This is a genomic window from Aeromonas aquatica, assembly GCF_000764655.1.
Lineage (GTDB): Bacteria > Pseudomonadota > Gammaproteobacteria > Enterobacterales > Aeromonadaceae > Aeromonas > Aeromonas aquatica.
In genome coordinates this window covers 1-57,671 of sequence record NZ_JRGL01000088.1, presented here as the reverse complement: position 1 = coordinate 57,671, position 57,671 = coordinate 1, and the positions used below count along the sequence as shown (strand labels likewise).

45 protein-coding genes (1 of these 45 running past the window's edge) are annotated in these 57,671 nt (G+C 61.3%); 32 read left to right on the top strand and 13 right to left on the bottom strand.

The features are described from left to right. The 5 genes from LG30_RS0108905 to LG30_RS0108885 form a co-directional block, all read left to right on the top strand. Window positions 1-1,063, top strand: partial view of an efflux RND transporter periplasmic adaptor subunit gene (locus tag LG30_RS0108905; protein WP_033130354.1) — the 3' portion only. 101 nt of this gene lie to the left of the window's left edge; only the last 1,063 of its 1,164 coding nucleotides appear in the window; the start codon falls outside the window, past its left edge; its stop codon occupies window positions 1,061-1,063. Beyond that, complete coding sequence (locus LG30_RS0108900; protein WP_033130353.1) at window positions 1,060-3,159, top strand: MacB family efflux pump subunit; 2,100 nt, start codon at window positions 1,060-1,062, stop codon at window positions 3,157-3,159. The genes LG30_RS0108905 and LG30_RS0108900 overlap by 4 nt, the downstream gene beginning before the upstream one ends. Continuing rightward, window positions 3,156-4,556 carry an efflux transporter outer membrane subunit gene (locus tag LG30_RS0108895; protein ID WP_033130352.1) on the top strand — a complete coding sequence of 467 codons (1,401 nt, stop codon included), beginning with the start codon at window positions 3,156-3,158 and terminating at the stop codon, window positions 4,554-4,556. The genes LG30_RS0108900 and LG30_RS0108895 overlap by 4 nt, the downstream gene beginning before the upstream one ends. A 138-nt stretch (window positions 4,557-4,694) precedes the next feature. Next, window positions 4,695-5,501 carry a siderophore-interacting protein gene (locus tag LG30_RS0108890; protein ID WP_033130351.1) on the top strand — a complete coding sequence of 269 codons (807 nt, stop codon included), beginning with the start codon at window positions 4,695-4,697 and terminating at the stop codon, window positions 5,499-5,501. Window positions 5,502-5,758: 257 nt separating this feature from the next. After that, on the top strand, window positions 5,759-6,865 hold the full coding sequence (locus LG30_RS0108885; protein WP_033130350.1) for a 3-deoxy-7-phosphoheptulonate synthase: 1,107 nt from the start codon (window positions 5,759-5,761) through the stop codon (window positions 6,863-6,865). A gap of 478 nt (window positions 6,866-7,343) precedes the next feature. Here the strand turns inward: LG30_RS0108885 and LG30_RS0108880 are convergent, their stop codons facing one another. Both LG30_RS0108880 and dsdC read right to left on the bottom strand, forming a co-directional pair. Next, a complete protein-coding gene (locus LG30_RS0108880; RefSeq protein WP_025327689.1) occupies window positions 7,344-7,751 on the bottom strand; it encodes an H-NS family histone-like protein in 408 nt (135 codons plus the stop codon). A 407-nt stretch (window positions 7,752-8,158) separates the two neighbouring features. Continuing rightward, window positions 8,159-9,103, bottom strand: a complete 945-nt coding sequence (gene dsdC / locus LG30_RS0108875; RefSeq protein WP_033130349.1) for a DNA-binding transcriptional regulator DsdC — start codon at window positions 9,101-9,103, stop codon at window positions 8,159-8,161. Window positions 9,104-9,334: 231 nt separating this feature from the next. Between dsdC and dsdX the strand changes: the two genes are divergently transcribed. The 3 genes from dsdX to LG30_RS22510 all read left to right on the top strand — a co-directional run bounded on the left by dsdX (window position 9,335) and on the right by LG30_RS22510 (window position 12,524). Continuing rightward, window positions 9,335-10,672 (top strand): D-serine transporter DsdX, encoded by a 1,338-nt coding sequence (gene dsdX / locus LG30_RS0108870; RefSeq protein WP_033130348.1) that lies wholly within the window; start codon window positions 9,335-9,337, stop codon window positions 10,670-10,672. Window positions 10,673-10,688: 16 nt separating this feature from the next. Beyond that, window positions 10,689-12,020: a D-serine ammonia-lyase gene (locus LG30_RS0108865; RefSeq protein WP_033130347.1), complete on the top strand. Its 1,332-nt coding sequence runs from the start codon at window positions 10,689-10,691 to the stop codon at window positions 12,018-12,020. 327 nt (window positions 12,021-12,347) lie between these two features. Continuing rightward, window positions 12,348-12,524, top strand: coding sequence for a hypothetical protein (locus LG30_RS22510; protein ID WP_152599154.1), 177 nt, complete (start codon window positions 12,348-12,350; stop codon window positions 12,522-12,524). A gap of 69 nt (window positions 12,525-12,593) precedes the next feature. Here LG30_RS22510 and icd read toward each other — a convergent pair whose 3' ends face one another. Both icd and LG30_RS0108855 read right to left on the bottom strand, forming a co-directional pair. Further along, window positions 12,594-13,847: an NADP-dependent isocitrate dehydrogenase gene (gene icd, locus LG30_RS0108860; RefSeq protein ID WP_033130346.1), complete on the bottom strand. Its 1,254-nt coding sequence runs from the start codon at window positions 13,845-13,847 to the stop codon at window positions 12,594-12,596. A 200-nt stretch (window positions 13,848-14,047) separates the two neighbouring features. Beyond that, window positions 14,048-14,923 (bottom strand): helix-turn-helix transcriptional regulator, encoded by an 876-nt coding sequence (locus tag LG30_RS0108855; RefSeq protein WP_033130403.1) that lies wholly within the window; start codon window positions 14,921-14,923, stop codon window positions 14,048-14,050. Window positions 14,924-15,052: 129 nt separating this feature from the next. Here LG30_RS0108855 and manA point away from each other — a divergent pair, with 129 nt between their 5' ends. Further along, window positions 15,053-16,276, top strand: coding sequence for a mannose-6-phosphate isomerase, class I (gene manA, locus LG30_RS0108850; protein WP_033130345.1), 1,224 nt, complete (start codon window positions 15,053-15,055; stop codon window positions 16,274-16,276). Between the two features lie 97 nt (window positions 16,277-16,373). Here the strand turns inward: manA and LG30_RS0108845 are convergent, their stop codons facing one another. Beyond that, a complete protein-coding gene (locus LG30_RS0108845; RefSeq protein WP_033130344.1) occupies window positions 16,374-16,898 on the bottom strand; it encodes a phospholipase D family nuclease in 525 nt (174 codons plus the stop codon). A 475-nt stretch (window positions 16,899-17,373) separates the two neighbouring features. Here LG30_RS0108845 and LG30_RS0108840 point away from each other — a divergent pair, with 475 nt between their 5' ends. Beyond that, the gene (locus LG30_RS0108840; protein WP_052100945.1) at window positions 17,374-17,922 is read left to right on the top strand and encodes a YgjV family protein; all 549 of its coding nucleotides are present in this window, start codon (window positions 17,374-17,376) and stop codon (window positions 17,920-17,922) included. A 132-nt stretch (window positions 17,923-18,054) separates the two neighbouring features. On the opposite strand, the gene LG30_RS22505 is transcribed toward LG30_RS0108840, so the two are convergent. Beyond that, window positions 18,055-18,204: a hypothetical protein gene (locus tag LG30_RS22505; protein WP_152599150.1), complete on the bottom strand. Its 150-nt coding sequence runs from the start codon at window positions 18,202-18,204 to the stop codon at window positions 18,055-18,057. Window positions 18,205-18,759: 555 nt separating this feature from the next. On the opposite strand from LG30_RS22505, the gene LG30_RS0108835 reads away from it, so the two are divergent. From LG30_RS0108835 to LG30_RS0108825, 3 genes are all read left to right on the top strand, one after another. Further along, a complete protein-coding gene (locus LG30_RS0108835) occupies window positions 18,760-20,655 on the top strand; it encodes a PTS fructose transporter subunit EIIC (RefSeq protein WP_033130343.1) in 1,896 nt (631 codons plus the stop codon). A gap of 275 nt (window positions 20,656-20,930) precedes the next feature. Next, on the top strand, window positions 20,931-21,185 hold the full coding sequence (locus tag LG30_RS0108830; RefSeq protein ID WP_033130342.1) for a hypothetical protein: 255 nt from the start codon (window positions 20,931-20,933) through the stop codon (window positions 21,183-21,185). A 61-nt stretch (window positions 21,186-21,246) separates the two neighbouring features. Then, complete coding sequence (locus LG30_RS0108825) at window positions 21,247-22,041, top strand: hypothetical protein (protein ID WP_033130341.1); 795 nt, start codon at window positions 21,247-21,249, stop codon at window positions 22,039-22,041. A gap of 163 nt (window positions 22,042-22,204) precedes the next feature. On the opposite strand, the gene LG30_RS21145 is transcribed toward LG30_RS0108825, so the two are convergent. The 4 genes from LG30_RS21145 to LG30_RS0108805 all read right to left on the bottom strand — a co-directional run bounded on the left by LG30_RS21145 (window position 22,205) and on the right by LG30_RS0108805 (window position 30,509). Then, window positions 22,205-24,490 (bottom strand): Ig-like domain-containing protein, encoded by a 2,286-nt coding sequence (locus LG30_RS21145; protein ID WP_052100942.1) that lies wholly within the window; start codon window positions 24,488-24,490, stop codon window positions 22,205-22,207. A 363-nt stretch (window positions 24,491-24,853) separates the two neighbouring features. After that, window positions 24,854-25,711 (bottom strand): aldose 1-epimerase, encoded by an 858-nt coding sequence (locus tag LG30_RS0108815; protein ID WP_033130340.1) that lies wholly within the window; start codon window positions 25,709-25,711, stop codon window positions 24,854-24,856. Continuing rightward, on the bottom strand, window positions 25,708-27,138 hold the full coding sequence (locus tag LG30_RS0108810; protein ID WP_274518499.1) for a sugar porter family MFS transporter: 1,431 nt from the start codon (window positions 27,136-27,138) through the stop codon (window positions 25,708-25,710). Before LG30_RS0108810 ends, LG30_RS0108815 begins: the two co-directional genes overlap by 4 nt. Window positions 27,139-27,230: 92 nt before the next feature. After that, complete coding sequence (locus tag LG30_RS0108805; RefSeq protein ID WP_033130338.1) at window positions 27,231-30,509, bottom strand: DUF5107 domain-containing protein; 3,279 nt, start codon at window positions 30,507-30,509, stop codon at window positions 27,231-27,233. A 119-nt stretch (window positions 30,510-30,628) separates the two neighbouring features. Between LG30_RS0108805 and LG30_RS0108800 the strand changes: the two genes are divergently transcribed. The 18 genes from LG30_RS0108800 (at window position 30,629) to pgl (ending at window position 53,286) form a co-directional block, all read left to right on the top strand. Further along, a complete protein-coding gene (locus tag LG30_RS0108800) occupies window positions 30,629-31,843 on the top strand; it encodes an ROK family transcriptional regulator (protein WP_033130337.1) in 1,215 nt (404 codons plus the stop codon). 185 nt (window positions 31,844-32,028) lie between these two features. Then, on the top strand, window positions 32,029-32,310 hold the full coding sequence (locus LG30_RS0108795) for a hypothetical protein (protein WP_033130336.1): 282 nt from the start codon (window positions 32,029-32,031) through the stop codon (window positions 32,308-32,310). Between the two features lie 414 nt (window positions 32,311-32,724). Then, window positions 32,725-33,270: a GNAT family N-acetyltransferase gene (locus LG30_RS21530; protein ID WP_081966103.1), complete on the top strand. Its 546-nt coding sequence runs from the start codon at window positions 32,725-32,727 to the stop codon at window positions 33,268-33,270. Window positions 33,271-33,751: 481 nt separating this feature from the next. Continuing rightward, window positions 33,752-34,273, top strand: a complete 522-nt coding sequence (locus LG30_RS0108790) for a GNAT family N-acetyltransferase (protein ID WP_238566408.1) — start codon at window positions 33,752-33,754, stop codon at window positions 34,271-34,273. Window positions 34,274-34,717: 444 nt separating this feature from the next. Beyond that, entirely contained in the window at window positions 34,718-36,622 is a 1,905-nt protein-coding gene (locus LG30_RS0108785) for a fructose-specific PTS transporter subunit EIIC (protein WP_033130335.1), read from the top strand. A 429-nt stretch (window positions 36,623-37,051) separates the two neighbouring features. Continuing rightward, window positions 37,052-38,458 carry a hexose-6-phosphate:phosphate antiporter gene (uhpT, locus tag LG30_RS0108780; protein ID WP_033130334.1) on the top strand — a complete coding sequence of 469 codons (1,407 nt, stop codon included), beginning with the start codon at window positions 37,052-37,054 and terminating at the stop codon, window positions 38,456-38,458. A gap of 222 nt (window positions 38,459-38,680) precedes the next feature. Next, window positions 38,681-38,986, top strand: a complete 306-nt coding sequence (locus tag LG30_RS0108775; RefSeq protein ID WP_033130333.1) for a PTS fructose transporter subunit IIB — start codon at window positions 38,681-38,683, stop codon at window positions 38,984-38,986. Further along, the gene (locus LG30_RS0108770) at window positions 38,987-39,754 is read left to right on the top strand and encodes a PTS sugar transporter subunit IIA (protein ID WP_033130332.1); all 768 of its coding nucleotides are present in this window, start codon (window positions 38,987-38,989) and stop codon (window positions 39,752-39,754) included. A gap of 105 nt (window positions 39,755-39,859) precedes the next feature. Continuing rightward, entirely contained in the window at window positions 39,860-40,849 is a 990-nt protein-coding gene (locus LG30_RS0108765) for a pseudouridine synthase (protein WP_052100938.1), read from the top strand. A 26-nt stretch (window positions 40,850-40,875) separates the two neighbouring features. Continuing rightward, window positions 40,876-41,343 (top strand): NUDIX hydrolase, encoded by a 468-nt coding sequence (locus tag LG30_RS0108760; RefSeq protein ID WP_033130331.1) that lies wholly within the window; start codon window positions 40,876-40,878, stop codon window positions 41,341-41,343. A 318-nt stretch (window positions 41,344-41,661) separates the two neighbouring features. Continuing rightward, window positions 41,662-42,768 carry a tRNA 2-thiouridine(34) synthase MnmA gene (gene mnmA / locus LG30_RS0108755; protein WP_033130330.1) on the top strand — a complete coding sequence of 369 codons (1,107 nt, stop codon included), beginning with the start codon at window positions 41,662-41,664 and terminating at the stop codon, window positions 42,766-42,768. Between the two features lie 23 nt (window positions 42,769-42,791). Further along, the gene (gene hflD / locus LG30_RS0108750) at window positions 42,792-43,400 is read left to right on the top strand and encodes a high frequency lysogenization protein HflD (protein ID WP_033130329.1); all 609 of its coding nucleotides are present in this window, start codon (window positions 42,792-42,794) and stop codon (window positions 43,398-43,400) included. Window positions 43,401-43,436: 36 nt separating this feature from the next. Continuing rightward, complete coding sequence (gene purB, locus LG30_RS0108745; RefSeq protein WP_033130328.1) at window positions 43,437-44,807, top strand: adenylosuccinate lyase; 1,371 nt, start codon at window positions 43,437-43,439, stop codon at window positions 44,805-44,807. 152 nt (window positions 44,808-44,959) lie between these two features. Then, window positions 44,960-46,090, top strand: a complete 1,131-nt coding sequence (locus LG30_RS0108740; protein ID WP_033130327.1) for a ribosomal protein uL16 3-hydroxylase — start codon at window positions 44,960-44,962, stop codon at window positions 46,088-46,090. 416 nt (window positions 46,091-46,506) lie between these two features. Next, on the top strand, window positions 46,507-47,919 hold the full coding sequence (gene pykF / locus LG30_RS0108735; RefSeq protein ID WP_033130326.1) for a pyruvate kinase PykF: 1,413 nt from the start codon (window positions 46,507-46,509) through the stop codon (window positions 47,917-47,919). 148 nt (window positions 47,920-48,067) lie between these two features. Continuing rightward, window positions 48,068-51,388, top strand: coding sequence for a mechanosensitive channel MscK (mscK, locus tag LG30_RS0108730; protein WP_033130325.1), 3,321 nt, complete (start codon window positions 48,068-48,070; stop codon window positions 51,386-51,388). Window positions 51,389-51,522: 134 nt separating this feature from the next. After that, window positions 51,523-52,134 (top strand): LysE family translocator, encoded by a 612-nt coding sequence (locus LG30_RS0108725; RefSeq protein ID WP_033130324.1) that lies wholly within the window; start codon window positions 51,523-51,525, stop codon window positions 52,132-52,134. A 150-nt stretch (window positions 52,135-52,284) separates the two neighbouring features. Further along, a complete protein-coding gene (gene pgl / locus LG30_RS0108720; RefSeq protein ID WP_033130323.1) occupies window positions 52,285-53,286 on the top strand; it encodes a 6-phosphogluconolactonase in 1,002 nt (333 codons plus the stop codon). Window positions 53,287-53,404: 118 nt separating this feature from the next. Here the strand turns inward: pgl and LG30_RS0108715 are convergent, their stop codons facing one another. From LG30_RS0108715 to LG30_RS0108705, 3 genes are all read right to left on the bottom strand, one after another. Next, complete coding sequence (locus LG30_RS0108715) at window positions 53,405-53,983, bottom strand: lipid-binding SYLF domain-containing protein (RefSeq protein ID WP_238566407.1); 579 nt, start codon at window positions 53,981-53,983, stop codon at window positions 53,405-53,407. A gap of 276 nt (window positions 53,984-54,259) precedes the next feature. Beyond that, window positions 54,260-54,997, bottom strand: a complete 738-nt coding sequence (locus LG30_RS0108710; RefSeq protein WP_033130322.1) for a dienelactone hydrolase family protein — start codon at window positions 54,995-54,997, stop codon at window positions 54,260-54,262. Between the two features lie 191 nt (window positions 54,998-55,188). After that, window positions 55,189-56,427 carry a uracil-xanthine permease family protein gene (locus LG30_RS0108705; RefSeq protein WP_033130321.1) on the bottom strand — a complete coding sequence of 413 codons (1,239 nt, stop codon included), beginning with the start codon at window positions 56,425-56,427 and terminating at the stop codon, window positions 55,189-55,191. Between the two features lie 307 nt (window positions 56,428-56,734). On the opposite strand from LG30_RS0108705, the gene LG30_RS0108700 reads away from it, so the two are divergent. After that, the coding region (locus tag LG30_RS0108700) for a hint domain-containing protein (RefSeq protein WP_033130320.1) at window positions 56,735-57,671 on the top strand (937 nt) is incomplete at its 3' end.

Sequence of the window (57,671 nt, the reverse complement as noted above, 5' to 3'; positions counted from 1 at the left end):
ATTGACCGCATCGGTGACCCGCCAGGACGTGGAGCAAACCGTGCTGGCCAGCGGTGTTCTGCAGGCCATCGAACAGGTGGACGTGGGTGCCCAGGTCTCGGGTCAGGTCACCTATCTGGCGGTCGAGGCCGGACAACAGGTCAAGCAGGGGGATCTGCTGGCGGAGATAGACCCCCTGATCGCCCAGAACAACCTCAAGACCGCAGAGGCAGAGCTTGCCAGCCGCCGCGCCCAGCTCAAGATAAAGCAGGCGCAGCTCAAGCAGAACGAGCTGGCCTGGCGTCGTCAGCAACAGATGTTCAGCCAGGAGGCGAGCTCCCGGGCCGATCTGGAAAGCGCCGAGGCGCAGCTGGCCGTCACCCGCGCCGAGCTGCAAAGCGCCCAGGCCGATATCGACAGTGCCTTCATCAAGGTGGAGCGCACCAAGACGGAGCTCGGCTATAACCGCATTCAGGCCCCCATGGATGGCACCGTGGTTTCCATCGTGACCCGCCAGGGTCAGACCCTGGCCGCCAGCCAGACGGTACCGACCCTGCTCAAACTCGCCAATCTGGATACCATGACGGTCAAGGCCCAGATCTCCGAGGCCGACGTGACCAAGGTCAGGGCCGGCATGCCGGTCTATTTCACCCTGATCGGGGATCCGGATACCCGCTATCACGCCACCCTGCGCACCGTCGAGCTGGCCCCCACCAACATCAACGAGCAGACCGCCAGCACCACGACCACCAGCAATGCCGCCATCTATTACTACGCCCTGTTCGACGTGCCCAACCCGGATCACCAGCTAAGGGTCGCCATGACGACTCAGGTCACCATAGTGCTGGGTGAGCGCAAGCAGGTGCTGGCCATCCCTCAGACCGCGCTCGGCAAGAAACTCGGTGACAACGAATACGAGGTCAGCCTGCTCAAGGACGACGAGCAGAAAGAGACCCGCCGCATCAAGACCGGCATGAAGGACGACATCAAGATCGAGGTGGTGAGCGGCCTGAACGAGCAGGACAAGGTCACCCTGGAGCAGGGCAAGCCCGTCCAGGACGATGACGGGGAGATAAGGCCGTGAGCGAGCCCCTGATCCGGCTCAAGGGCATAGAGCGTCGCTACCAGAGCGGGGAGCAGGAGGTCACAGTGCTGCACCCGCTGGATCTCTGCATCCAGGCGGGGGAGATGGTCGCCATCGTCGGCGCCTCCGGCTCCGGCAAGTCCACCCTGATGAACCTGCTGGGTTGCCTCGACAGGCCGAGTGGCGGGCAATATCTGTTTCGCGGGCAGGATACCGCCCATCTGGATGCTCTCGCCCTCGCGAGGCTTCGTTGCCACCACTTCGGCTTCATCTTTCAGCGCTACCACCTGCTGCCCCACCTCGATGCGGCCGCCAACGTGGAGATCCCGGCCGTCTATGCGGGCACCTCTCGCACCGATCGCCAGGCGCGTGCTCGCGCGCTGCTGTCGCGCCTGGGCCTCGCCGATCGCAGCCACCACAGACCGGGCCAGCTCTCCGGCGGCCAGCAGCAACGGGTCAGCATAGCCCGTGCCCTTGCCAACGGCGGCGAGGTGATCCTGGCCGATGAGCCCACCGGGGCCCTCGACAGCCACAGCGGCAAGGAGGTGATGGCCATCCTCAAAGAGCTGCACGCTCAGGGCCACACCATCATCCTGGTGACCCACGACATGGCAGTCGCCAATCATGCGGATCGCATCATTACCCTGCGCGACGGACGTGTTGTCGAAGACAGCACCCAAGCCAAAGCGGCGACCACGGCCAACCCTGCCGATCAGATCGCCTCCCTGCTCGACGGACGTGTTGTCGAAGACAGCACCCAAGCCAAAACGGTGACCACGACCAAGGCTGCGACCACTGCCAACCCAACCGAGCAGATCGTCTCCCAACCTGATGAACAGAAGGTAGAAGCCAGCCCCCAAGCCACGGCAGCAACCACGGCTGCCAGGGCCGCCAGCCAGGGCTGGGATCGCTACCGGGAGGCCGCCCGCATGGCCCTGCACGCCATGCTCGCCCACCGCATGCGCACCTTCCTCACCATGCTCGGCATCATCATCGGCATCGCTGCCGTGGTCAGCGTGGTCGCCCTCGGTCAGGGCGCCCGCGCCAAGGTGATCAACGACATCAACGCCATGGGTACCAACACCATCGATATCTTCCCCGGCAAGGACTGGGGGGATGAGAAGGCGGCCAGTATCCAGACCCTGAACGAGCGGGATCTCGATGCCCTGCTCGGCCAACCCTATCTGGAGGGGGCCAGCCCCCAGATTGCCACCTCGGGCCAGCTGCGTTTTCGCAACAAGAGCAGCAGCGGCAATGTGGTGGGGGTCGGCAGCGACTTCTTCCGGGTCAAGGGGATGACCCTCACCCAGGGCCGCCTGCTCGATGAACGGGACATTCAGAACCGGACGGCGGTGGCCGTGGTGGACGGTAAAACCATCGAGAGCCTGCTCGGCAAGGAGGATCCCATCGGTCAGGTAGTGCTGGTCGGTACTCTCCCGGTGCGCATCATAGGCGTGGTGACGCAGGAGACCGGCTTTGGCCGCAGCAGCCAATCGGTCAGCATCTGGCTGCCCTACAGCGCCGTGATGAGTCGCCTCATCTCCCAGAACCATTTCAGCCAGATCACCATCAGAGTCAAAGACGGGATCCAGCCCGCCCTGGCGGAACAAGCCGCGGTGGCCCTGCTGACCCAGCGCCACGGGGTGAAGGACTTCTTCACCTTCAGCAGCGACAGCATCATCAAGTCGGTGGAGAAGACCACCGCCACCATGACGCTGCTGGTCTCCGCCATCGCGGTGATCTCCCTCATCGTCGGCGGGGTCGGGGTGATGAACATCATGCTGGTCTCGGTGGTGGAACGCACCAGGGAGATAGGGATCCGCATCGCGGTGGGCGCCCGTCAGTCCGACATACTGCAGCAGTTCCTGATCGAGGCCGTGATGGTCAGCCTGCTGGGGGGCCTGCTGGGCATCGGTCTGGCCCTGCTCATCGGCTTCGTTTTCTCACTGTTCGTGGAGAGCTTCCAGATGCACTTCTCGCTCTTCTCCATCCTGATGGCCTTTGGCTGCTCCTCGCTCATCGGGATCCTGTTTGGTTACCTGCCCGCCCGCAACGCAGCCCGGCTCGATCCGGTCGAGGCACTGGCGAGGGAATGATGATGCACAACCTATTCAGACAGAGGCTCTGCCTCTTCTCCAAAACAGGGCTCTGCCTCGCCGTCAGCCTTGTCCTCGGCGCCTGCAGTCAGCAGAGTACCTATCACCAACCGGATCTGGTCGTGGCGCCGAGCTGGCAGCAGGCCGACGAGGAACTCACCCAGCAGCAGGCGGGTCCCTGGTGGCAGGGGTTCAAGGATCCCGCCCTCGACAGGCTGGTCGATGCCGTGCTGGCCGCCAACCCGGACATGCAGGTGGCGGGGCTCAGGCTCAGGAGCGCCCTGCTCGGCGCGGATCTGGCCGATACCAATCTCACCCCCGAGATTAGTGCCAATCTGGGGGCGAGCGGCTCCAAGAACATGAAGGATGGCAGCACCAGCAGCAACCTGGGGCCCTCGCTCAACCTGAGCTACGAGGTGGATCTCTGGGGCCGGCTCGCCTCGGTGCGGGATCAGGCGAGCTGGGAGGCAGAGGCCAGCGAGCAGGATCTGGCGGCGACCCGCCTGATGCTGATCGGCAAGGCGCTGGAGCAATACTGGCAGCTGGCCTATCTCGGCTCGGCCATCACCCTCGGTGAGCAGCAGTTGCTCAACTACGAGCGGGCCGAGCGATTGACCCGGGCCAAGTATGAGGCGGGTGCCATCACCCGGCTCGATCTGGTGCAGGCCAGCCAGCAGAAAGTCGGTAAACAGGCGGAGCTTGCCGCCCTCATACAGCAACGGGAGCAGGCCGCCAACGCCCTGCGCCTGCTGCTCGGCCGCAGCAGTGGCCCGCTGGAGTTTGCCCCGACCGAACTGGTCATGGCCCCCATCCCTACCCTGGCGGTCGGCATCCCGGCCGACGTGCTGGCCCGCCGTCCCGATGTGCGGGCCGCCGAGTTGCGGCTGCGCAAGACGCTGGCCAAGGGGGACGAGATCCGCACCGGCTTTTATCCCACCCTGAGCCTCACCGGCAATGCCAGCACCACCTCGGACACCCTGACCCAGATGCTGAGCAACCCGGTGGGGACACTGGGGGCGACCCTGGCCCTGCCCTTCCTCGAGTACAATCAGACCCGGCTCTCCATCGCGAGCTCCGAGCTCGATTACCAGATTGCCGAGACCGAGTTTCGCAAGCAGCTCTACACCGCCCTGCTGGAGGTGGAAGATGGTCTGTCGGCTCGTCATCAGGGCGAGCAGCAACTGCGCTACCTGACACAGCAGCGGGATTACGCCAAAGAGGCCGAGCGGCTGGCCGAGGCGCGCTTCCAGGCGGGGGCGACCGGGGTGCAGCCCTGGCTGGATGAGCAAAACCGCCTGTGGGACGCCGAGCTGAGTCTGCTCAACCAGCAGCAGACCCAGCTCAAGACCATGGCCGGGATCTATCAGGCGCTGGGGGGCAGTGATCGGGGATCCTAGCCTCTGGCACTTCCTCTCTTCACCTGGGCCGGGGTGGACTTCACCCTGGCTCAGGCAGCCCTCCCCCTCCCCACAAAGCAATTGATAATAATTTTCATTTGATGAAAAATGGCGCCATCGTCTGCCAGGAGTACTCATATGTCACAGCCCGCCCCGGTCAATCGCCCTCGTCTGCTCACCGTCAAACATGTCCATGATGTGGGTCCGCATCTACGCAGGGTCTGCCTGACCAGCCCCGAGCTGGCCGATTATCCTTTCAGCTGCGGCGGCGCCCATATCAAGATCATGTTGCCCCAACCGGGTCAAGAGCATGCGGTACTGCCGACGCCAACTCCCAAGGGGCCTCGCTGGGAAGACCCGAGCCAGAAACCCGTCATCCGCACCTTCAGCATCCGCGCCTTCCGCCGCGAGGCCCTGGAGCTGGATATCGATTTCGCCCTGCACGGCGATATTGGCCCCGCTAGCCGTTTTGCCCTGCATGTGCAGCCGGGGGATCGGTTGGCCATCTCGGGTCCAGGCGGTCCGGATCCCATGCTGCAGCTGGCCCTGCACTATTACATGGTGGGGGATCTCACCTCTTTGCCCGCCATCAGCGCCATGGCCGAGGTGATGCCCGCCAAGGCTCAGGGCCATATCGCCCTGCTGGTGCCCCATCAGGAAGATGTGCAGGATCTGTCGCTGCCAGCAGGAGTCAGCCTGCGCTGGTTTGTCGGCGCTCCCGAGCAGACCGAACAACTAGTGAGCTATTTCACCGCCCTGCCCATGGTGGCGGATCAGAGCTATTTCTGGTTCGGTGGGGAGGAGGGTCTGGTGGTACCGCTGCGCCGCCATGTCAGACGCACTCTGGATGTGGACCGCCAACGGGTCTATGCGGTGCCTTACTGGCGCCATGGCAAGGATGAAGATGCCTATCATCAGGATCGCCACACCGTGATGGACAGCTGATAACACCTTATTTTCCCTATATAAATCAGGCCTATCTCCGACAGGAGACAGGCCTGTTCAAGAGCCAATTTCCACTCTTTTTTTCTCCTCCCCCCCATCTTGGTGATCCCCTCTGCAGGGCTTGCATTCGAGAGAGACAACAAGATAATGATAATCACTCTCAATAACATGATCTGTCATCGCGCTCCGATCCCTGACATTCAGGGTCCTGAGCCGCAAACAGCTCACTTACCCCCAGGTACAGCAAGGTAATCCAGATGGCAGTTTTGAATTCGGTAATGCGCGCCTTCGCGGTCGAGGCTCTCCCCACTCCCGCCGATCTGTTGGCACAGCACCCCTGCCCCACGGAGATGGCGGAGAAAATAGAAGAGCATCGACATCAAATGCGCCAGATCCTCAGCGGCGCCGATGATCGCCTGTTGGTGGTGATAGGTCCCTGCTCCATCCACGACCCTCTCGCCGCGCTCGACTATGCAAGGCGCCTGGCCAGGCTGGCCGCTGAGTATCAGGACCGCTTGCTCGTCGTGATGCGCACCTACTTCGAGAAGCCGCGCACCACGGTCGGCTGGAAGGGGCTGGTGTTCGATCCTCACCTGGATGGCAGCAACGACATAGGTCAAGGCCTTCATCTGGCCCGCCAACTGCTGCTGGACATCAATCAGCTGGGATTGGCCACCGCCACCGAGTTTCTCGATACCACCAGCTTCCTCTATCTGGCCGATCTCATCAGCTGGGGAGCGATTGGGGCACGCACTACTGAATCTCAGGTACACAGGCAGCTCGCCTCGGCCCTGCCCTGTCCTGTCGGCTTCAAGAACGGCACCGACGGCAACATCCGGGTGGCCATCGATGCCATCCAGGCCAGCGAAGCGTCCCACTTGTTTACCGCGCCCGGTAGCCAGGGCGGTATTATGGTTATCAAGAGCGAGGGCAACCCGAGCGGGCACATCATATTGCGTGGTGGCACCCTTCCCAATTACCACCAGAGCGACGTAGAGGATGCCGCAGAGCAGCTGGCGCGCCTGGGGCTCAACCATCGGCTGATGGTGGATTGCAGCCACGGCAACAGCCAGAAGCAGCACAAGAATCAGATGCGGGTCGCCGGCGAGCTCTGCCGCCAACTGGGCGAAGGGAGCGATGCCATCGCCGCCGTCATGATCGAGAGTTTCCTGCAAGAAGGCAGCCAAAAGCCGGCACCGCTGGATGAGCTGCAATATGGCCAGTCGATCACCGATGCCTGTCTGTGCTGGGAAGATAGTCAGGCTTTGCTTGCCATGCTGGCCGATGCCGTCCTGGCTCGTCGCCGCTTGGCAAGAATGTCGTCGAGCTCGCGCCAGAGTGAGGATATCCAGCTAGTGAGTTGACCCACGCCCTCCTTATTCACGACGGGGTCAGCAGACCCCGTATTAAAAAATCATCGCCTTCGTCGACTGCCCTCATATATATCCAGTGCAAGGGTGCCAAATAGGGCAGAGATAACGGGAGCCTAAGCCTGACAGGGATAACATCTCCAAGAAAATGGGTGCAGCGACAGAGAGGAGCGACCGAAAGTGAGTTTGCTTATTTCATCGAGTCGAGCGGATCTTGCATTTATCCATCAGGATCATCGGCAACAGAAGAGGGTTGTGTGAGTCCTCGCTAGAGGATTAAGAATGGAATGGCTGATGTTGAGTACAGTCTCACTACTGACAGATATCTTTTTATTGCCCTGTGCTGACCATGGCTATTCCCATGACCACGAGGTAAATATCTGCTCTAGCCCATGCAGTGGTACCGCAACATGATCTCAAAAATAATAATGCCGCCCAAGAGGCGGCATTATCGCTGAATTGATCAAGACAATCAGATCAGGAAGTCATTCAGATCCTTGCCCAGCGCAACCTGCTCGGCAATGGCTTTGGGCATACGGCCCTGACCAGTCCAGGTCTTTTCCTGGCCATCTTCCTGATACTTGTATTTGGCAGGACGCGGAGCACGCTTGCTCTTGGTCGCGCCTGCGGCAGCCGGAGTGGCCACGCTGCCGATCAATTCACGGGGATCGATACCAGCTTGCTGCAGCATCTCGGTGAACTCGCTCAGCTTGCGCTGGCGCTCTTCCTGCTCGGCCCGCTCTTGTTCAACAGACTCGGCACGCTCGTTATATACCAGATCAAACTTCTCTTTCGCTTCTTGCAGTTGCTCAAACGGCAATTCACGGATGGCAGCGCGCAAGCTACGAATGTTCAGCAGAACCTTTAGAAATTCGTTCATTACTTCCTCACATAATTATTTTTGTATGTCACAGGGATGACTCATTTTGAGAATAGCATGTCTGCTCGATAACAACATAATGATTTTATAACTGTAGAAGGATTATTGACAACATCATATTCATTATTTTCTGGGGCTAATTCACACTCCTGAACTTATTGAAAAACCAGCACCACAGACAATATGTTCTTCAGCGCAGGTTAATGCCGGGTCAGTTTCCCCATAACATTTGTCGAACAGATAAATGCCGACGCCGCAATCCGGTCACCCGCCAGGGGCAAGCGTTCGACCAATACGGTTGGCCGCCTTGCACAAATGATGCGCGAGTTTTTCATTCCCACGCTAATACGCTACCGACGGATGGCGTGACCCTCATGCCGGTATGAACTCCCAACATAGTTCCCGGTTCAACTTGCCAATTGCGCCTGGGCTCTGATCCAGTCGATGAAGGCCTGGATCTTGGGACACTGGCGGTTGGGGAGCGTAGCGAGGTAATAACGCTGCTCGCAGCGTACCTCCTTGTCCGGGAAGGGGGCCACCAACTCGTTCCTTGCCAACCGCTTGCTCACCAGGTGCTTGCGGCCCATGGCGATGCCGGCGTGGTTCATGGCGGCGATGATGGCGAGATCGGAGCGATCGAAGCCCATGTTTGCCTGGCAGCCGTCGATGACGATGCCGGATTGGCGAGCCCAACTCAGCCATTCGTCGGTCTCTGAGTCATGCCCCCAGGCCTGCCTGTCATGCAGCAGGCGGCAGCGAGACAAGTTGTCAGGGTTATCCAGCAGCCCATGCTGCTCGGCATAGTCGGGGCTGCATACCGGCACCATGTATTCATCCATCAGCGGGTGGATGGCGAGCCGCTCCGGCGTCTTGTCGTCAAAATAGAGCGTCAAGTCGATGCCATAACCGTGCAGGTTGATGTTCTCGTTGCCGGTCATGATGTTGAGATCGATCTGGGGATGCAGGCGGGAGAAGTCTGCGAGCCTTGGCACCAGCCAGCACTGGGCGATGGAGGGGCGGGAGTAGACGGTCAGGGAACCGGACAGCTCCTGATTCTTGATCTCCAGGATCTCCTGATTGATGAACTCCAGCGACGACTTGAGTGCCCAGAATATCCGCTGCCCCTCCGTCGTCAGCACCACCTTGCGGTGAAAACGCTGGAACAGCTTGAAGCCGAGCTCTTCCTCCAGGGCGCTTATTCTGTGGCTCACCGCGCTCGGGCTGAGCGCCAGTTCATCGGCCGCCAGGGCGAAGGAGCAGTGACGGGCCGCCGCCTCGAAGGTATGCAACTTGGCAAGCTGATAGCCATTGAGCAGCTTGTTTCTCGACACATAGTTGTCTTCGGTATACATCCGCATCTCTCACCAGGGGGCCGGGTCATGCCGCCATCATATCCCGCTGCACGCTCTTTTGGATGCGACAAGCGAACCCAAATCACCACATCCCAGGAAAATGTGATGAATGTGGCACTCTTGCATCAACCCAGCTCATCCAAGACGCCATTTTCATCATTTGTCAGCCCGGCACCATTCCCGTTCAATAGGCCCATCGTTCATCTCTTATCACCCTTGTCGAGGCGCAGTATGAATTCTGAAATGTGGGTCGTCGGTACCTTGCTGACTAGCATCATCCTGATCGTCTTCACCATAGTGAAGGGCAGGATCCACCCCTTCCTCGCCCTGCTGTTGGCGAGCTTCTATGTCGGCACCATGATGGGGATGAACCCGGTCAAGATGGTCAATGCCATGGAAGAGGGCATAGGCGGCACCCTGGGCTTCCTCGCCGCCGTCATCGGCCTTGGCACCATACTCGGCAAGATGATGGAGGTATCGGGCGCCGCCGAGCGCATCGGCCTCACCCTGCAAAAATGCCGCTGGCTCTCGCCTCAGGTCATCATGGTGCTGGTCGGCCTGGTGTGCGGCATCACCCTGTTCGTCGAGGTGGGGGTGGTGTTGCTGATCCCGCTCGCCTTCTCCATCGCCCGCAAGACCAACACCTCGCTGCTGACCCTGGCCATCCCGCTCTGCACCGCCCTGATGGCCGTGCACTGCATAGTGCCGCCCCATCCGGCCGCGCTCTATGTCACCAATCAGCTGGGAGCCGACATCGGATCCGTCATCGTCTACGGCCTCGCGGTCGGGCTCTTTGCCTCCCTGGTCGGCGGCCCCCTGTTCCTGAAGCTGCTCGGCAAGCGGGTGCCGTTCAAGGGCGTGCCCGCCGCCTTTGCCGACATCCAAGCGCGCGATGAGGCCGAGCTCCCCTCCCTCGGCGCCTCCCTCTTCACCGTGCTGCTGCCCATACTGCTGATGCTGGCCAAGACGGTGGCCGAGCTGAACATGGCGCATGACTCCGCCCTCTATACCCTGCTGGAATTTATCGGCAATCCCATCACCGCCATGTTCATCGCCGCCTTCACCGCCTACTACGTGCTGGGGATCCGCCAGAGCATGAAGATGGAAGGACTGCTGGACAAGACCGAGCAGTGCTTCTCCTCCATCGCCAACATATTGCTGATCATCGGGGCCGGCGGCGCCTTCAACGGCGTGCTCAAGGCCAGTGGCCTGGGGGACAGCCTCGCCACCATCCTCTCCCAGCTGGACATGCACCCCATACTGCTGGCCTGGCTGGTGGCCATAGTGCTGCACGCTGCCGTCGGCTCCGCCACCGTCGCCATGATGGGGGCCACCGCCATCGTCGCCCCCATCATGGTGCACTACCCGAACATCAGCCCGGAGATCATGACGCTGGCCATCGGCTCAGGCGCCATCGGCTGCACCATGGTGACCGACTCCCTGTTCTGGCTGGTGAAGCAGTATTGCGGCGCTACCCTGAACGAAACGCTCAAGTACTACACCAGTGCCACCCTCCTCGCCTCCCTGATGGCGCTGGCCGGCACCTTCCTGCTCTCCTATATCGTGTAAAAGACAGAGACATCCCATGAAAAATACCGACATTGCGCAGCTCATTTCTCAGTACCCGCTGGTTCAGACGCTGATCTCTCTCGAGCCTGTGACCTGGTTCAACCCCAATGCCACCACATTGGCGGCCGGCCTGCCCTACGTGGGGCTGGATCAACGCGACGTCGCGGACGCCTCAGCCCGCCTGGCCCGCTTCGCCCCCTACCTGTGCCAGGCCTTCCCCGAGACCCGTGCCATGCAGGGCATGTTGGAGTCAGAAGTCGCGGTTATCCCGGCCATGCAAGCGACTCTCAATGAGCGTTACGGCGTTGACGTCACCGGCCGGCTGCTGCTGAAAAAAGACAGCCACCTGCCGATCTCCGGCTCCATCAAGGCCCGTGGCGGCATCTACGAGGTGCTGACCCACGCCGAGCAGCTGGCGCTCAAAGCTGGGTTGCTGCGCGAAGACGACGACTACAGCAAGCTGTTCAGCGATGAGTTCCGCCGCTTCTTCGGCCAGTACAGCATCGCCGTGGGCTCGACCGGCAACCTCGGTATGTCCATCGGCATCATGAGCGCCAAGCTCGGCTTCACCGTCACCGTGCACATGTCTGCCGATGCCCGGGAGTGGAAGAAGCGCAAGTTGCGCGAACACGGGGTCATAGTGGTGGAATACGCCGAAGATTACGGGGTCGCCGTGGAGCAGGGACGCAAGGAGGCCGAGCGCGATCCCAACTGCTTCTTCATCGATGACGAGAACTCCCGCACCCTGTTCCTCGGCTACTCGGTGGCGGGTGAACGGCTGAAACAGCAGTTCGATGAGATGGGCATCGAGGTGGATGCCGAGCACCCGCTGTTCGTCTACCTGCCCTGCGGGGTCGGCGGCGGTCCGGGCGGGGTGGCGTTTGGCCTGAAACTCGCGTTCGGGGATAACGTTCACTGCTTCTTCGCCGAGCCCACCCACTCCCCCTGCATGCTGCTCGGGGTGCACACCGGCCTGCACGATGCGATTTCGGTGCAGGATCTGGGGATCGACAACCTCACCGCCGCCGATGGCCTGGCGGTGGGGCGCGCCTCCGGTTTCGTCGGCCGCGCCATGGAGCGGTTGCTGGATGGCTTCTACACCTTAAGCGATCAGGAGATGTACGATCTGCTGGGGCTGCTGGCGCGGGACGAGCAGATCCGCCTCGAGCCCTCAGCCCTCGCCGGCATGCCGGGCCCCTGGCGGGTCAGCGCCGATGGCGAGTGGCAGGCAGCGCGCGGTCTGGATACCCGGCGCATGGCACAGGCCACCCACCTGGTGTGGGCCACCGGCGGCGGCATGGTGCCTGCGGAAGAGATGGAGAAATATCTGGCCACGGCCAAGATTTAAGTTTTTTTCAACTGCCAAACCCGCCTTCATGGCGGGTTTTCTCTTCATGGATCAGCAAGATGGCACATCTTTTGATCTGTGCCTGCAAGCCCCCGCGCCTGTCTGTTTGATGCTAATCCCCCCAAGTTGGTTATTTTGTGATACGATAGTGGCCGTTTTTTGACAATTGCGTATCGTTGTCGCCCTGATCCAGCAAGATCAGGGGCAATTTCACTGCTTGTGACGAGCCGGTACACAATCCAAAAAGTGACCTGGATGAGCCAGTCTGACTGGGGAAACCCGCCGGACGGCAACCACCAAGAGCACCTTAGATAAGGAGATCGGACTATGAAACAGTATCAAAGCTGGCTGGGACAATACCTGATGAGCCGCCGCGATGGCGATCATGCCATGGCATCCGAACTCGCCAGCTCCATCTGCGAGTTCTGGCAGACCCAGGGCGACGAAGCCGAAAGCAGCAAATGGCAGCAGCGCTATCAGCAACACGTAGAGCAGGCGCAGTAAGTCCCTTAGCTCTTCACCCATAAAAAAACCGGCGCTCATGGCGCCGGTTTTGCATTTCAGTCTTACCGCTTACATCTGATCGACCATGTCCTGGGCGAACTGGGAGCAGGAGCGCAGGGTGGCGCCTTCCATCAGTCGCTCGAAGTCATAGGTGACGGTCTTGTTGGCGATGGCCGCTTCCATCCCCTTGATGATGAGATCGGCCGCCTCGGTCCAGCCCAGGTGGCGCAGCATCATCTCGGCGGAGAGGATCAGCGAACCCGGGTTGACCTTGTCCTGACCGGCGTACTTGGGCGCGGTGCCGTGGGTTGCTTCGAACAGCGCCACGCCGTCGCCGATGTTGGCGCCCGGGGCGATGCCGATGCCACCGACCTGAGCGGCCAGGGCGTCGGAGATGTAGTCACCGTTCAAGTTCATGCAGGCGATGACATCGTACTCGGCCGGGCGCAGCAGGATCTGTTGCAGGAAGGCGTCGGCGATGACGTCCTTGACGACGATGGTCTTGCCGGTTTTCGGGTTCTTGAAGGAGCACCAGGGGCCGCCGTCGATGAGCTGGGCATCGTACTCTTTCTGGGCCAGGGCATAACCCCAATCCTTGAAGGCACCTTCGGTGAACTTCATGATGTTGCCCTTGTGCACCAGAGTCACGGAGTCGCGATCGTTATCGATGGCGTACTCGATGGCGGCACGGACCAGACGCTCGGTCCCGGCCTTGGACATGGGCTTGATACCGATGCCGCAGGACTCGGGGAAGCGAATTTTCTTCACGCCCATCTCGTTTTGCAGGAAGGCGATGACCTTCTTGGCCTCATCGCTGTCCGCCTTCCACTCGATACCGGCGTAGATGTCTTCGGCGTTCTCGCGGAAGATCACCATGTCGGTCAGGTCCGGGCGCTTGACCGGGCTCGGGGTGCCTTCGTAGTAACGGACCGGGCGCAGGCAGATGTAAAGATCCAGCTCCTGGCGCAGGGCCACGTTGAGAGAGCGAATACCGCCACCAACCGGAGTGGTCAGCGGGCCCTTGATGGCCACGCAGTATTCACGAATGAAATCCAGGGTCTCCGCCGGCAGCCAGGCACCTTCGCCATAGACATGAGTCGATTTCTCGCCGGTAAAGATCTCCATCCAGGCGATAGAACGCTCGCCCTTGTAGGCTTTCTCGACCGCGGCATTCACCACATTCAACATGGCCGGGGTCACGTCCACACCGATGCCATCCCCTTCGATGAACGGGATGATCGGATTGTGGGGAACCTGCAGCTTGCCGTTGGCATCGACTGTGATTTTTTGACCTGTGGTCGGGATAACTACTCTGCTTTCCATCGGCATCTCCTAACTTCCGTTTGTTATAAATATGTCATTGAGCGCGGCCATCTTAGCCCATCCATTTTCATAATCAAATGGCGGGCGCGCATGTCCGACCATAGTCGAGCACTGGATCACAATGCGCCCGACCGGCCCAGGTTCGATCAACCCGAACCGCACCCAAAGCCTGTTCTGTTCAGGCTTGAGGGCACACACCCTCACCCCGCCAAGCCATCGGTTTGGCCCTGCGGCTGGCTCAGGGAGCGGTATTGGGAGGGGGTCAGCCCGGTCTTCTGCTTGAACACCCGGCAAAAATAGTTCACATCAATGTAACCACAGCGGTTCGCCACCTCTTCCAGCCGAAACCGGTACTTTTTCAGCATGAACTTGGCCCTGTCGATCCGTACCCAGCTGATGTAGTCGGCCAATCGCATGTGGCCCTGCTCGCGAAACAGGTGGGAGAGATGACTGGCCGAGACGTTGAAGCGGTGGGCGATGGAGTCGCGGCTGATGGGGCGGTGAAAATTCTCCTGAATGTAGATGCAGATGCCGTGGAACAGGTCAGCCCCCCTCGGCCGATCGAAGGTGGATTCGGCCAGCAGTTGGCGGGCGCTGGTGAGCAGCGCCTGCAGCAGATGGTTGTCGGTGGGGGAACGGCCGGGATCCTCGGTCAGTGCATTGAGCGCCGCCAAGATGTGTTCGATCACGTGCCCCGCCCGGGCCATGATGCTGTGCTTTTGCACGTCGAAAAAGTCAGGCTCGTCACGGCGCTTGCTCACCAGGCTGAAACCGAGCTGGCGCTTGCCAAACAGCAGGCTCAGCACCGAGCAGTCGGTGCTCCATTGCGGCTTGTTCCAGCCGTTTGGCGGTATGTAGAGCGCCTGTCCCGGCAACACGCTGACCTGCTTGCTGCCCTGCTCCTTGTCCCAGATCTGGTTGAGGTATTCGCCGCTGAACACCAGCTCGAGGCGGGGAAAGTTGACCTGATAGCTGAAACCGGGGGGCACGCCCTGCTCGCTGGCAAACCAGATCTGCTCAAAAGGAACCTGTTCATGGAGGGCGCCGTCGAGCAGCTGGCTGAAGATGAGTGACATGATGATCCCGATCAAGAGAGAGGCAAGCGATTGCGGCGCGCGCGACCGCCCATGTTATAGTCCGGCTCTGCGGTTCAATTCCACCTTTTTCTTCACTCGCTTTTTTTCAAATTACATGAGGCGTCCCTTATGAGCAGTCGCGATTTGCCCTCTTCATTGCCCCCTTTCCTGCCGATGCACAACCCGATCCAGGGCTACGACTGGGGCAGCCATGACGCCCTGACCCGCCTGTTTGGCATCTCCAACCCCGATGGCAAACCCCAGGCCGAGCTGTGGATGGGGGCCCATCCGAACGGCTGCTCCGAGGTGAGCGTCGCGGGCAGTACGCAGAAACTCTCGATCCTGATCGAGGCCGCCCCCGCCGCCGTGCTGGGGGACGCCACCCTGGCCCGCTTCGGCAGCCTGCCCTTCCTGTTCAAGGTGCTGTGCGCCGAGAAGGCGCTCTCCATCCAGGTGCACCCCAGCAAGGCCCAGGCCGAAGCCGGTTTTGCCAGGGAGGAAGCCGCCGGCATCCCCCTCAAGGCGGGCAATCGCAACTACAAAGACCCTAACCACAAGCCGGAGCTGGTGTTCGCCCTCACCCCCTATCAGGCGATGAACGGTTTTCGCACCATTCCCGCCATCCTGGCGCTGTTCGAGCGGGTCAAGCTGGCGGCCATCGCCGATCTGGTCGCGGCCCTCGCCGCCAACCAGAACGAAGCCGGGTTGCAGCACTTCTTCCACCAGATGCTGATCCTGGACGGCGCGCGCAAGGAAGCCGCCCTGACGGACCTGCTGGCCTATGCCAGCGAGCATCAGGACGAAGAGACCTTCGCACTCATCGCCAACCTGGCCGCCCAGTACCCGGGGGATGTGGGGCTGTTCTCACCGCTGCTGCTGAACGTTGTGACCCTCAAGCCGGGCCAGGCCATGTTCCTCGACGCCTGCACGCCCCACGCCTATGTGCGCGGCACCGGCCTCGAGATCATGGCGAACTCCGACAACGTGCTGCGCGCAGGCCTGACCCCCAAATACATAGACGTGGCAGAGCTGCTGGACTGCACCCGCTGCGTGGCCAAACCGGACGATCAGATCCTGCTTGCCCCCCGCGTCGAGGGCATGACCGAGAACATGGTGCAGCACTTCGAGGTGCCGGTACCTGACTTCACCTTCAGCGTCTACCCGGCCGGTGAGCATGCACTCACCACCGCCAGCGCCGAGATCCTGTTTGCCATCGATGGTGACGTCCTGCTCAAGCAGGGTGATGAGACACTGCGGCTGGAGAAAGGACAATCCGCCTTCGTCCCCGCCACCACCGGCCGCTACCAGATGCTGGCCGAGGGCCGGGTCGCCCGTGCGGGTAACCGCAGTTAAGCCGTGACAAGCCGGACAAATAAAAAACGAGGGCCATCATCGATGGCCCTCGTTGTTGCAGCACTCTCTGGCAGCTTGCCCCGAGCCAAGACGCCTCTCAAGTCGCAGGATAAGGCACGCCTTGTGCCCATCTGGACTGCCAGTGTGCCAAGTATTGGCGAGTGACGTCCGGCATATCGCGCATAACGATCACGTTCTCCGAGTTGAGCGTCTCGGCGGAGGGGGCGAAGTTGAAGGAGCCGGTCTCGACCGTGCTGTCATCGACGATAATCGTCTTGTCGTGATGGATGTGGAAGCGATCGTTGGTGCGCAGCGCCACCCCGCCGCGGGTCGCCGCCTCCATGGCCGCCCTGCTCGCCTTGCCCTGATTGCGCCTCTTGTCGATCACCACCTGCACCTCGACCCCGCGTTTTTTCGCCGCCACCAGCGCCTGTACTATATCGGGAGCCTGAAAGGCGTAGGCGAGCATGCGGATGTGGTGTCTGGCACCCGCTATGGTCGCCAGCACCAGCACCCGGGCCGAGCCTTCCGGCGAGAAACCGACCTGAACACCGGGGGCGGCCTGGGAGATGGCCGGCAAGATGAACAGCGCCGCCGCCATGGCGTATCCAAGGATCTTCATCGTGTCTACCTCGATGAGGGAAGCGGGGGCCGCCTCCCGGGATCCTCGATCACCGGCACGGCCACCCTGTGGGCCTGTCAATGTGCGCCCCCTTTTCCCCCGTGGCAAGCGGTCAGGCCCTGCATACACCGACCAGAACCATCCCATGGGCTCTGGTCGGTTTGCTGGCGGTCTTCAGGCCACGAGGCGGCGATGAGAGACGCATTGACTGGAACCGGTTACATGGTACGATTTCCACCGGACAGGCCCTCCCGACGGCCTGCCCCCCCTTGTCAGACCCGCCACCCACTGCGAGCGGGCCAGACGCGAGCCGCATGGGAACCATTTCAATGCGGCACCAGGATCCAAGGTTTCCCATGACTGACCCGCTGACCCCGTACGTCGATCTCACTGCCACACCCGGTGGCAGAAAACCACGCGGCAACGACCCTCATCACACCGAGGCATCGGCGCCCTTCACAGAGGGGGTCTCCTTGTGAACACTGCACTGAGCTGGCTGACGCCTGTCTGGACGCTGTTCCAGCAACAACCCCTGGCCCAGGGCATCGGCCTCGCCGCCATGCTGGTCGGCATCAGCGCCTTCCGGCAGCGGGATGACGGGCGTTTTCGACTGCGTCTGTGCCTCTATCAGGGAGCCATCGCCCTTCACTTTCTGCTGATGGGGGCCAGCACGGCGGCGCTCAGCGCGGGCCTCAGCTGCGCACGCACCCTCATCTCGGGGCGCACCCGCAGCCCCTGGGTGATGCTGTTCTTCCTGGTGCTGGTGTGGGGGCTCGGCATCCCCGGGATCACCAGCCCGGTGCAGTGGCTCCCCATCATAGGCACAACTGTCGGCACCTGGGGCCTGTTCCGTACCCAGGGCATAGCGCTGCGGCTCTGCATGCTGGCGGGAGGGTTTTGCTGGACCAGCCACAACATCTTGATAGGCTCCATCGGCGGCAGCCTGATCGAGCTCAGTTTCCTGTTCGTCAACTGCCACACCATGTACCGCATGTGGCGCCAACCGCTGACGACCCCCACCTAAGGCTCGGCCTGCATCCATGAAACCTGACTGAGCCGTATATCCCAGTCAGCCTGAAAAAAAACCACCGCCCTCTCCGGGCGGTGGTTTTTTTATCAAGCTGACGATGGTCACTCCTCAGTGACCATCCCCTGGCTAGTTTTCTGCCGCTTCCGGCTGGGGCGTCTCGGTGCGCTCCCGCTGCAGTTCATCGACCCTGGCTTGCCATTTGTCGTGGGCCTGTTTTTGCCCCTGTGACTCAAACTCCTGGCGCATGGTGTCGATCTCTTGGTCAAGTTTTTCCATCAGGATGTCTCCTTACATCTCGGGTTACACACTGGCTGACGGCACTGTTTGGCCAACCTGCTCACTCCGTTGGACAAGCGGATCTCCCCAAGTGCCCAACGAAATAAGCGATTGATTAAACCATACCCAATCTGAAAGTTGGATTAACACAATCCGGCAGGGCGGCGACTCCCCTCGTCGCAAGCCGTCATGCCCATGGGTCATGGGGTCGGCTTTTGCCAAACGGCTCACATTTCAAGGCCAGGTCGGGGCGCACAAATCTCCATTCAGACGGTACCGCCCAGGGTGATGGTGGCCCTCGTCGCGTTTTTAATCCATGACCACCTCAAAACTAACTAACTGTTTTAAATTGAATTTATCTTCCATTCGTCAGATTTTAACCCACACACCAAAATGCGAGCAGAGTCACAGGCCGAGGGCATTGACACAAAACTCCAGTAAAGGGCACATATGTCCGATTTCGGTGAGAGGGGTTGGACGAAACAATAGAGGGGTCAATCGTTTGCTCCATCCATGAATCACCTCACCAAGGCTCGCAGGAGCCAGGAGACACATATGCTCACCTCGTTGATAGATGAAGGACTGATCTGCCTCGACATCGTCGCCAAAGACAAACAGGGGCTGTTTGTCGAGCTGGCCGCCCGGCTCAAAGCCAGCGGCAAGATTGCCAATCAGGACCAGTTCGTGCGCGACCTCTGGGCACGGGAAAATCTCGACAATACCGGCTTCGAGCAGGGGGTCGCCCTGCCCCACGCCAAGAGCGAGGCGGTACTCCAGCCCGCCATCGTCATCGGCATCAGCCGTCAGGGGATCGACTACGGCGCCGAAGATGGGCAACCCTCCAAGCTGTTCTTCATGATTGCCTCCCCTGCCGGCGGCGCCAACCACCATATCGAGGTGCTGGCCGAGCTCTCCACCAAGCTGCTGGAGCCAGGCTTCATCCCGCAGATGCAGGCGGCCACCAGCAAGGCCGAGGTGCTCAGCCTGTTGACCAGCGCCCAGCCCGACCCCAAGCCGCGGCCACAAGCCAAAACCCAGGAGAAGCCCAGCCTGCCTGAGCCCCAGGATCGCAGCATCAAGGCCCAGCTCGGCACCCTCAAGCAGCACCTGTTGTTTGGCACCTCCCACATGATCCCCTTCATCGTCGCGGGGGGCGTCTTGCTGTCGCTGTCGGTGATGATGAGCGGCAAGGGCGCGGTGCCCGAGGCCGGGGTGCTCAAGGACATGGCCGACATGGGCATCGCCGGGCTCACCCTGTTTACCGCCGTGCTCGGCGGCTACATCGCCTACTCCATGGCGGACAAACCGGGCCTGGCGCCCGGCATGATCGGCTCCTGGATCGCGGTGCAGCAGTTCCACACCGGTTTTCTCGGCGCCATCCTGGTGGGCTTCATCGCGGGCCTCATCGTCAATCAGCTCAAACGCATAAAACTACCGGACTCCATGAGTTCGCTCGGCTCCATCTTCATCTATCCGCTGATCGGCACCTTCCTGGTGTGCGGCATAGTGATGTGGGTGATAGGCGCTCCCATCGCCGCCATGATGGACGGGATGAACAACTGGCTCTCCAGCATGGCGGGCTCCGGCAAGGTGATGCTGGGCGCCATCCTCGGCGGCATGACCGCCTTCGACATGGGCGGCCCGGTCAACAAGGTCGCCACCCTGTTCGCCCAGACCCAGGTCAACACCCAACCCTGGCTGATGGGGGGCGTCGGCATCGCCATCTGCGTGCCGCCGCTCGGCATGGCGCTGGCCACCCTGCTCTCCCCCCGTCGTTACAAGAAAGAGGAGCGTGAAGCGGGCAAGGCGGCCGCCATCATGGGCATGATCGGCATCAGCGAAGGGGCCATTCCCTTTGCCGCCGCCGACCCGGTGCGCGTCATCCCGGCAATCGTCGCGGGCGGCATCGTCGGCAACATCACCGGCTTCATGATGCACAGCATCAACCACGCCCCCTGGGGTGGCTGGATAGTGCTGCCGGTGGTGGAAGGCAAGATGGGCTACATCCTGGGCACAGTGCTCGGCGCCCTGACCACGGCCCTCATCGTCAACCTGCTGAAAAAGCCGGTGACCGAGGATGAAGAAGTAAGCCAGCCCGACAGCGACTACCAGGCCATCGAGGCCGAGGGCGAGGCGGACGTGCTCGCCATCACCGCCTGCCCGTCCGGCGTGGCCCACACCTTCCTCGCCGCCAAGAGCCTGCAAAAGGCGGCCGCCAAACAGGGGATCAAGCTGAAAGTAGAGACCCAGGGCGCCAACGGCATCATCAACCGCATCACCGCCAAGGACGTGGCCAACGCCCGCTACGTCATCCTGGCCCACGATGTGGCCATCAAGAACCGGGAGCGATTCAAGGACATCGAGATCATCGATGTGAAGACCAAGGAGGCCATCCACAATCCGGAAGGGTTGCTGGCCCGCACCCTGGCAGGCAGCAGCAAGGTAGCCTGAGCCACCGCCGACTGACATGACGAGGGGCCGCAAGGCCCCTTTTTATTGGATGGCGCGATGCCATCCCTGCCAGATAACCCCTTCGTTCAAGCCGCATGTATAGGGCCTCAGAACAAATATATGGTGCCCCTTGCCCCGTTTTTCCTTGCCGTTATGGCTGAGCCACGAGCGCACCTTCGGCGATGGAACTGACCCAAGTGGGGATGGCCGCTCCTCTCACCTGTTCGCTAAGATAGGCGCTCAGGCACCATGTCTTTCCCAATCCGGAGTCATCGATGGACCTCATGTTACTGCTCGGTCTATTCGCCATGGGAGGCACCCTCTATGCCCTGCGCTTCTGGGACAAACGCCACGCCAACCCCGACTGGCTGCGCCTACCCACCAGCGAGGATGAGCTGAATGCTCGCTGCTGCACCTGCGGCTCGGACAAGGTAGTCGGCCATCCCCAGACCGGCTGGCCCGACCATCGCTATCGCCACACCTGCCTCGCCTGCGGCAAGGTGTTGTTTCGCACCGAAGAGCCGCGCTGAATAGCCTTTATGGCCAGCAGCTTGCTGATATGAACTAGTGACAGGATTTAAAAGGATATCCATGAGTGAGCCCATATTCACGACCCGTTGGCGCTGGCTACGCCAGCATGTGAGGAAACTACGGGCGACCAAGCTGGAAGCTGAAGATGAGGGAACCATCTGGCGTTTCGTGGGTATTGTGATGACGGCGATCCCCGTCCTGACTGCTGCGACTTATTTGTTGGGGATGGCCTATCACTATGGCTACACCATGGCATTTCGTCTTGATTACTCTGAGTTTTCCGCGCCAGCGGACTATCTCCTGGCCTTTGGGCTAATCACTACTCTCAATTCACTCAAGCCGTGGATGTGGGTCGTGTTGGGCCTCATTGTTTCCATTTTATCCATTTGTGCCGTCCTGATCTTTTGCCCGCGCTGGAGGATCGGCCTCACATGGTGGTGGCAAACATCATGGTTGTATCGGGCTGCTTGCAAGCAAGCCAAACAGAAAAAACGCTACCCAGCCCCCTCTCTTCGCCGGACATTTATCTGGCTTGGCAATAACTACTACAAATTTGCCTTCCTAGTTCTGGCGGTGCTGACCCCCGTCATGGGAGCTATCAGCTTCTTTATACAAGGATTAAAGGCAGCACAAGATCAGATAACCCGCCTCGAACAAGGCACCTGGCCGATGAGCGAGGCCCATAGCCAGTCGCCCCTGTTGGGGGATGAACCCCATATCCGCATCGCCTGCAATGGCAGCCATTGTGCCTATCGCCTCAAGGGAGGCGATACCCTGATCCTGCGCTTCGATCAGATTGAGCAGACCCGCTATCAGCTCAAAAAGCCCTCCCAAGATGAAGCGAGCCGCCCCTGAGGTGACCCACTCACCGTTAGCCCGGCGCCCTTTGCCATCGCCATAAAAAATCCGGAGCCAGTTACTGGCTCCGGATGCTTGTCCCTCACGGGCGGTCGGCATCGGCCGTGTCACCCGTCTGTTCGCGGCTCGATCAGATGAGCGCGACTGGTACTCCGCCGGCTTAAGGGGTCGGCTTGACCAGTGTGTCGAGCCCGCTCACCACCAGGGTACCTCTGCCTCCCGTCATCTTGTGGAAGTTGGTGCCCTGCTGGGAGGGGTTATCAGTTCGGGCCAGCAAGGTGGCACCATTGTTGTAGTTCTTGATCTCGGTGGCGGTGAGCGACCGATCCGACAGCACCAACAGCAACACCCTAAACTCCCGCTGCGCGGTGGTGGCGCCTGGCACCCTGGGCTTCTGGTCGGCCGGGATAAGTGCATAGGCGTTCAGACTGGCCGGATCCGTCATCTCGGCGGAGTCCATCAGCCCCATCAGATAGAGCTCGATATCGGCGTAGTTCGCGCTCACGTTGTTCAACTGCCCGACGATACCCAGCTCGTTGCCCCAGTGACCCGGATAGCTGCTCGGCACCACCCAGTTCGCCCAACGGTGGGTCATCTCGTGCAGTATGGGGCCATAGGCCGAGGTGGAGAGGTACTTCTTCCTGTAGAGGAAAGAGATGCCCTGCAGCTTGCCGTCCGAGTGGAAGTCCGCCGTGTTATCAAACAGAGAGAGCCCTATGCCTTCGACGTCGTTTCTGGCATGAGTGAACTCGCCGGTGGGCATGCCCGAGGGAACCTCCTCGTTGTTCATCACCACGGTGATGAAGTCAAACTCGTCGCGGAACTGGTTGTAGACCTGCCCGGTCAGCTCCTTGAGGGCACTCTGCCCCTGAGCTGAATTGATGGAGGTCGCATTCCAGAACGCGAACGCCTCCGGGCTCAGTTGCAACGAGGCAATCTGGTTAAGCATCGGCTCTATGATGATGGATGCCGGTTGCGTGACCGACAGCTGCGCCGCCGTGCTGGCGACACCGCCCATGCTGGCGGTGATGAGCGCCAACCCCTCGGTCAGGCCGCTGGCCTCCCCTCGACTACCATCCACATTACTGATGGTCGCCACTGCGGGCGCATCGGAGTGCCAGGTCAGGGTAGTGTCGCGGGTCACATCTTGTGAGCCACCGTCAGAGAGGGTCGCCATGGCCTGGAACTGCTGCCGGTTACCGATGGACACCGACGCCGTCTGCGGGGTGACCGCCAGACTGGTCACCACGGCGGATGACACTGTCACGGGAGCCGATGCCGTGAAGGGCGTGCCATCGATCGTCCCGCTTGCGGTGATGGTGGCGACTCCCGCCGCCTGGCCCGTCACCAGACCCTTGCTGCCTTCGAGACTACTGACGGTCGCGACTACCGGCTGGCTGCTGTGCCACTGAATGAGGGGGTTGTCGGTGACGTCAAACGAAGTCCCATCGGACAGATGTGCAATGGCGCTAAAGAGCGTCTGCAGCCCCACCGGGACCGTTCCGTTCGCCGGTTGCATCTCGAGCCGAATGACAACGGCCGAGCTCACCCTGAGCTGCTCGGTCGCATTGAAGGAGACACCATTGACTGTTCCGCTTACTTCTATGGTGGCACTCCCTTGTGCCAACCCGGTAACCAACCCGGTGTCGCTGATGCTCGCCACCGCCGGATCGCTGCTGAGCCAGATGATGGATTCATGATCGGTCACATCGATGGGGGCACTGCCATCCGACAGGCTGGCAAAGACACTCATCTGCGCATTCAACCCCATCGGCAGCGGATCTTGCGGGGCATGGATATCCAGCCCGGTGATCACGGCATCCGTCACCTCCAGCGGGGCCGAGGCCTGGAGCGGTGTGCCATTGGACGTGGCGACGGCCTCGAGGGTCAGGATCCCGGTCGCCAGCCCGGTGGCCACCCCTTTGTTGCCCTCTTCGTTGCTGACAACCGCGCGGCTGTCATCACTGCTGTGCCAGCTCAGGGCCGAGGCGTTGGTCACATCCCGCGATTGGCCGTCGGAAAAGGTGGCGATGGCCATAAAGGACTGACTCAGGCCCACTGGTACGGTGGCGACAGATGGCGTCAATTGTAATTCACTCACATAGGTGTCGATGACCTCCACCCTGGCGGTGGCGCTGTATGGCTCGCCGTTGGCGGTGCCTGTCGTGGTGATGAGCGCCGTCCCCGGGCTTATTCCCTTGGCGAGCCCATCGTCATCTATGGTGACCACTGTACTGTCGCTGCTGCTCCAGACGATGTTGGGATGCGATGTCACATCCTGCACCATGCCATCATCCCAGATAGCCATAACCTGAAACTGCTGCTCAAAACCGACGGGGACCTTGGCCTCCCCCGGGCTTATCTGCAGCGAAGAGAGGGGATGAGCGTCTTCCGTTGAGCCCCCCTCATCGTCATTACCACACCCCAGCAGCGCAAGGGCTGTCAATCCTATTATCAAGCACTTGCCTAATGTCATTGTTCACTCCTCCCTAAAGCACTCCCTTACCCGGTTCACCCACGGTGAGCCGGTGCTGCCTCTCGCGGCAGCGATTTGAACCTTTCGCGGAGTAGAGCAATGGGCCCTGCCGCCGTCCATCGAAAGTCGCGGCGCATTCAGAGCGGGTTAAGAAAGGAGATAAGGACAGACCAGTCCGGGGATGTCGGCCGGCGCTGGCGTGAAGGCCGAGACCGGGATGGCCCCGGCCGTCGGCTCACCGGTCCGGGAGATGGGTCACCAAGGCACACGTCATCCGATGTATGAGTCGAAGCCCTTGCGGGCCTCGAAATGGGGATGGGACGAGGCACCGACTCATGGCGTCGCCAGCAGGCTGATGGTCATGCCGAGGCTCATGCGATCGCCGCGCGTCAGCAGCCGCAGACCGGGGTGACCGGCCATATGGTGGGCGTTGGCGGCGTGACTCTGGGGCTCAAGGCAGACGAAGCCGCTGCCCTCGTCGGGCTGATAGAGCATCAGGAAGCCGCCATCGCTGGAGATCTGCAAGCGTTGATAGCGGCCAGGATGCTCGATCTCGGCCTGCCCGCGCCAGCCGCCATAACAGTGGTTGAGCCAGCCCTGTGGCCGCCGCCACTGACGAAAGTCCAGGTTGGGCGCCAATGCACTGCTCCAGTGGGTCGGCAGGTGATCCGCCCCCTCCTGCCAGACCCCGCTCGCCAAAAAGCGCAGCCGGGTCTGCTCATCGCGCCAGAAGAAGGGGTGAAAGCCCGCGCCATAGAGGCAGGGCGCCTCCCCCAGATGGGTCAAGCCGATGCGCGCCACCAGGCTAGGCCCCTGCAGGCGATAGTCGATCTCCGCCAGATAGTGAAAGGGGCCGTTATGGCCAGTGAGCTGCAGCGTCACCGAGCTGCCGGTCTGCGCCACCGTCTGCCATGGCCGCAGCCACCCCTCTCCGTGCAGGAAGAAGTCGGGATCGGCGTCGCTCTCGGGCAGGGGCTGCGCCTCCCCCCACAGCTCGAAGCCATTGCCCGCCACCCGGTTGGCCAGCGGCAACATGGGAAACAGGGCGCTCTGCCCCGGCTGCCAGGGGGCCTCGGGGTCGGTGTCCCGCAGCAGCGGGCGCCCTTTGTCATCCTCCAGCCCCAGCAAGCAGGCCCCCTGGGTTGAAACCCGCATCCGAAGATGCGGGTTGTTCAGGTTGTGCACCTTCATGCAGAGGTGCTCGCCTTGGCCTGGGTCAGCTCCACCTTGCCCTGGGCCAGCTGGGCTTCCAGCGCCTCCAGGGTCACGCCCTTGGTCTCGGGCACCTTGCGGTAGATGAAGATGAGGCCGGCGAAGCTGATGAGGCCATAGAGCAGGAAGCTACCCGCGGCCCCCAGTCCGGCATTGAGCAGCGGGAAGGTGTAGGTCAGCACAAAGCAGGCGATCCAGAGCGCCAGGGTGCCCGCCGACATCGCCAGACCCCGCACCCGGTTCGGGAAGATCTCCGAGAGCAGCACCCAGGTGACCGGCGCCAGGGTCAGGGCATAGATGGCGATGGCCGCCAGCACCAGCAGCAGCACCGGCAGGCCCAGCACGCCGCTGGCGTAGGCCGCCGCCATCATGCCGTAAATAAGGGTGAGGCCGGCCGAGCCAATCAACATCAGCTTGCGGCGGCCGATCTTGTCCACCATGGGCAGCGCGATCAGAGTAAACAGCAGGTTGATGAGGCCGGTGGCGACGATGGACTTGAGGGTGCTGTCGATGTCAAAGCCGGCGGAGGCGAAGATCTCCTGCGCGTAGTTGAAGATGACGTTGATGCCGCACCACTGCTGGAACACCGCCAGCACTATGCCGATGATGAGGATGGGGCGCACCGAGGGTTTGCCGAGTTCTGCCAGGGAGACCTTGTGGGTCTCCCCCACCAGGGTCTGGCGGATCTCGGCCAGGGTCTGTTTGGCATAGGCATCGCCGCCTATCTTGCCGAGCATGCGGGACGCCTTCTCATACTGCCCATCCTTGGCCAGCCAGCGGGGGGATTCCGGCACGAAGAACATCAGCACCAGAAACGCCAGGGCGGGCACCAGCTCGGCGCCGAACATCCAGCGCCAGCCGGACTGACCGTTCCAGGTCGCCAGGATATCGGCCTGGGTCGCGCTGCTGGCCACCGGATCGGCGATCATCAGGTTCACCAGCTGGGCGGCCAGCACCCCGATGACGATGGTGAGCTGGTTGATGGCCACGAACTTGCCGCGCTTGTCGGCCGGGCTTATCTCGGCGATGTACATGGGGGAGAGCGCCGAGGCGAGACCAATCCCGATGCCGCCGATGATGCGGTAGACCACGAACAGATCGAAGTTACCGGCAGCGGCCGTGCCCCAGGCCGAGATAGTGAACAGGATGGCGGCCAGGATCAGCGGCTTCTTGCGACCGAAGCGATCGGACGACCAGCCGGAGATGGCGGCCCCCAGCACGCAGCCCACCAGCGCCGAGCTCATGGCCCAGCCGGACTGGGCCGGATCCGTGATGGCGAAATAGGCCTCATAGAAGGGCTTGGCCCCGCCTATCACCACCCAGTCGTAACCGAACAGCAGGCCACCGCAGGCGGCCACCAGGCAGATCATCCAGATGTAGCCCATATTGAGCCCACCCGTATCCATTTGATTTCGCGAACTTTTCATGACTCACTCTCGCTATCTTGTGATTGTAGGGTACTGGGGCGCTCCGCACCGTGGCGGAGCGCCGGTTTTTGTTATGAGTGGAGCTGAGATTGGCGGCAGAGCAGGCTGAACAGGTGCCCCTTGTCATGGGCCGGGTTCAGGGCGAGCAGCTCGCGCAGGCTCTGCTCGCCGCGCGCTTGCTCCCCCAGCCCCAGCTGGCCGAGGGCCAGCACCAGCAGGCAGTGCTGGCGGTGTTTGTGCTGGGGATCGTCGTCGAGCACGATGAGATCGGGCAGGGAGACGGCGAAAAAATCCGCCCCGACCCGCTCGTCCATGGCCTGCCCGGCCCAGGCCACCATGCCCTCGAACAGACGCTGCGCCTCCTGCTTGTGGCCGAGGCGGGCCAGCGCCATGCCCCGATAGAAGAGGTAATCCACCGGCTGATCGTTGTAGTAACGGCTGGCCCCCAGCTCACCCTGACCGAGGCAGGCCTGATGCAGGCATTGTTCGGCCAGACTCTGCTGATCACAGGCGAGGTGGCAGAGCGCCAGCAGGTAGTGGATGTCGTTGTCGCTCTGCCCCACCAGGCGCCCCTCCCCCAGGTTGAGGGGATAGTGCAGCGCCTGCTGCAGCAGCGGTATGGCCTGCTCATGCTGCCCTTGCGCCATCAGTGCCAGTGCCCGGCGCTGCTGGTTGATGAGGTACTGGCCGGTGACCCTGCCCTCTCCCCCTTCCCAGGGGTGGAACTGGCGCAGCCGCAAGATCTCGGCCGCCGCCTCCAGTCGACCCTCGATGTGCTGGAGGCTGAGCAGCTCGGCGGTCAGATCGTCGCGCTTGAGGGCCACCTCCCGGTGCGTCTCCAGCAGCGCCAGCCGCTGCGCGGGTGCCATGGCGCCGCGCTTGTGCAGCTGATCCAGCTCGAACAGCAGGCGGGCATCGTCCGGCTTGAGGGCGAAGGCGCGACTCAGGCACTGCTCGGCCGCCGCCAGATCGCCGCTCTTGTTGAAGTGATAGATGCCGAGGTTGCGCCAGGCCGGGGCAAACCCCGGGGTCTGCTCGCACACCCCTTGCCACAGGGCGATGGCCGGCTCATAGCGGCGCTTGCTGTAGTGGAAGCAGCCGAGCAGGTAGCGGGCGAAGCCGCTGTGGGGCAGCCGCTCGAGCATGGCCACCTCCCCCAGGGTGTTGGGGAAGCGCACCTTGCTGGCAAAGGCCCGCTCGGCCCGCTGCAGCAGCCCCTCTTGTTGCTCCCCTGCCGGCAGCAGGCTGGCCTGGAACAGCAGTGGCAGGCTCTCCTCCACCGGCAGCGCCACCAGCAGCGCCATCGCCAGCTCGGGACGACCCAGCTCCAGCAGGTTGCTCGCCAGGAAGCAGAGGTTCACTCCACGGCCGTTGCACAGGGCCCGCAGCGCCTCGAGATCCCCCCCCTGCCCGCTCCCCTGCCAACGCAGGAAGGCGAGCTGATAGTGAAGCGGGTAACGGACTCGCTGCTCGTCTATGTAGGCGAGAGCCGACTCCCGCTCGCCACACTCCAGCAGCGCCAGCCCCTTGAGGGCGATGGCGCCGTAGTGGGTGCCGTTGACCGCCAGGCTGCGCTCGACAAATTGCAGCGCCTGCACCGGGTCGCGGCGCACCATGGCGATGCGGGCCAGGCCGAGGAAGCCGGCATCCCGGCCGTTGCCGCTCCAGGTCGCCTTGTGGAAGTCGTCGAAGGCGGCGTCCAGCAGGCCTTGGCGCTCCTCGATATGGGCGCGCAGCAGGCTGGCCTTGCCGCACTGGGGATTCTTATTGAGGCGATGGGCCCGGGTCAGCGCCTGGTTGGCATACGCCAGCGCCTGCTCATAGTTGGCGCGGTTGTATTCCAGCGTCGCCAGCGCCAGGTTGCAGCGATAGTCGCCCCCGTCCAGCGCCAGCGCCCGCAGGTAGTAGTCAAAGGGGGAGCGGCTGGCGTGCAGATACTGCTCAAGATGCTGGCCGATGAAGTAGAGCTCATCGACCGAGTCGAGATCCGCCGCGGCCAAGGGTGCCGTGGCCGGATCCGGCAGCGCCTCGCCCGCGGGCAAATGCTCGAGATAACTCAGGATCGGCTGGCCCTGCTCATCCAGCAGCCGTACCTGCAAACGTCCCTCGCTGGTGAGGGCGAACGGCTCAAGCCAGGCCTGACCCGGTTGCAAGTCGATGAACTGGCTAAGCAACACGCCGTTCTCGTCGCTCACCTCGAAGCGCGCCCCGCCCAGCGGCGCGATCGCGTAGGCACCGCACAGCAGGCCGTCATCGGTGCGCTCCAGCTTGATGGCGGCGCGGGTGTTGGCGTTTTGCAGGGTACCCAGTGTGTTGTAGGGCAGGAAGTTCTGGACGAACACCTTCTCCTCCCCCGCATCCAGCCAGGTGAAGTCGGGCTGGTTGTCGGTATAGACCCCGGTCATCAGCTCGATGTAGGGGCCGTTGTCGTCGGTCAGGTTGCGATCCCAGGCCAGGCCAAAGTCGCAGTTGCCCCAGCTCCACTGCTTCTTGCCGGGGGAGACGTGGTGATCCGCCACGTGCAGCAGGCCGCCCCGCTCGCCATGGCAATAGGCGCCGACGAAGTCGTAATCAGACTTGTCCGCCATATAGGAGGTGGGCACCGGGATGTTGCGGTAACGGGAGATATCGACCCCGGCGGAGTAATCCACCTTGTAGTAGGTGCCACGGGCGATGGGGAAGGCACTGACGTCACGCTTGCCGTGGTCATAGACGGCGGTCACATCAGGCGGGAAGACGCTCTGGTGATCGTCCCCGCCCTTGACGGCCGGGTTGGACCACCAGAGGAAGTGGCGCGGGGTGTCGTTGCCGTTGAACACCTTGCCGGTGATCTCGATGAGCGCCTTGTCCGGGTAGAGGGTGAAGCCCGCCATCACCTGCAGACCGCGCATCGCCTCCACCTCGCCGAGCCAGACGGTCTTGGCGCCGCCCTCGTGCTCCTGGATGGTGAAGTCCACCGGCATAAAGGTGGTGGGCCTGTGGTGCTGGGGCCAGTTGAACTCGATGCCGCCGGAGATCCAGGGCCCCACCAGCCCCACCAGCGCCGGCTTGATCACCTCGTTGTAGTAGACAAAGTCCCGCTGCATCACCTTGTCGTAGGCGCGGTGGATGCGCCCGCCCAGCTCCGGCAGCAGCATCACCTTGATAAAGTCATTCTCCAGCCAGACCGCCTGATAGGACTTCATCTGCTTCTGGCCGGTGAGGGTGTCGATCACCCCATAGGGATAGACGGCCCCCGAGGAGCCCTGATAGACCCGCTTCTCGAGAAACATGGGGTTGGGATCTTCGGCACCGACCTCGTAGGTCGGCAGGGTGACGGCTTCTACCCAGACTCTTACATCAGCTCTCATCAATCTCGCCTCATTCAACATTTATTAGTAAACGTTTCGATGAGGCCAGTTTAAGATGGCGATGACAGCGATTTTCGCTTAAAGATCACGCAATACAGTAAGCGGAGTTTAGTGAACTGATGATCATTGGCCTGAACAACCAGAAGGTACGCCACCACAACAAGCAGGTGCTGCTGGCGCTGCTCTACCAGCTCAAGGAGGCGAGCAAGTCCACCCTGGCCCGCCACTGCGAGCTCTCCATCCCGGCGGTCAGCAAGATCCTCGACGAACTGGTAGCCGATGGCGCCATCAGCCACAGCGAGCAAAACCTCTCCCTGCGCGGCATCAACGGCGGCAGCTACCGCATCGCCAGCGGCAAGGGAGCCATCCTCTGCCTAAACATCAGTCCCACCAGCATGGAGAGCATACTGGTGGACAGCCTGATCACTCCGCTGGATGAGTTCAGCGGCCAGAAGATAGCCCCGCAGACCCCGGAGGAGCTGCTGCGCCTGATCGAGGCCCACTACTACCAGCACAAGCGCCGTCACAAGGGGCTGGCGATCCGGCTGGCACTGGCGGTGCACGGCCAGGTCAACCCGGCCACCGGGGTCTCCCAGACCATGCCGCAGGCCCCCTGGCACGCGCCGGTCGAGCTCAAGTACCTGCTGGAGGAGCGCCTCGGCTGCGAGGTGATGGTGGACAACGACTGCATCATGCTGGCGCTGGCCCAGAAGTGGCAGGGCCGGGAGAGTGGCGGGGATTTTTGCGTCATCAACGTCGACTACGGCATCGGCTCCGCCTTTATCATCAACGGCCAGATCTACAGGGGCGCCCTCTTTGGCAGCGGCCAGATAGGCCACACCATCATCAACCCGGACGGCAGCGCCTGTGCCTGCGGCCGCTACGGCTGCCTGGAGACGGTCGCCTCGCTGTTTGCCATCAAGAAGCGGGCTAGGGTCTTTCTCAAGCAGCAAGCCAGCGCCGACAACCCGGCGCCGGCGGGCGGGGAGCTCGACACGGCCCAGTTGCTCGCGCTCTACCATCAGGGGGATGCCATGATCCGCGCCCTGGTGGACGAGGGGGCCCGCGCCATTGGCCTGAGCCTCTACAACTTCCTCAATATCCTCAACATCAACCGCATCTGGCTCTATGGCCGCAGTTGCGACTTCGGCGAGCCCTGGTTGCAGACCATCGTCAGCCAGACCGGTGCCAACCCCTTCGACTGCAGCGATGCGGTCAATGCGACCCAGTTGCGCTTCGGCGAACTCACCCGCCCCCAACAGGTGATGGGCATCGGCTATCTCTACGTGGAGCGGGCATTGGCGCAGCGTGATGCGGCAGGCTTTAGCCAGTGACGCTTCTTGCCCCGACAGATGATGCTGATTTCAACCAGGGAAACTTGCCGCCCCTTCCCCCGGCAGATAACCCGGCAGATAAAAAGTGAGCCCGCTCCCGATTGCAGAACTCCGTATGGGGAGTAGGAGAGCCAAGTGGAGAGGAATATGATGAGCGCACCATCCAGAGCAGGAGCCAGTGCATCATGACAGCCCAGCGTGAACAGCAAAAACAGAGTGCACAGCAGGAGCAGAGCGAAATCCATCCCTGCGACCAGTGCGGGGAGCGCACCCGCCATATAGTGGTGCTGGTCCCTCGCGATCACAGTCAGGACATCATGCCCAAAGACCCGCACAAGGCCTTCTGGCAAGCCTTTCGCGCCAGCACCCTCACCAACTGGGCATTTGGCGAGACCCTGGCCTATCAGACCACCCATGTGCGCCACCTGATCTGCGAGCGCTGCGGCGAGAAATTTCTCGAGTATTGAGCCCTGCTTTCCAAGCGCCATGTCACAGAACGGCTGGCGCCTCTGCGGTAACTCGAGTCAGCCCCGCTAATTCTGCGCTGGCCGCCCCCTGAACAAGCCATTTGTTGATCCCGAGCCGGTTTTTATTGGCTCCCTGTGTTGCTACCGCACCGCTTTGATTAAGATGTTCCACTTGGCTACAAATGCCTTTGTGGAGTCGCATCCATGACACGGATCTATTACGCCATTTCAGGTCAATCGCAGATGAAAAGCAGCAAGCTGGAGGCTGATATCCAGGGGCGGTAGCTTAGTCTGATAAAAAGGTGAAGGTCTTGAATATGTCTTCGCGAAAGTCCGATTACGCTGCGCTAATCGAACCTACAGTTCTAATCGGAGCGACACTTAACCGAGCGTTATACGTAACTAGGTGAATATATGGAAATAGTAGAAGCAAAACCATCAGATTTAGATCTTTTCTTTGAGTATCTAGGTGTTCAACTTCTAGAAAACGCATCCGACAACTCACCACTATTTCAACCAATTCCAAAGGATCACTGCAAAGTATCAGAACAACTTAGAACCAAGTTTCGAGATGGTTTTGGCGTTAGTATCGGTAAGCCAAGTTGGAGAAAGCTTTGGTTAGCTAAAGACTCAAGCAGCCATATTCTTGGGCATATAGATTTGCGCCATTACAGTGGAGAATATAATTTCCATCGTGTTTTGTTAGGCATCGGTGTAAAAAACAATGCCAGAAAACAAGGTTTAGGCATAACGCTATTAGAATCAGCATTCCGATTTTGCCAAGAGACTGACAGTATTGACTGGTTAGATTTAAACGTCCTTTCAAACAACATTCCAGCAAAGAGCTTGTATTTGAGGTGTGGCTTCAAAATCATAGGTGAAACATCTGATTTTTATCGCATTGATGGAGAGTCCGTGTCAGAAACCACGATGACTCTCTGCACAAAAAATCATGTATAAGGAATGCTTTTAGAGATGTTCTCTAGGCGTTGCATATCCAGGCTCGTAGGCTCGAATAGCGTAGTGTATTCGGACGATCGCGTAATCAAATCTCGTATACTGGTCTTGCAAGCTGTAGGTTGGGGCTGAACGAAGTGAAACTCAACGTTTACCACGAAAAAATCAATAAACATCTATAGTTCATGCGTCGCCATGTTCAATACCATCACGATTAACATAGCGACTTACTATTAAAATTAATCAAATCTAACAGACTAGAGAACCGAAAATGTATTTCTCGTCAAATTTAAATCTGGTCTGGCCATTACGGTACCTATCAACGTGATTTCTGCATGACCCGACATGATGTCTAGAGGGAGTTGTTTTCGCCAGGGGTTTTATGCCTCTATTTTTTTCGTCTCGGCTGTTTATACAGAGGTGGCGTGGCTGTTTCATCGCATAATGGACAGACAAAAGAAGCTTGGGGCCGGTGACGGTGTTTATGGATAACAATGAGAGCGCATTGAGCCTCACCTTTTATATACATGAGATAGGTGAATATAAGATGCAGATAAGAACAGCCTGCCGACATGAACTGGATACCATCTATCTTATGGGCTTCGATGTTTGGGGTGGGGGTCTGTCTCGAGATGAATATCTTGCTGGTTGTCAAAGCAGCAAGAAATACCAGTCCGGTGTTTGGTATGTATTGGTTGTCGATGAAAAGCCGGTCTCTTCCCTTATCGTTTATAGCGACCTATTTGGCCTCGGCCAGGGTTGCTTTGGTATCGGCTCCCTGGCAACGGATCCGGCGATGAGAGGAAAGGGTTTTGGCTCCCAGCTGCTGCGCGGCGTGACAGAAAAGCTCCTGAACGCTCCAGAGGCCATCGCCACTTTTCTGCATGCGGATATCGACCATCACTACTACGAGAAGTTGGGGTATCAGCGCATCCAGAGCGGTGATTGCATGTTCTTCTCTCTCGGGCACCCACACTATGCGGGTATGCCGCCCAGCTACTTTTAACCCGCCATCCATATGGCTATCGCCTCGATGGCCTGCGACTTTTCTCCAGCTTGCTCTCCCCTATCCTCCCCTGATGGCCGTCATTTATGTGCGCTGGCTCACAGCCTGCCGACTCTTTTCATCTCACAAATTTACAGAACAGGCTTCTCTCTCCAGTTCCCACTGGTAGGGCCACATCTGTCCAGCCGCATAGAAATAGACTATAACTGAATGATTTAATGTAGAAAAATACAGTCGCCATATTCCTCACGCCCAATCTATCACTTTGAGATCCTGCTCACACTCGGAATTTTACCGCACAAAAATCCAGTGATTCGCATATTTGTCCGATAGGGCGGTTGACACCGTGCAGCCATAATATGAGTGTCAATTTTGTCCGCATGCCTCGACCCGTCAACGGGCGTCGGCATGCCAACAGGCTTCATCAAGGAGCGGGAGAGCGCCATGATCACCACACTGATCAACGAACATCTGATCAATCTCGATTTAAAAGCGACGCGCAAGGAAGAGGTCTTCAGCGAGATGGCCCGCCTGCTGGTCGCCCAGGGCAAGGTCAGCGATGAGCAGCAGTTCATCAAGGACTTGTGGGCCCGGGAAGAGCTGGACAACACCGGCTTCGAGGAGGGCGTTGCCCTGCCCCACGCCAAGAGCGCGGCGGTGAGCACTCCGGCGGTGGCCATCGGCATCAGCCGCAGCGGTATCGATTACGGCGCCGAGGATGGCAAGCCCTCCCGGCTGTTCTTCATGATTGCCTCCCCGGCGGGCGGCGCCAACCACCATATCGAGGTGCTGGCCGAGCTCTCCGCCAAGCTGATCGAAGAGGGCTTTATCGACGCCCTGCTGGCGGCCAAGAGCCCCGCCGCCGCGCTGGCACTCTTGCTTGAGAAGAGAGAGGAGCAAGCCGCCCCCGCCGCCGACAAGGGCCTCATCATAGGTGTCACCGGCTGCCCGGCCGGCATAGCCCACACCTATCTGGCGGCAGAATCCCTGGAGCGTGCCGCCAAGGAATTGGGCTACGAGGTGAAGGTGGAGACCAATGGCTCCATCGGCGTCAAGAACAGCCCGACCGCGGCCGAGATTGCCCGCGCCAGCGCCATCGTCGTGGCCTGTGACAAGCAGGTGGACATGGCCCGCTTCAACGGCAAGCCGCTCATCAAGACAGGAGTGAAGGCCCCCATCAAGGATGGCAAGGGACTGATCGAGCAGGCCCTCAAGGCCCCCGCCTATGTGGCGGACAAGGATGAGCGCAAGAGCGAGGAGAAGAGCGCGGGCGGCAGCTCGGATCTCTACCGTTACCTGATGAACGGCGTCTCCCATATGATCCCGTTTGTGGTCACCGGGGGCCTGCTGATTGCGCTGGCGCTCGCCATCGGCGGGGATCCGACCCCGAGCGGCATGCAGATCCCGGCAGGGAGCATGTGGAACCAGATCCTCAACGTGGGCGTCGCCGCCTTCACCCTGATGATCCCCATCCTGGCCGGCTACATCGCCTATGCCATCGGTGATCGTCCTGCCCTGGCCCCCGGCTTTATCGGCGGCTGGATTGCCAACAACGGCAGCTTCTACGGCGCCGACGCCGGTACCGGCTTCATCGGTGCCATCATAGCGGGCCTCTTGGTCGGTTATCTGGTGCGCTGGATTGCCACCCGCCAGTACCACAAGATGGTGCAGCCGCTGGTGCCTATCCTGATCGCCCCCATCGTCGGTTCCCTGTTTATCGCCGCCGTCTTCATCTTCATCATCGGTGCCCCCATCGCGGACATGATGACCGGCCTGAACGCCATGCTGCTCTCCATGAGCGGCGGCAGCCTGGTGTTGCTCGGCATAGTGCTGGGTGGCATGGCGGGCTTTGACATGGGCGGCCCGGTCAACAAGGTGGCCTTCCTGTTCTCGGTGGGCATGATCGCCTCCGGCCAGACCCAGTTCATGGGGGCCATGGCCTGCGCCATACCGGCGGCGCCGCTCGGCATGTCGCTCGCTACCGTGCTCGGCCGCAAGCTGGGGATCTTCGATGCCTCCGAAATCGAGGCGGGCAAAGCCGCCGGTGCCATGGGTCTGGTGGGGATCTCCGAGGGCGCCATCCCGTTCGCCGCCCGTGACCCGTTGGCGGTCATTCCCGCCAACATACTGGGCAGCATGACCGCCGCCGTGATGGCCTTCCTGTTTGGCATCACCAACAGCGTCGCCCACGGTGGTCCCATCGTCGCCCTGCTGGGTGCGGTCAACAAGCCGCTGCTGGCCCTGCTCTGCATGGTCTGCGGCGCCATCGTCACCGGCGTGGTGGCGGTTGCCCTGAAAAAACTGCGGGTGAAGAAGACGGACGAGACCGCGCTGGCCAAGGCCGCCTGATCCCCTCTTTCCATACTTCAAGATCCAAAGAGGCCACCCCGGGGTGGCCTCTTTTTATTGCCTCTATTGCCTGTTCGCCGAGGCGTGCAGCTTCCCTCCCACAACACACAGACCCGCTTATCGACCAGCCATCCCGTGATCCCCTTCACACTTCGCGGCCAGATCCCGCCAAACTAGGAAATTTTCCTATCTCCCCTAGGGATGGCTCTCACGCCCTCCCGGCGGCGCCTCATTACAGTCGTCCCACCTGATGTAGTGACCCGCCCCTTCGCAGACGCAAGGTGCCGGGCACAGGTTCAATCGACTGGGCAGCCCCGCTTCCCCGTTGGCCTTTCCGTGGCGTGACCTCCCATAACAGATTGAATTATTTCAATACACAAATGAGGGGCGCGGCGGAAATTCCGTCTATCTCGCAGAGGATGAACGAAGATGTTTAAACTGCTCGAACAGGTCCGGATCCCCACCCTGGACCTGCCGGTCGAAGCCCGGCGCAAACTCTGGTTCAAGCCCTTTATGCAATCCTATCTGGTTGTATTCATTGGCTATCTGACCATGTATCTGATCCGCAAGAACTTCAACATTGCGCAGAATGACATGATCCAGGAGTACGGTCTCTCCATGACCGAGCTCGGCATGATAGGCCTCGGCTTCTCCATCACCTACGGGGTGGGCAAGACGGTCGTCTCCTACTATGCCGACGGCAAGAACACCAAGCAGTTCCTGCCGCTGATGCTGATCCTCTCCGCCCTCTGCATGCTGGGCTTCAGTGCCAGCATGGGGGGTACCGGGTTTAGCCTCTACTTTATGATCTTCTTCTATGCCCTGAGCGGCTTCTTCCAGAGTTGTGGCGGCTCCTGCAGCTACTCCACCATCACCAAGTGGACCCCCCGCAACAAGCGCGGCACCTACCTCGGCATGTGGAACCTCTCCCACAACGTGGGTGGCGCCGGGGCGGCCGGGGTGGCGCTGTTCGGTGCCAACTACCTGTTCGATGGCAACGTGCTCGGTATGTTCATCTTCCCCTCCATCATCGCCCTCATCGTCGGCTTTATCGGCCTGCGCTTTGGCAACGATTCACCGGAGGCCTATGGCCTTGGCAAGGTGGAGGAGCTGTTTGACGAGGTGGCCAGCGAAGAGGACATCGCCACCGAGGAGCAGAAGCTGACCAAGGGCCAGATCTTCGTGAAGTACGTGCTGATGAACAAGGTGATCTGGCTGCTCTGCTTCGCCAACATCTTCCTGTACGTGGTGCGCATCGGCATCGACCAGTGGTCCACCGTCTACGCCCATCAGGAGCTCGGCTTCTCCAAGGAAGTCGCCATCCAGGGCTTCACCTTCTTCGAAGTGGGCGCCCTGGTCGGTACCCTGATGTGGGGCTATCTCTCCGATCTGGCGAACGGTCGCCGCGGCCTGGTGGCCTGTGTGGCACTGGCGCTGATCATCGCGACCCTGGGTCTCTACCAGCACGCCACCACCCAGTTCATGTTCCTGGGTTCCCTGTTCACCCTGGGCTTCCTGGTGTTCGGCCCGCAGCTGCTGATCGGCGTGGCCGCCGTGGGCTTCGTGCCCAAGCAGGGGATCAGCGTGGCCGATGGCGTCAAGGGCACCTTCGCCTATCTCATCGGTGACAGCTTCGCCAAGCTGGGTCTGGGCATGATCGCCGATGGCACCCCCATCTTCGGCCTGACCGGCTGGAGCGGCACCTTCGCGGCGCTGGACATGGCCGCCGCCGCCTGCCTGGTGCTGATGGCCTGCGTGGCCGTGGCCGAGGAGCGCAAGATCCGTCGTATCAAACGTGAGCTGAAAGCGGCCGAACTGGCCACCCAGACCGCCTGATAGACAAAGTGTTTCACTCCGTAGTGTGCATTCGGCTCGCCCTTTGGCGGGCCGTTTTTTATGTTGGGCCGCCACTGTCAGCAAATGACACCAGATTGCAGCCACCCACGGTGCATCCTGCCACCACTGCACCGCCAAGATCCCACTTTTAGCCCGCACCTTTGGCAAAATCAGGCCCTTGGCGCTATCTTGTTGCCCCACCTCAATTTGCTTCGAGAGCCCATGAAGATCCTCGCCGTCACCGCCTGCCCCACCGGCATCGCCCACACCTACATGGCCGCCGAGGCGCTGCAAAAAGCCGCCGACAAGCTGGGACTGAAGATCAAGGTCGAAACCCAGGGCGCCATGGGGCTGGAGAACGTGCTGACCGCCCGGGACATCGCCGTCGCCGATCTGGTGCTGATCGCCTCCGATATCGAGATCGAACAGAAGGATCGCTTCCTCGGCTGCCCCCTGCGCCAGGTCCCGCTGGAGGCCGTGCTGCTCGATGCGATAGCCGTGCTCAAAGCGTCCATCAGCGGCGCCTGAATGCTGCGCCGCGAGCTCACCTTCTGCTGCCGCCAGGGCCTGACCATCACCCAGGCCAAGCAGCTCTGCCGGCTGGCCGGGCTGTTCAAGTCCCACATCCAGTTCATCAACATGACCCGTCGCCAGAGCGTGGGGGCGGCCAACCAGCTCGCCCTGCTCACCCTGGCCACCCAGCCCGGGGATCTCTGCCAACTGCTGATCGAGGGGCTGGACGCCGAGCTCGCCCACATGGCCTTTACCTGCTGGTGCGGGGAGCTGGGCCAGCCGCTCGGTCGGCCGGGCACGGCCGCCCAGGCCGAGCAGCGCCTTGGCCTCGCCCTGCCCGATTACTGCTTCTCCCTCGCTCAACTCGGCCACGCCAACGCCCCCCTCGACAAGGCCCTGGCCCTGAGGGTGCTGGTGGACTTGCTGCCCGGGGAGCGGGTGCGCGACAGACCCGCGCTGGAGCAGGCCATTCACGCGCGCGAGCAGCTGGCCGCCACCATCATCCGGCCGGGGCTGGCCATGCCCCATGTGATCTGCCCCGCCATCCGCCAGCCCACCCTCTCGCTATTGAGCTGCGATGAGCCCATCCACTGGGGATCGGCGCTCGGCCCGGTCAGCACCCTCATACTGCTGGCCATCCCAAGCGGCCTCGCCCCCGAACAGCTGCGCCCCCTCACCCGACTGGCCCGCGCCCTGATGGATGAGACAGTCAGCATGGCGCTCTTGCACGCAAGCTCCTCCCCCGCCCGGCAGGCCATCGTCATCGAAGGCCTGCTGAGCTGATCAGGCTCATCGACGTTTTTGCGCTGGCGTGAGCCAGCTTCGTTCATCTGCCAGCCGATCCCCCTGTGATACAATCGCGCATCCTCTGCTTTTGGTGTGCATGCGATGAAATCTGCCCGTCCCCGTCTCTCCCTCTCCCAGCGCCCTGCCAAGGGGGCAGTCAAGCCCCGCATTCAGCAGGCTCGCCAAGCTACCGGCACGGAGCGCAAGCCGGAGCTGGCGCCAGCCGATCGCAAGTTGCTGCTGCTGAACAAGCCCTACATGGTGCTCTGCCAGTTCACCGACGAGGCGGGACGGGAGACCCTCAAGGATTACATCCGTGAGCCCGGCATCTATGCCGCTGGCCGGCTGGACAGAGACAGTGAGGGGCTCTTGCTGCTCACCAACGACGGCAAGCTGCAGGCCCGCCTCACCCAGCCGGGGGAGAAGACCCCCAAGACCTACTGGGTGCAGGTGGAAGGGGTGCCGAGCGAAGAGAAACTGGCAGCCCTGCGCGCAGGAGTCGAGCTGAACGACGGCATGACCCTGCCCGCCGGGGCGCGGATCATGGATTCGCCCGCCGTCTGGCCGCGCAATCCGCCGATCCGCGAGCGCAAGGAGATCCCCACCTGCTGGCTCGAGATCAAGATAGTGGAGGGACGCAACCGCCAGGTGCGGCGCATGACGGCCCACATAGGTCACCCCACTCTGCGCCTCATTCGCTACGCCATCGGTGACTGGACCCTGGACGATCTGGCGTGTGGCGAGAGCTGCAGCCTGCCCGCCCCCGAGCTGGCAGCGCTCCCGCGCGCCAATACTCCGCACCGAGGCCGCCAATCAACGCCGGAGAGGCCAGTCAGAACCGCTACACCAAAGCAATTTGGCGATAAATTACGCGATCATAATCGACCAAAGGCAGCGCGAGATGCTGCTGACGCGGCGGGAAATAGCAGGCCCCATGCCACCAACGCCAGTCCCGCCCAGCCTACGGACGGCAAACCCCGCAGCACCGGCCGCGGCACCGCCCGCCGTCCGGCTCGCGCCGGCAACGGCAACGGCAACGGCAACGGCAACGGCAACGGCAACGGCAACGGCAACGGCAACGGCCAATCCTGAATGAACACGAGAGACAAGGAGTCCTTATGACTGATCACCCCCCGTTGCCCGCCAGATTGACGGTGGCCGCCCTGGTGCACTGGCAGGGCCGCTTCCTGCTGGTGGAGGAGGAAATCGCGGGCAAGCGCCGCTTCAACCAGCCCGCCGGCCATGTGGAGCCGGGGGAGAACCTGATCGAGGCCGCCTGCCGCGAGCTGAAAGAGGAGACCGGGCTCTGCGCCCGTCCCAACGCCTGGCTGGGGGTCTATCTGTTCAAACCGGCCGACAGCGAGGCCACCTTCGTGCGCACCGCCCTGGTGTTTGATCTTGAAAAGGCGCCGGGTCAGCACCATCCAGAGGATCCCGACGGCGACGTGCTGGCCTGCCACTGGCTCACCCTGGACGAGATCGCCGAGTGCAAACCGGCCCTGAGAAGTCCGCTGGTGTGGCAGTGCATCCAGGATTATCTGGGGGGCGCTCGCCTGCCACTGTCGGCGCTCAAAGCCTTTATTTGAAGCCTGTCCACGATCTTACTGCGAGGCCGTGATCAAGGCTCATGTGCTGCTCGCTTGTTTGTAATCAGGAAAGCTCATGTGTATTTACACACTCCGGTTCCTGCGCTGCTCTTTACCTTGCTGCCGACCTCTCGTGACAGCTCCTGAACAGGCCATTTAGGATCATTTGGTGCCATTTCTTTCATCATGGTGCCGACAAACAGAAAAACGATTTCCCGTCGCCGGGCTCCCGAGAGGAACGACGGCAGGGAGATGTGACCGGGGGCGCAAAACTCTGGTAGAATACGCCCCGTTTAAACGAACTGGTAACTTCGACTAATGACAGACAACAGCCAAATCAAGGTGATCGTCGGCATGTCCGGCGGCGTGGATTCTTCCGTCTCGGCCTACTTGCTCCAGCAGCAGGGTTATCAGGTCGAAGGTTTGTTCATGAAGAACTGGGAAGAAGACGACACGGACGAGTATTGCTCTGCCTCCCAGGATTTGGCTGACGCTCAGGCCGTCTGCGACAAGCTGGACATGAAGCTGCACACCATCAACTTCGCCGCCGAGTACTGGGACAACGTGTTCGAGCACTTCCTGGCCGAGTACAAGGCGGGCCGCACCCCGAACCCCGATATCCTGTGCAACAAGGAGATCAAGTTCAAGGCGTTCCTGGAGTTTGCCGCCGAAGAGCTGGGTGCCACCTACATCGCCACCGGCCACTATGTGCGCCGTGACGACAGCACTGGCCGTCCGCGCCTGCTGCGCGGTCTCGATGGCAACAAGGATCAGAGCTACTTCCTCTACACCTTGAGCGAAGCTCAGGTCGGTCAGAGCCTGTTCCCGGTCGGGGATCTGGAGAAGCCGGAGGTGCGCCGCATCGCCGAGCAGCTCGATCTCGTCACCGCCAAGAAGAAAGACTCCACCGGCATCTGCTTCATCGGTGAGCGCAAGTTCAAGGACTTCCTCGCCAAGTTCCTGCCTGCCCAGCCCGGCCCCATCGAAACCGTGGATGGCAAGGTGATCGGCGAGCACCAGGGTCTGATGTATCACACCCTGGGTCAGCGCAAGGGGCTCGGCATCGGTGGCCGCAAAGACGCCACCGAGGAGGCCTGGTACGTGGTGGACAAGGAAGTGGAGCGCAACGTGCTGGTGGTGGCGCAGGGCGAGCATCCCCGTCTCTACTCCGATGGCCTGATCGCGAGCCAATTGCACTGGGTGGATCGCACCCCGATCCGCGCGCCGCGCCGCTGCACCGTCAAGACCCGCTATCGCCAGGAAGACATCCCCTGCCTCATCCAGCCCATCGACGACCAGACCATTCGGGTCATCTTCGATGAGAAACAGGCGGCGGTGACCCCGGGGCAGTCTGCCGTCTTCTACGACGGGGAAGAGTGTCTGGGCGGTGGCATCATCGAACAGCGTTTCAGCCATCCGGTTTGAATCCTTAACAGAAGGCAGCAGACGTGAGCGACAAATTCCAAGACAGAACAATGGCTTTCGCCGGCATCTGCCAGGCGGCCTATCTGGTGCAAAAAGTGGCCCGTGATGGCAGCTGTGACGAGGCCTCCCTGCGCGAAAGCCTGCAAAGCGTGCTGGTGACCAATCCCAAACAGCCGCTGGAAGTGTTCGGCAGCCACCTCGCGATCCGCGACGGCTACCGCGCCCTGGTGGAGCAACTCGGCACCAGCAACCAGAAGAACGCCGAACTGACTCGCTACGTGGTCAGCCTGATTGCGCTGGAGCGCAAGCTCGCCAAGCGCAAGGACATCCTCAACATGCTGGGGGAGCGGATCGGGCAGATCGGCCGTCAGCAACAGCATTTCGATCTGCTCGACGAGCAGATCCTGGCCAACATGGCGAGCATCTACAGCGATCTCATCAGCCCCATAGGGCCGCGCATCCAGATTGCGGGCACCCCGCTGTTCCTGCAACAGCCGCTGGTGCAGCACAAGGTGCGCGCCCTGCTGCTGGCGGGCATCCGTGCCTGCGTGCTGTGGCGCCAGCTTGGCGGCAGCCGTACCCAGATCATCTTCGCGCGCAAGAAGATGGTGGAACTGGCCAAACGTTTTTGAGTTTCTAACCCCCCACACACATCAGGAGTTCACCCCATGGAGCTGTCCGCGCTGACTGCTGTTTCCCCGATTGACGGTCGTTATGGCGACAAGGCCGATGCCCTGCGTCCTATCTTCTCCGAATTCGGCCTGCTGCGTTTTCGCGTCGAAGTCGAGGTACGCTGGTTGCAAAAACTGGCAAGCCACGCCGGGATCCCGGAAGTCCCAGCCCTGAGCGCGGCCGCGAGCGCCCTGCTCGACGGCATCGTCCTCAACTTCAACGAGAGTGACGCCGCCCGCATCAAACAGATCGAGCGCACCACCAACCATGATGTGAAAGCGGTGGAGTACTTCCTCAAAGAGAAGGTGGAAGTGGACCCGGAGCTGGCCGCCATCTCCGAATTCATCCACTTCGCCTGCACCTCGGAAGACATCAACAACAACTCCCACGGCCTGATGCTGAAAACCGCCCGCGACCAGGTGATCAAGCCTTACTGCGAGAAGCTGATTAGCGAGCTCAAGCGCCTGGCCCATGAATACCGCGACATGCCGCTGCTGTCCCGTACCCACGGCCAGCCGGCGACCCCGAGCACCATGGGCAAGGAGATGGCCAACGTCGCCTATCGCCTGGAGCGCCAGTACAAGCAGATCATGGCGGTCGAGATCCTGGGCAAGATCAACGGCGCGGTCGGCAACTACAACGCCCACGTCAGCGCCTACCCGGACGTCGACTGGCACCAGTTCTCCGAGGAGTTCGTCACTTCTCTGGGCCTGACCTGGAACCCCTACACCACCCAGATCGAGCCGCACGACTACATCGCCGAGTTGTTCGACGCCATGGCCCGCTTCAACACCATACTGATCGACTTCGACCGCGATGTATGGGGCTACATTTCGCTGGGTCACTTCAAGCAGCGCACTATCGCGGGCGAGATCGGCTCCTCCACCATGCCGCACAAGGTCAACCCCATCGACTTCGAGAACTCCGAAGGCAACCTGGGGCTGGCCAATGCCGTGTTCCAGCACCTGGCGAGCAAGCTGCCTATCTCCCGCTGGCAGCGTGATCTCACCGACTCGACCGTACTGCGCAACCTCGGCGTCGCCGTCGGCTATTCCCTGATCGCCTATCAGGCGACTCTGAAGGGGATCTCCAAGCTGGAAGCCAACAGCGCGGCCATGGCCGCCGATCTGGACGCCAACTGGGAAGTGCTGGCCGAGCCTATCCAGACTGTGATGCGCCGTTACGGCATCGAGAAGCCCTACGAGAAGCTGAAAGAATTGACCCGGGGTCGCCGCGTCGACGCCGAAGGCATGCGCACCTTTATCGACACCCTGGAGCTGCCAGAAGAGGTGAAGGTAGAGCTGAAGAAGCTGACCCCGGCCAACTACCTCGGTCAGGCCCAGCGTCTGGTGGATCTGCTGAAATAAGCGGTTAAACCGAACCGACGGGGGCCCTGCAATGGCTGCAGGGCCCCTGTTGATTTTGGCCCACTCAATGGCCTCATTGGCTATTGGGCCATATCAGAGCCCTTGCCCAAACCCGATTTGGGCAAGATCTCTCACAAGATACGAGAAACACCATGTACGAACTCAATCTGGATATCGCTCACTTCCTCGAGCACCATTGGCAGAAGCGCCCGCTCCTTATCAAGGGCGGCTTCAAGAATTTTCAGGATCCCATCAGCCCGGACGAGCTGGCGGGCCTGGCCATGGAAGAGGTGGTGGAATCCCGCCTGGTGACCCGTTTCGACGGCAAGTGGGAAGCCGCCCACGGCCCCTTCGAGTCTTACGATCACCTGGGGGAAGAGAACTGGACCGTGCTGGTGCAGGCCTGCAACCACTGGGCCCCCGAGGTCAACGAGCTGGCGCTGCCGTTCCAGTTCATCCCGGGCTGGCGCTTTGACGATGTGATGGTGAGCTTCTCCACTCCCCACGGCGGCGTCGGCCCCCACATCGACAACTACGATGTGTTCATCACCCAGGGTCAGGGCAAGCGCCACTGGCGCGTCGGCGATGCAACGCCCCGGAGCGAGTTCGCCGCCCACGCGGCCCTGCTGCACTGCGAGCCGTTCGAGGCGATCATCGACGTCATCATGGAGCCGGGCGACATCCTCTACATCCCGCCCGGATTCCCCCACGAAGGCTACGCCATCGAGCCCTCCCTGAACTTCTCGGTGGGCTTCCGCGCGCCGGACGCCAAGGCGCTCATCTCGTCGTTTGCCGATCACCTGATCGACAACGAGGTGCGTACCGAGCGTTATGGCGATCCGGACCTCAAGCCCCGCGCCCGTCACGGCGAGATCCTGCCCCACGAGATGCACCGCCTGCGCGAATTGATGCAGCAGGCCCTGGATGACGAGACCCTGTTCAAGGAGTGGTTCGGCACCATGATCTCCGAGGCCAAGCACGATCTGGACGTGAACCCGGTCGAGCCTGACTACAGCGCCGAGGAAATCGCCGATCTGCTGACTCAGGGCGAGCCCGCCATCAAGGTGCCGGGCCTGCGCTCCGTCTGGTTCAGCGGCGACAACCAGCAGTGCTACATCGACGGCGAAGCCTGGACCCTGCAGAGCGAAGACGCTGCCGCTATTTCGCTGCTGTGTGACAAGGACATCATCACCCAGGTCGACATGGTGGAGCTCGCCGATCAGGCCGGCTTCCTGCAACTGCTGACCCGGTTGGTCAACCGCGGCTACTGGTTCTTCGGCTGATCCCAAGCCACGGGATCATCCGCTGCTGATCATATAAATGAGAGGCGCCGCTGGTGACAACGGCGCCTTTTTTCCCTCAACGAGCTTCCTTTATGCCCCTCCCGCTGGCAACCGACGGCCTCCTCACTACACTTGGTGGCGGCTCGGCCATAAACCGCCGATCTCCCCCTCAGCCCTGACGTCGTTGTTGGTTATTTAACAACATCCGTTCGAAGCCGATGCGCTCGAGGAAGGGGAACCAAATGGGCTGAGATCTGGGAAACCAATTATTTTAGCCCCTAAAATCAACAGTGAGCGAAAACGTTATCTTGTGAAATGAGGCGGTTTTAGCTCAAAACGTTGTTTCTGGATCATAAAAAGTATCCAAAAACTGGTGTATATTGCTCGGCGGAAACTCCTTAACCATGAAGACTCCCATGAAAAAGACCAAAATCGTCTGCACCATCGGTCCCAAGACCGAATCCAAAGAAATGCTGACCAAGATGCTGGATGCCGGCATGAACGTCATGCGTCTGAACTTCTCCCACGGTGATTACGCCGAGCACGGCACCCGTATCAGCAACCTGCGTGAAGTCATGGCCGAAACCGGCACCCGCGCAGCCATTCTGCTGGATACCAAGGGTCCGGAAATCCGTACCATGAAGCTGGAAGGTGGCAACGATGTCTCTCTGGTCGCTGGCCAGACCTTCACCTTCACCACCGACCAGACCGTGGTTGGCAACAAAGACACCGTCGCCGTGACCTACGCCGGCTTCGCCAGCGACCTGCGCGTCGGCAACCGCATCCTGGTGGATGACGGCCTGATCGGTCTGGACGTCATCGAAATCACCGAACGTGAAGTCATCTGCAAGGTGCTGAACAACGGTGATCTGGGCGAGAACAAGGGCGTCAACCTGCCGGGCGTCTCCATCAAGCTGCCGGCCCTGGCCGAGAAAGACAAGCGCGATCTCATCTTCGGTTGCGAGCAAGGCGTTGATTTCGTTGCTGCGTCCTTCATCCGCAAGAAAGAAGACGTGCTGGAAATCCGTGAGCACCTGAAGGCCCACGGTGGCGAAGCCATCCAGATCATCTCCAAGATCGAAAACCAGGAAGGCCTGGACAACTTCGACGAGATCCTGGCCGTATCCGACGGCATCATGGTCGCCCGTGGCGACATGGGTGTGGAAATCCCGGTTGAAGAGGTGATCTTCGCCCAGAAGATGATCATCACCAAGTGCAACAAGGCACGTAAAGTGGTCATCACCGCCACCCAGATGCTTGATTCCATGATCAAGAACCCGCGTCCGACCCGCGCCGAAGCTGGCGACGTGGCGAACGCCGTGCTGGATGGCACCGATGCCGTCATGCTGTCCGGTGAGTCCGCCAAGGGTAAATACCCGCTGGAAGCCGTGACCATCATGGCCACCATCTGCGAGCGCACCGACGCCGTGATGCCGTCCAACCTGTCTGCTGCCAACGACAGCAACAAGCTGCGCATCACCGAAGCCGTCTGCAAAGGCGCGGTAGAGACCTCCGAGAAGCTGGATGCCCCGCTGATCGTGGTTGCCACCGAAGGCGGCAAGTCTGCCAAGGCCATTCGCAAGTACTTCCCGAAAGCCTGGATCCTGGCCATCACCACCAACCAGAAAACCGCCGCCCAGCTGGTCCTGACCAAGGGTGTGATGGCTCACGTGGTTGACAGCATCGCCTCTACCGACGATTTCTATCGCATCGGTAAAGAAGCGGCGCTGGCCAGCGGCATGGGTCTGAAAGGTGACGTCGTCGTCATGGTTTCCGGTGCCCTGGTGCCGAGCGGCACGACCAACACCGCCTCCGTTCACGTACTCTAATTCGTACTGAACCGATGAAACGGCGCCTTCGGGCGCCGTTTTTTTTATGTTGCCCTCTGCTTCCCCTTCCCGGCCGGTGTTAGAATTCACGCGGATTTCCCCCCTCGAGGGAAACCTCCCAAATTTCGCGTAATAACCCGGAAGTTATATGCCCTCAACACAGTTCAGAAGAGTCTCGGCCACCCTGTTGCCGCTGCTCTGTTTACTCATCAGCCTCTGCGTCCCGCAAGCCATGGCGCAGGATCTGCCCCAACGCGCCACGGTACAACGAGCGCTCGATGCCCTCGGCAAGTCGGAGACCCTCACCGTCAACCAGCAGGCCGATCAGAAGCTGCTGACCGACACCCTGAGTCTGCTCGACAACATCGAGAAGGAGCAGGCCAAGGCCAAGGCCCAGACCCAGCGACTGCGCACCCTGCCCACCGAGCTCAAAGAGATCGGCGCCAAGCTCGATGGCCTCAGCCAGGGCAAGAGCCCGGAACAGCTCAAGAGCGAATACGCCAGCATGAGCCTGGCAGAGCTGGAGAGTCGCCAGACCGAGATCATGGCCAACCTGCAGGAGGCCCAGGAGGCCCTCGGCACCATCGGCAGTCAGATCACCAGCCTGCAGACCCTGCCCGAGCGGGCCCAGGCCAACATGAGCCGCGCCTATCAGCGCAGCCAGGAGATCCGCTCCCGCCTGAACTCCGGTGACAGCATCAGCAGCGCCGAGAAGATGAAGCTCAATACCGAGCTGGTGTTGCTGGACTTGCAACTGGCGAACCTGCAAAAGGAGCTGGATAACCGCACCAGCATGCAGGATCTCGCGGTCAAGCAGCGCGACTACCAGAGCGCGCGCCTCGCCAGCGAGGAGCATAAGCTGCTGGCGCTGCAGGAGCAGAGCAGCGCCAAACGCCTCGGCGACACCGAGAAGGCCGCCGAACAGACCGGTGAGCTGGTGGCCATCGCAGACAACCCGCTGGTGCAAAAAGAGCAGGAGATCAACTACCAGCTCAGCCAGCAGTTGATCGCGGCCACCACCAACCTGAACTCGCTCGCACAGAAAAACCTGCAGGCCAAGAGCTGGCTGGAGCGCGGCACCCAGACCGAGCGCAACCTCAACGAACAGGTGCAGATGCTCAAGGGCAACCTGCTGCTGTCGCGCATCCTCTACCAGCTCTACCAACAGCTGGAGGCCGCGCCCTCCACCCTGGTGAAGAACCTGGAGGAGCAGATAGCCGACCTGCACCTGGCCCAGTTCGAACTGAGCCAACAGCGGGATCAGCTGTTTCAGAAGACCCAATACCTGGACAACCTGGTAGCCAGCAGCAGCGAGCCGGTCAGCGAGGAAGACAAGGCCAGCCTCGCCAAGCTGCTCGACACCCGCATCAGCCTGCTCGATCAGCTCAACCGCCAGCTCGACAGCCAGCTGACCAATGCCATCAGCTTGCAGCTGACCCAGCAGCAGTTGACCCGGGTCTATGCCTCCATCGAGTTCACCCTGCAACAACACATCTTCTGGGTCAGCAGCAACAAGCCCATCGATGGCAAGTGGTTCATCAACTGGCCTGCCCAGGCCTACAAGCAAGCCTCCGACTGGGTGCTCAAACCCGACTGGAGCGGTTGGGGAGAGGTGCTGTTGCCGGTCTCCCTGCTCGCCTTCCCGCTGCTGCTGGTGGGTGGTCTGCTGCTGTGGAAGCGGCCGACCTTCCTCAAACGCCAGCAGGCGATCACCAAGGATCTCGGCCGTTTCCGCCAGGACAGCCAGTGGCACACCCCGCGCGCCCTGCTCTACACCGTGCTGCAGCGCCTGCCCGGCAGCCTCTTCATCCTGGCCGCCGGCCTTTGGCTGACGTACTGTGGTCTGCTGAGCCCCAAGCTCATCTTTCAGATCACCCTGAACCTGGCTATGGGCTATCTGGTGTTCAGCGTCTACCTGTCGGTGATGCGTCCCGGCGGCATTGGCGAGTCTCACTTCCGCCTGCCACGAGCCGAGCTGCAAGCCAAGCGCAACAGCATGCGCTACCTCTGGTTCCCCCTGCTGCCGCTCATCATGCTGTCGACCAAGGCCGTGGTAGAACCTTCGTCTCTTGGCAACGACGTGATCGGGCAGGCCCTGACCCTGTTGTTGCTCGGCCTGACCGCCTACCTGGTGCTGCCCATCTCCCGCGCCCGCATCAAGGGCGAGGCCAGCATGGTGCAGACCCTGACGGCGGTCGCCCTGGCACTGGCCCCATTGGCGCTCATGGTGCTGGCGGCGCTCGGCTACTACTACACGGCCCTGAAGCTGACCGGCCGGCTGATCGAATCCTTCTACCTCATCATCATCTGGGGCCTGGTCTACCGCACCGCCCTGCGGGGTCTTGAGCTGGCGGCCCGCCGCCTCGCCTATCGCCGCGCCGTCGCCAAGCGGGAGCACAGGTCCCAGGAGGATGCGGAAGGGGGCGAGGCCATCGAAGAGCAGCCCATGGATCTGGAGGATGCCAGCCAGCAGTCCCTGCGCCTGACCCGGATCATGCTGCTGCTGGTGTTCGGCGTCGCCTTCTACTGGCTCTGGTCCGATCTGGTCGCCGTATTTACCTACCTCGACAGCGTGGTGCTCTGGCACAAGAGTGAGGGCACCGGCGCCAATGCGGTGCTCTATCCCATCAGCCTGAGCGATGTGCTGACCGGCCTGTTCCTGTTCGGCGCGGCCTTGTCCCTTGCCCGCAACTTGCCAGGCCTGCTCGAGGTGCTGGTGCTCTCCAAGCTGCGCCTCGCCCAGGGCACCGCCTACGCCTTCACCACCATGCTCAACTATGCGTTGATCGGGATAGGCAGCCTGACGGCGCTGGCCATGCTGGGAGTCCAGTGGGAGAAACTGCAATGGCTGGCCGCCGGTCTCTCGGTGGGCATCGGTTTTGGCATGCAGCAGATCGTCTCCAACTTCATCTCCGGCATCATCATACTGTTCGAGCGTCCGGTGCGGATCGGCGACACAGTCACCATCGGCACCATCTCGGGGACGGTCAACAAGATCCGCATCCGCTCGACCACCCTCACCGACTTCGACCGCAAGGAGGTGATCATCCCGAACCAGCAGCTGATGATAGAGCGACTGGTCAACTGGTCCCTGTCCGACACCGTCACCCGGGTCATCGCCCGGGTCGGGGTGGCCTATGGCTCGGACCTGGAGCTGACCCGCAAGCTGTTGATGCAGGCCGCCACGGAGAACAGCCGGGTCTTGAAGGATCCTGCCCCCATCGTCTACTTCCTCACCTTCGGCGCCAGCACCCTGGATCACGAGCTGCGCTTCTTCGTGAGCGAGCTCGGTGATCGCAACCCGGCCATCGATGAGCTGAACCGCCGGATAGATGTGCTGTTCCGTGAACACAACATCGACATCGCGTTCAACCAGATGGATGTCCACATCAAAAACAGACAAGGGGATGAGCAGAAGATAGAGTCCCGCCCGGCCCTGCCGCCGCCCAATGGTGGCAAGCCGGCCTGATCCCGACCTCCTGCCCAGGTAAAAAAACAGGCTCCTCATTGGAGCCTGTTTTTTTACCTGGGCAGCCGGACTTGAAAGCGGGAGCAAGCCCCCAATATAGGGAAGACAACGGAATGTCACCCACGAGGATCGCAATGGACTATCTCTACGCCGTGGTGCTCTTTGCCATCTCGGCATCGGTCACTCCAGGCCCAAACAACATCATGGTGATGAGCGCCGGTGCCAACTTCGGGATCAGGCGCAGCCTGCCGCTGCTCATGGGGATCTGCGTCGGCTTCACCCTGATGCTGTTGCTGGTAGGACTGGGCTTCGGTCAGCTGTTCAGCCTCTTCCCCAGCCTGCACCTCGTCATCAAGTGTGTGGGCACCCTCTATCTGCTCTACCTGGCCTGGCTGATTGCCCGCTCCGCCGACGAGGTGACGGGAGACGCCTCTGCCCGCCCCCTGGGGTTCCTCAAGGGCGCCCTGTTCCAATGGGTCAATGCCAAGGCCTGGGTGGTCGCCACCGGTGCCATCGCCGCCTTCACCAGTGCCGGTGCCGGCTTCTACCAGCAGAATCTGACCATAGCCCTGACCTTCTTCATCGTCTCTTTCCCCTGCGTCGGGCTCTGGCTCCTGTGCGGCACCCTGCTCAAACGCTGGCTAACGAGCCCCCGTGCCCGCCGCAACTTCAACCATGCCATGGCGGCGCTGCTGGCCCTGTCGGTGCTGCCCGTCATCCAAGAGATCTGGGGGCAGTTAGGCTGACCATCTCCGTAGAGGAAGGTCCATAGCGTGGTGCAAGGCTTGTTGGATACCAGGTCCTATCCGTGCGACCATCCCGTCAGATCCTTATCCCTTTTCCCAGTGACATGGCGGCAACCCCATCATCGCCCCCGTCACTATCAGGAGCCTGCCATGCAGCAAGTGGTTTATGTCGCCAACCCGGTGAGCGGGTTTATTCATGTCTTTCAACTGAAGGACCATGAGCTGGTCCCGCTGCAAGAAGTACAGACCGGGGGGGAGGTGCAGCCGCTGGTCATCAGCCCGGACAAACGCTGGCTCTACGCAGGCGTGCGGCCCGACTTCAAGGTGCTGAGCTACCCCATAGCGGCGGACGGTCGGCTCGGGACGCCGGTATCGGCCCCGCTCGTGGGCAGTGCTTCCCACACCTGCACCGACGCACGAGGTAAGCTGTTCTTCGCCGCCTCCTACGCCTTCGACCATGTCAGCGTCTCGCCCATGGATGCCGCCGGTCGGGTGCTGGCACCGCACCAGCGCATCGACCAGCTGATGGCTGCCCATTCGGTGACCCTGTTGACAACAGAGCAGGGCGAGCAGGAGCTGCTGGTGGCCTGTCTCAAGAACGATGCCATTCGCCGTTTCGCCTTGAATGAACAAAACCGGCTGGAGCCCCATCCCCTGGGGGACATTCACACCGCCACTGGCGCCGGGCCCCGTCATCTGGCGCTGCACCCGACCAATGGCGATCTCTACTGCCTCAACGAACTCGATTGCACTCTCAATCGCTACCACAGGGAGGCGGATGGATGCATCAGCGCGCGGGAGAGTCTGGACATCATGCCGGCAGGCTATGAGGGGGAACGTTGGGGGGCGGACATTCACCTCACCCCGAACGGCCGTTATCTCTATACCTGTGAGCGGGCCAGCAGCCTGCTGACCTTGTTTGAAGTCGATGAAGAAGATGGCAAGCTGACCGCCCTCGCCCACTTCCCGACCGAGCCCTGCCCCCGCGGTTTTGCCATCGACCACAGCGGCCACTATCTGGTGGTCACCGGGCAGGAATCCCAGGATCTGGCCCTGCACAGCATCGCCCCCGAGACGGGGTCTCTGACGCTGTTATCCCGCCAGCCAGTTGGGAGAGGGGCCATGTGGGTGAGGGTGTTGGCGCTGGAGTGAGGTACCGGCGGCATGCCCCATCGGGTCCATGTGCCAGCAGGGGAATGAGTGCCTTGAATAACAAGACGCGGTGCTCACCAGAGCACCGCGTCTTCAGAGGTTGCAAGCAATACGGGTATTATTTGGTGCCGTTGAGTTCGTCATCCGGCCAGTACTTGTAACCCTGCATGGTGGCTTGCACCGCGACACCCTTCTCGGTGAGCTGATACATCTTCACCTTCTGGAAGTCGGCGTTGGCCGCCTCGCTGACCACCACCTTGCCATCGTCGGCGGATTTCGCCGCCACATCCGCCTGGGCACTGGCATCGAAGCCGCTGGTGATGAATCTGTCCAGGGCGGTGGCATCGTTGAAGATGATCAAGGCCTGGAATTTCTTGATCCCCATACCCACCCCCATCCCGGCGGTTGCCATCTTCATATAGGTATCACGGCCGGTCCGGTTGTCACGCAGCACGCCATAGCCGCTGCCCGCACTGATCAGTAGCAGGTTGTTGTTAACATTGGCAAAGACGGCATAACCCTTGGATCTTGCCACTTCCTGCCTGATGTTCGGATTCTGTCCATACAGCGTGGACAGCGTCTGTTGACGCATCTGCTGAATGTGGTTGCGCTGCTCGGTAGGGGTGTCTCCCTTGGAGGCACAACCCAGCAGCAGCACCATGATCAAAATCGGACTCCATAGACGCAAGTCACGCATGTCATTACTCCTTCGCATATAACCACAGGGATAAGGCTTTCATCCTGTATGGACAGTCCATCTCCTTATCCAGGACAAGTCTGAGGCAATTCCAGTGACCCACTATCAGTGATCAGAGTCCGGTGCCTCATCGACTCTCACCAGATACGAATACCTCATTGAATGAGTATAACCAGCTTCCACTGAACTTCTGCGGGCCCTCCCGCCAGCTGCATCCTAAACAGGTGCAGATACAAGGCATTAGCGGCTTGGTCATGGCAGCCACCAAAGGTGGCCCTACCCCTTGGTCACCTCGCCGAGAAACTCGGTGAAGCGCCGCCAGGATTTGGCATCGGCATCGGCGCGGTAATTCTCGGAGCCAAAGACGCTAAACGCATGGGGGGCGCCGCTGTAACTGATCGCCTCATGCTTGATGCCCGCGCTCTCCAGCTCGGAGATAAGCCCAGCGAACTGATCAAGCGACACCGCCTGATCCGCGCTGCCATGCTGGATCAGCAGGCTGGCCTTGGTCTGCTTGTAATCCTGCCCGGCTGGGGTCTCAAGCCCACCGTGCACGCTCACCACGCCCTTGAGATCGGCGCCGCTGCGAGCCAGCTCCAGCACGGCGGCCCCGCCGAAGCAGTACCCGAGCGCCACCGCGTTGTCGAGGCGGCCACCGAGTTTGCCCGCCTCGGCCAGGGCCCCGGCGAGCAGCTTGCGCATCCTGGGTCTGTCCTGATAAAGAGCGCCGGTGAGCTTCTTCTTCTCCTCCACGGCGGTCGGCCTGACCCCTGCCCCGAACAGATCCACCGCGAACACGCTGTAACCGAGCGCCGCCAGCATCTCGGCCCGCTTGATCTCGTACTCAGTCAGGCCGTCCCAGTCGTGTACCAGCAGCACCAGCGGGGCCTGCTTGCCGGCCGCCAGGTAGTAGCCCTCAAACGGCTGCCCATCGACCGCGTAGCGCACCGCGCCAGCCTGGGCCGCGCCACCCCATATCAGCCCCAGCAGGGCCAGGATCCATGCCTTCTTCATCGCCATCTCCTCGATCGTGAACGACGCCCATGATTGTAGTCGCCAAGCTCTAGGGCCGTGTGTCGGGACGCCGGCTCCTGCGACAGGCCACCGAACCGGGGGAGACCGGGCTAGATGAGGCTGAGCCAAAAATAAGAGAGGCCACCCTAAGGTGGCCTCTTGGCGAACACGGATGAAGGATGGGCAGCGCCTTAATCCTTGGCGGCATCCATGCCGCCAGTCTCGGAGTGCGCGGGCAGGATCAGGTTCAGCAGGATGGCGGCCACCGAGGCCAGACCCACGCCCGCCAGGGCGAAGTCACCGATCTTCATCTCCAGCGCGCCTACGCCCACGGTCAGGGTCACGGCGACGATGGCGATGTTACGGGACAGGCCCAGATCCACCTTGGACTCCACCAGGGTCTTGAGACCGATGGCGGCGATGGATCCGAACAGCAGCAGCATGATACCGCCCATCACCGGCATGGGGATGGAGGTGAGCAGCGCATTGAACTTGCCGAAGAAAGCCAGGATGACGGCGAACACCGCGGCCCAGGTCATGGTGACCGGGTTGAAGTTGCGGGTGATCATCACGGCGCCTGTCACTTCGGCGTAGGTGGTGACGGGGGGACCACCGATGAAGCCGGCGAAGCAGACCCCGATGCCGTCACCGGCCAGGGTGCGGTGCAGACCCGGGTTCTTGGTGTAGTCCTGCCCGGTCACGCCACCGATGGCGAGCACGCCACCAATGTGTTCGATGCAGGGGGCTATGGCCACCGGTAGCATGAACAGGGCAGCAGCCCAGTTGATCTCCGGGGTCTCGAAGTGAGGCAGCGCCAGCCAGGGGGCGTTGGCCATGCCCTCGAAGCTCACCTGGCCCATCAGCACCGCGGCCACATAACCGGCGATGACGCCGGAGAGGATGGGGATAAGCTTGATCCAGCCCTTGCAGAACACGGCCGCGATCAGGGTCACCGCCAGGGAGATCCCCGCCAAGGTCAGCGCGGTGGCAGGCGCCACCACCTGCTCACCTCCGGCCCGACCCATCGCCATGTTGCAGGCGACCTGGGCGACCGACAGACCGATCACCATGATCACCGGGCCAATCACCACGGGTGGCAGCAGCTTGTGCACGAAGCCCATGCCCCGCACGCGGATCAGCGCCGCCAGGATGAAGTACATGAAGCCGGCGGCAAACAGACCGAACATGGTGGACGGCAGTCCCCAGGTCTGGGTGGCGTAGATGATGGGGGCGATGAAGGCGAAGCTGGAGCCGAGGAAGATCGGCACCTGACGACGGGTGCAGAGCTGGAACAGCAGGGTGCCTACACCGGCGCCAAGCAGGGCCATGGAGGGGTTCAATCCGGTGAGCAGGGGCACCAGAACCATGGCACCGAAGGCGACAAATAGAATTTGCAGCCCGGCGACACTTTGCTTGACCAAGGAAAACATGGGTGTCCTTAATTTTTTGATGACTGACAGGAATAATTGACACTTTTCAGTCATCACAACACATTTTCAAGGCGTGAAATGCGCAACAAGGCGTCATTTGTTACCTTTTACTGCTTGGGGAGGGCATGAAACTGGCTTTTTAGGCGGGATTCGTTGCTACAAGCATCGAATACGCGATTTTACGCACTTTTATGGCCAACGCAAAACGTTTTTCCAGCGAGATCGTTTTGTCAACAGTCGATCCGGGTCTCGGAGGAGGGTCGCTCTATACTTGATTCCGTCAACCCAGCCGGACAAGGAGTCCCCCATGCCACAGCCCCCCTTCAAACCCAGCCAGCGCAAACTGCTACTGGGATCGGCCATCGCACTCGCCCTGTTTGCCAGCCCGTTCAGCTATGACTTCGCCCACCACGAATGGCAGTTGAGCCAGGCCCATGCCAAGTCCTGCTTCATCGCCGGCACCCGCATCCTGATGGCCGACGGGAGCGAGCGGCCCATCGATAGCCTGCAGGCGGGAGAGCGGGTGCAAGACCAGTACGGCCAGGTCAACCGGATCCTGACCATAGAGCGGGTCATGCTGGGCAACAGGAAGCTCTACGGCCTCAACCATCGGCCTCCCTTCTTCACGGCGGAGCACCCCTTCCTGAGCTCCCGCGGCTGGGCGGCCATCTCCCCGGCCATGACCCGCACCGAGCTGCCGACCCTGACCGTGCTGCCGCTGTTCACCGGCATGCGCATCCTGTGCGGGCCGACGACGGGCGCTATCACCGGCAATCTGGCGCTGGCCCCCCAATCGTGCGAACTGTTGGTCGAGTCGCTGTACTCCGTCGAGTGCCCCCCCACCACGGCGCTGTTCAACCTGATCCTGGATGGCAGCCACAGCTATATCGCCAACTCGCTGATCGTTCACAACAAAGGGGGGGACGGGGGTAGCGGCGGAGAAAGCGGTGGCAGTGGCAGCAGCGGAGGTGGTGGAAACAACAGTGGAAGCAGCGGCAACGACAGCAGCCATGGCAGTAATGACAATGGCAAGGGCGAGCACGCCGGGGGCGATCGCCATGCCGGTGGTGACAAACATGCGGGCGGAGAGCGTCACGCCGGTGGCCGAGTGGACGACAACGGCGTAGACGCCGTCGATGCCAACGGCAACAAGCTCAGGGGGGACGGCACCCTCGACGACAACGGGATGGATGCGGTCGATGCCAACGGCAACAAGCTCAGGGGGGATGGCACCCTCGACGACA

What these genes read in the sequence shown, in the direction of transcription:
- LG30_RS0108895 (WP_033130352.1), top strand. Translation starts at nt 3,156, where the DNA reads ATGATGATGCACAACCTATTCAGACAGAGGCTCTGCCTCTTCTCCAAA.
- LG30_RS0108890 (WP_033130351.1), top strand. Translation starts at nt 4,695, where the DNA reads ATGTCACAGCCCGCCCCGGTCAATCGCCCTCGTCTGCTCACCGTCAAA.
- LG30_RS0108885 (WP_033130350.1), top strand. Translation starts at nt 5,759, where the DNA reads ATGGCAGTTTTGAATTCGGTAATGCGCGCCTTCGCGGTCGAGGCTCTC.
- LG30_RS0108880 (WP_025327689.1), bottom strand. Translation starts at nt 7,751, where the DNA reads ATGAACGAATTTCTAAAGGTTCTGCTGAACATTCGTAGCTTGCGCGCT.
- dsdC (WP_033130349.1), bottom strand. Translation starts at nt 9,103, where the DNA reads ATGTATACCGAAGACAACTATGTGTCGAGAAACAAGCTGCTCAATGGC.
- dsdX (WP_033130348.1), top strand. Translation starts at nt 9,335, where the DNA reads ATGAATTCTGAAATGTGGGTCGTCGGTACCTTGCTGACTAGCATCATC.
- LG30_RS0108865 (WP_033130347.1), top strand. Translation starts at nt 10,689, where the DNA reads ATGAAAAATACCGACATTGCGCAGCTCATTTCTCAGTACCCGCTGGTT.
- LG30_RS22510 (WP_152599154.1), top strand. Translation starts at nt 12,348, where the DNA reads ATGAAACAGTATCAAAGCTGGCTGGGACAATACCTGATGAGCCGCCGC.
- icd (WP_033130346.1), bottom strand. Translation starts at nt 13,847, where the DNA reads ATGGAAAGCAGAGTAGTTATCCCGACCACAGGTCAAAAAATCACAGTC.
- LG30_RS0108855 (WP_033130403.1), bottom strand. Translation starts at nt 14,923, where the DNA reads ATGTCACTCATCTTCAGCCAGCTGCTCGACGGCGCCCTCCATGAACAG.
- manA (WP_033130345.1), top strand. Translation starts at nt 15,053, where the DNA reads ATGAGCAGTCGCGATTTGCCCTCTTCATTGCCCCCTTTCCTGCCGATG.
- LG30_RS0108845 (WP_033130344.1), bottom strand. Translation starts at nt 16,898, where the DNA reads ATGAAGATCCTTGGATACGCCATGGCGGCGGCGCTGTTCATCTTGCCG.
- LG30_RS22505 (WP_152599150.1), bottom strand. Translation starts at nt 18,204, where the DNA reads ATGGAAAAACTTGACCAAGAGATCGACACCATGCGCCAGGAGTTTGAG.
- LG30_RS0108835 (WP_033130343.1), top strand. Translation starts at nt 18,760, where the DNA reads ATGCTCACCTCGTTGATAGATGAAGGACTGATCTGCCTCGACATCGTC.
- LG30_RS0108830 (WP_033130342.1), top strand. Translation starts at nt 20,931, where the DNA reads ATGGACCTCATGTTACTGCTCGGTCTATTCGCCATGGGAGGCACCCTC.
- LG30_RS0108825 (WP_033130341.1), top strand. Translation starts at nt 21,247, where the DNA reads ATGAGTGAGCCCATATTCACGACCCGTTGGCGCTGGCTACGCCAGCAT.
- LG30_RS0108815 (WP_033130340.1), bottom strand. Translation starts at nt 25,711, where the DNA reads ATGAAGGTGCACAACCTGAACAACCCGCATCTTCGGATGCGGGTTTCA.
- LG30_RS0108810 (WP_274518499.1), bottom strand. Translation starts at nt 27,138, where the DNA reads ATGGATACGGGTGGGCTCAATATGGGCTACATCTGGATGATCTGCCTG.
- LG30_RS0108805 (WP_033130338.1), bottom strand. Translation starts at nt 30,509, where the DNA reads ATGAGAGCTGATGTAAGAGTCTGGGTAGAAGCCGTCACCCTGCCGACC.
- LG30_RS0108800 (WP_033130337.1), top strand. Translation starts at nt 30,629, where the DNA reads ATGATCATTGGCCTGAACAACCAGAAGGTACGCCACCACAACAAGCAG.
- LG30_RS0108795 (WP_033130336.1), top strand. Translation starts at nt 32,029, where the DNA reads ATGACAGCCCAGCGTGAACAGCAAAAACAGAGTGCACAGCAGGAGCAG.
- LG30_RS21530 (WP_081966103.1), top strand. Translation starts at nt 32,725, where the DNA reads ATGGAAATAGTAGAAGCAAAACCATCAGATTTAGATCTTTTCTTTGAG.
- LG30_RS0108790 (WP_238566408.1), top strand. Translation starts at nt 33,752, where the DNA reads ATGGATAACAATGAGAGCGCATTGAGCCTCACCTTTTATATACATGAG.
- LG30_RS0108785 (WP_033130335.1), top strand. Translation starts at nt 34,718, where the DNA reads ATGATCACCACACTGATCAACGAACATCTGATCAATCTCGATTTAAAA.
- uhpT (WP_033130334.1), top strand. Translation starts at nt 37,052, where the DNA reads ATGTTTAAACTGCTCGAACAGGTCCGGATCCCCACCCTGGACCTGCCG.
- LG30_RS0108775 (WP_033130333.1), top strand. Translation starts at nt 38,681, where the DNA reads ATGAAGATCCTCGCCGTCACCGCCTGCCCCACCGGCATCGCCCACACC.
- LG30_RS0108770 (WP_033130332.1), top strand. Translation starts at nt 38,987, where the DNA reads ATGCTGCGCCGCGAGCTCACCTTCTGCTGCCGCCAGGGCCTGACCATC.
- LG30_RS0108765 (WP_052100938.1), top strand. Translation starts at nt 39,860, where the DNA reads ATGAAATCTGCCCGTCCCCGTCTCTCCCTCTCCCAGCGCCCTGCCAAG.
- LG30_RS0108760 (WP_033130331.1), top strand. Translation starts at nt 40,876, where the DNA reads ATGACTGATCACCCCCCGTTGCCCGCCAGATTGACGGTGGCCGCCCTG.
- mnmA (WP_033130330.1), top strand. Translation starts at nt 41,662, where the DNA reads ATGACAGACAACAGCCAAATCAAGGTGATCGTCGGCATGTCCGGCGGC.
- purB (WP_033130328.1), top strand. Translation starts at nt 43,437, where the DNA reads ATGGAGCTGTCCGCGCTGACTGCTGTTTCCCCGATTGACGGTCGTTAT.
- LG30_RS0108740 (WP_033130327.1), top strand. Translation starts at nt 44,960, where the DNA reads ATGTACGAACTCAATCTGGATATCGCTCACTTCCTCGAGCACCATTGG.
- pykF (WP_033130326.1), top strand. Translation starts at nt 46,507, where the DNA reads ATGAAAAAGACCAAAATCGTCTGCACCATCGGTCCCAAGACCGAATCC.
- mscK (WP_033130325.1), top strand. Translation starts at nt 48,068, where the DNA reads ATGCCCTCAACACAGTTCAGAAGAGTCTCGGCCACCCTGTTGCCGCTG.
- LG30_RS0108725 (WP_033130324.1), top strand. Translation starts at nt 51,523, where the DNA reads ATGGACTATCTCTACGCCGTGGTGCTCTTTGCCATCTCGGCATCGGTC.
- pgl (WP_033130323.1), top strand. Translation starts at nt 52,285, where the DNA reads ATGCAGCAAGTGGTTTATGTCGCCAACCCGGTGAGCGGGTTTATTCAT.
- LG30_RS0108715 (WP_238566407.1), bottom strand. Translation starts at nt 53,983, where the DNA reads ATGCGTGACTTGCGTCTATGGAGTCCGATTTTGATCATGGTGCTGCTG.
- LG30_RS0108710 (WP_033130322.1), bottom strand. Translation starts at nt 54,997, where the DNA reads ATGAAGAAGGCATGGATCCTGGCCCTGCTGGGGCTGATATGGGGTGGC.
- LG30_RS0108705 (WP_033130321.1), bottom strand. Translation starts at nt 56,427, where the DNA reads ATGTTTTCCTTGGTCAAGCAAAGTGTCGCCGGGCTGCAAATTCTATTT.